Origin of the sequence: Pseudomonas sp. Q1 (genome assembly GCF_009935975.1) — a bacterium.
Classification (GTDB): Bacteria; Pseudomonadota; Gammaproteobacteria; order Pseudomonadales; family Pseudomonadaceae; genus Aquipseudomonas; species Aquipseudomonas palleroniana.
Genome location: NZ_QODI01000006.1, coordinates 283,891 through 335,676, shown reverse-complemented (window position 1 = coordinate 335,676; position 51,786 = coordinate 283,891). Strand labels below are relative to the sequence as shown.

General features: G+C 60.0%; 49 protein-coding genes (1 of these 49 only partly in view). 25 read left to right on the top strand and 24 right to left on the bottom strand.

Features of this window, described 5'->3' with window-relative positions:
* Window positions 1-149 precede the first annotated feature (149 nt).
* Complete coding sequence (gene tyrS, locus DK870_RS12310; RefSeq protein WP_161548733.1) at window positions 150-1,349, bottom strand: tyrosine--tRNA ligase; 1,200 nt, start codon at window positions 1,347-1,349, stop codon at window positions 150-152.
* Window positions 1,350-1,558: 209 nt separating this feature from the next.
* On the opposite strand from tyrS, the gene DK870_RS12305 reads away from it, so the two are divergent.
* A complete protein-coding gene (locus DK870_RS12305) occupies window positions 1,559-2,971 on the top strand; it encodes a peptidoglycan DD-metalloendopeptidase family protein (RefSeq protein WP_060757310.1) in 1,413 nt (470 codons plus the stop codon).
* A gap of 3 nt (window positions 2,972-2,974) precedes the next feature.
* A complete protein-coding gene (locus tag DK870_RS12300) occupies window positions 2,975-4,066 on the top strand; it encodes an anhydro-N-acetylmuramic acid kinase (RefSeq protein WP_060757309.1) in 1,092 nt (363 codons plus the stop codon).
* Between the two features lie 75 nt (window positions 4,067-4,141).
* Here the strand turns inward: DK870_RS12300 and erpA are convergent, their stop codons facing one another.
* Window positions 4,142-4,492 carry an iron-sulfur cluster insertion protein ErpA gene (gene erpA / locus DK870_RS12295; protein ID WP_003176443.1) on the bottom strand — a complete coding sequence of 117 codons (351 nt, stop codon included), beginning with the start codon at window positions 4,490-4,492 and terminating at the stop codon, window positions 4,142-4,144.
* Between the two features lie 165 nt (window positions 4,493-4,657).
* Window positions 4,658-5,692: an N-acetyl-gamma-glutamyl-phosphate reductase gene (gene argC / locus DK870_RS12290; protein ID WP_003210935.1), complete on the bottom strand. Its 1,035-nt coding sequence runs from the start codon at window positions 5,690-5,692 to the stop codon at window positions 4,658-4,660.
* A gap of 135 nt (window positions 5,693-5,827) precedes the next feature.
* On the opposite strand from argC, the gene hemJ reads away from it, so the two are divergent.
* The 6 genes from hemJ (at window position 5,828) to coq7 (ending at window position 10,279) form a co-directional block, all read left to right on the top strand.
* Window positions 5,828-6,256 carry a protoporphyrinogen oxidase HemJ gene (gene hemJ, locus DK870_RS12285; RefSeq protein ID WP_060757307.1) on the top strand — a complete coding sequence of 143 codons (429 nt, stop codon included), beginning with the start codon at window positions 5,828-5,830 and terminating at the stop codon, window positions 6,254-6,256.
* A gap of 25 nt (window positions 6,257-6,281) precedes the next feature.
* Window positions 6,282-7,244: a nitronate monooxygenase family protein gene (locus DK870_RS12280; protein ID WP_060757306.1), complete on the top strand. Its 963-nt coding sequence runs from the start codon at window positions 6,282-6,284 to the stop codon at window positions 7,242-7,244.
* Between the two features lie 69 nt (window positions 7,245-7,313).
* Window positions 7,314-8,276 carry a DUF805 domain-containing protein gene (locus tag DK870_RS12275; protein ID WP_090368523.1) on the top strand — a complete coding sequence of 321 codons (963 nt, stop codon included), beginning with the start codon at window positions 7,314-7,316 and terminating at the stop codon, window positions 8,274-8,276.
* A gap of 64 nt (window positions 8,277-8,340) precedes the next feature.
* Window positions 8,341-9,129 carry an SDR family oxidoreductase gene (locus tag DK870_RS12270; RefSeq protein ID WP_104994834.1) on the top strand — a complete coding sequence of 263 codons (789 nt, stop codon included), beginning with the start codon at window positions 8,341-8,343 and terminating at the stop codon, window positions 9,127-9,129.
* Between the two features lie 46 nt (window positions 9,130-9,175).
* Window positions 9,176-9,514 carry a histidine triad nucleotide-binding protein gene (locus DK870_RS12265; protein ID WP_060757303.1) on the top strand — a complete coding sequence of 113 codons (339 nt, stop codon included), beginning with the start codon at window positions 9,176-9,178 and terminating at the stop codon, window positions 9,512-9,514.
* A 117-nt stretch (window positions 9,515-9,631) separates the two neighbouring features.
* Window positions 9,632-10,279 carry a 2-polyprenyl-3-methyl-6-methoxy-1,4-benzoquinone monooxygenase gene (gene coq7, locus DK870_RS12260; protein WP_123717337.1) on the top strand — a complete coding sequence of 216 codons (648 nt, stop codon included), beginning with the start codon at window positions 9,632-9,634 and terminating at the stop codon, window positions 10,277-10,279.
* A 65-nt stretch (window positions 10,280-10,344) separates the two neighbouring features.
* Here coq7 and DK870_RS12255 read toward each other — a convergent pair whose 3' ends face one another.
* Window positions 10,345-10,767 (bottom strand): OsmC family protein, encoded by a 423-nt coding sequence (locus DK870_RS12255; RefSeq protein WP_005792019.1) that lies wholly within the window; start codon window positions 10,765-10,767, stop codon window positions 10,345-10,347.
* A 247-nt stretch (window positions 10,768-11,014) separates the two neighbouring features.
* Here DK870_RS12255 and crp point away from each other — a divergent pair, with 247 nt between their 5' ends.
* Window positions 11,015-11,659 (top strand): cAMP-activated global transcriptional regulator CRP, encoded by a 645-nt coding sequence (gene crp, locus DK870_RS12250; RefSeq protein ID WP_060757312.1) that lies wholly within the window; start codon window positions 11,015-11,017, stop codon window positions 11,657-11,659.
* Here the strand turns inward: crp and DK870_RS12245 are convergent.
* The 4 genes from DK870_RS12245 to DK870_RS12230 are packed head-to-tail and all read right to left on the bottom strand — an operon-like array spanning window position 11,656 to window position 14,839.
* The gene (locus DK870_RS12245) at window positions 11,656-12,351 is read right to left on the bottom strand and encodes a lipoate--protein ligase family protein (RefSeq protein ID WP_090368519.1); all 696 of its coding nucleotides are present in this window, start codon (window positions 12,349-12,351) and stop codon (window positions 11,656-11,658) included. The genes crp and DK870_RS12245 overlap by 4 nt on opposite strands.
* A 2-nt stretch (window positions 12,352-12,353) precedes the next feature.
* Window positions 12,354-13,190 (bottom strand): indole-3-glycerol phosphate synthase TrpC, encoded by an 837-nt coding sequence (trpC, locus tag DK870_RS12240; RefSeq protein ID WP_161548732.1) that lies wholly within the window; start codon window positions 13,188-13,190, stop codon window positions 12,354-12,356.
* Window positions 13,187-14,236: an anthranilate phosphoribosyltransferase gene (gene trpD, locus DK870_RS12235; RefSeq protein ID WP_060757299.1), complete on the bottom strand. Its 1,050-nt coding sequence runs from the start codon at window positions 14,234-14,236 to the stop codon at window positions 13,187-13,189. Before trpD ends, trpC begins: the two co-directional genes overlap by 4 nt.
* A 9-nt stretch (window positions 14,237-14,245) precedes the next feature.
* A complete protein-coding gene (locus DK870_RS12230) occupies window positions 14,246-14,839 on the bottom strand; it encodes an aminodeoxychorismate/anthranilate synthase component II (RefSeq protein ID WP_060757298.1) in 594 nt (197 codons plus the stop codon).
* Between the two features lie 422 nt (window positions 14,840-15,261).
* Here DK870_RS12230 and estP point away from each other — a divergent pair, with 422 nt between their 5' ends.
* A complete protein-coding gene (gene estP, locus DK870_RS12225; protein ID WP_161548731.1) occupies window positions 15,262-17,181 on the top strand; it encodes an esterase EstP in 1,920 nt (639 codons plus the stop codon).
* Window positions 17,182-17,316: 135 nt separating this feature from the next.
* On the opposite strand, the gene trpE is transcribed toward estP, so the two are convergent.
* From trpE to DK870_RS12175, 10 genes are all read right to left on the bottom strand, one after another.
* Window positions 17,317-18,798: an anthranilate synthase component I gene (trpE, locus tag DK870_RS12220; protein WP_060757296.1), complete on the bottom strand. Its 1,482-nt coding sequence runs from the start codon at window positions 18,796-18,798 to the stop codon at window positions 17,317-17,319.
* Window positions 18,799-18,866: 68 nt separating this feature from the next.
* Window positions 18,867-19,685: a phosphoglycolate phosphatase gene (locus DK870_RS12215; RefSeq protein WP_060757295.1), complete on the bottom strand. Its 819-nt coding sequence runs from the start codon at window positions 19,683-19,685 to the stop codon at window positions 18,867-18,869.
* Window positions 19,682-20,356 (bottom strand): ribulose-phosphate 3-epimerase, encoded by a 675-nt coding sequence (gene rpe / locus DK870_RS12210; RefSeq protein WP_025857056.1) that lies wholly within the window; start codon window positions 20,354-20,356, stop codon window positions 19,682-19,684. The genes DK870_RS12215 and rpe overlap by 4 nt, the downstream gene beginning before the upstream one ends.
* An 83-nt stretch (window positions 20,357-20,439) precedes the next feature.
* The gene (locus tag DK870_RS12205; protein ID WP_060757294.1) at window positions 20,440-21,588 is read right to left on the bottom strand and encodes an iron-containing alcohol dehydrogenase; all 1,149 of its coding nucleotides are present in this window, start codon (window positions 21,586-21,588) and stop codon (window positions 20,440-20,442) included.
* An 85-nt stretch (window positions 21,589-21,673) separates the two neighbouring features.
* A complete protein-coding gene (locus DK870_RS12200) occupies window positions 21,674-22,498 on the bottom strand; it encodes an ABC transporter permease (RefSeq protein WP_161548730.1) in 825 nt (274 codons plus the stop codon).
* 12 nt (window positions 22,499-22,510) lie between these two features.
* Window positions 22,511-23,743, bottom strand: a complete 1,233-nt coding sequence (locus tag DK870_RS12195) for an ABC transporter permease (protein WP_161548729.1) — start codon at window positions 23,741-23,743, stop codon at window positions 22,511-22,513.
* 78 nt (window positions 23,744-23,821) lie between these two features.
* Window positions 23,822-24,862, bottom strand: a complete 1,041-nt coding sequence (locus DK870_RS12190) for an ABC transporter substrate-binding protein (protein WP_161548728.1) — start codon at window positions 24,860-24,862, stop codon at window positions 23,822-23,824.
* A 43-nt stretch (window positions 24,863-24,905) separates the two neighbouring features.
* A complete protein-coding gene (locus tag DK870_RS12185; protein WP_060757290.1) occupies window positions 24,906-26,018 on the bottom strand; it encodes an ABC transporter ATP-binding protein in 1,113 nt (370 codons plus the stop codon).
* Window positions 26,019-26,244: 226 nt separating this feature from the next.
* Complete coding sequence (locus DK870_RS12180) at window positions 26,245-26,874, bottom strand: response regulator transcription factor (protein ID WP_104994840.1); 630 nt, start codon at window positions 26,872-26,874, stop codon at window positions 26,245-26,247.
* A gap of 18 nt (window positions 26,875-26,892) precedes the next feature.
* Window positions 26,893-28,887 (bottom strand): histidine kinase, encoded by a 1,995-nt coding sequence (locus DK870_RS12175; RefSeq protein ID WP_161548727.1) that lies wholly within the window; start codon window positions 28,885-28,887, stop codon window positions 26,893-26,895.
* Between the two features lie 77 nt (window positions 28,888-28,964).
* On the opposite strand from DK870_RS12175, the gene DK870_RS12170 reads away from it, so the two are divergent.
* Window positions 28,965-29,936 (top strand): alpha/beta hydrolase family protein, encoded by a 972-nt coding sequence (locus DK870_RS12170; protein ID WP_060757287.1) that lies wholly within the window; start codon window positions 28,965-28,967, stop codon window positions 29,934-29,936.
* A gap of 3 nt (window positions 29,937-29,939) precedes the next feature.
* On the opposite strand, the gene DK870_RS12165 is transcribed toward DK870_RS12170, so the two are convergent.
* Genes DK870_RS12165 through DK870_RS12155 form a run of 3 tightly spaced genes read right to left on the bottom strand, consistent with a single transcriptional unit; the run spans window position 29,940 to window position 32,405 of the window.
* Window positions 29,940-30,707: a TerB family tellurite resistance protein gene (locus DK870_RS12165; RefSeq protein ID WP_060757286.1), complete on the bottom strand. Its 768-nt coding sequence runs from the start codon at window positions 30,705-30,707 to the stop codon at window positions 29,940-29,942.
* Window position 30,708: 1 nt separating this feature from the next.
* Window positions 30,709-31,383: an N-acetylmuramate alpha-1-phosphate uridylyltransferase MurU gene (gene murU, locus DK870_RS12160; protein WP_060757285.1), complete on the bottom strand. Its 675-nt coding sequence runs from the start codon at window positions 31,381-31,383 to the stop codon at window positions 30,709-30,711.
* Window positions 31,380-32,405, bottom strand: coding sequence for an aminoglycoside phosphotransferase family protein (locus DK870_RS12155; protein WP_060757284.1), 1,026 nt, complete (start codon window positions 32,403-32,405; stop codon window positions 31,380-31,382). The genes murU and DK870_RS12155 overlap by 4 nt, the downstream gene beginning before the upstream one ends.
* A gap of 130 nt (window positions 32,406-32,535) precedes the next feature.
* Between DK870_RS12155 and DK870_RS12150 the strand changes: the two genes are divergently transcribed.
* The 11 genes from DK870_RS12150 (at window position 32,536) to DK870_RS12100 (ending at window position 46,606) form a co-directional block, all read left to right on the top strand.
* A complete protein-coding gene (locus tag DK870_RS12150) occupies window positions 32,536-35,349 on the top strand; it encodes an LPS-assembly protein LptD (protein WP_104994843.1) in 2,814 nt (937 codons plus the stop codon).
* Window positions 35,324-36,664 (top strand): peptidylprolyl isomerase, encoded by a 1,341-nt coding sequence (locus DK870_RS12145; RefSeq protein WP_081087108.1) that lies wholly within the window; start codon window positions 35,324-35,326, stop codon window positions 36,662-36,664. The genes DK870_RS12150 and DK870_RS12145 overlap by 26 nt, the downstream gene beginning before the upstream one ends.
* Complete coding sequence (gene pdxA / locus DK870_RS12140) at window positions 36,661-37,650, top strand: 4-hydroxythreonine-4-phosphate dehydrogenase PdxA (RefSeq protein WP_161548726.1); 990 nt, start codon at window positions 36,661-36,663, stop codon at window positions 37,648-37,650. Before DK870_RS12145 ends, pdxA begins: the two co-directional genes overlap by 4 nt.
* Window positions 37,647-38,459, top strand: a complete 813-nt coding sequence (gene rsmA / locus DK870_RS12135) for a 16S rRNA (adenine(1518)-N(6)/adenine(1519)-N(6))-dimethyltransferase RsmA (protein ID WP_161548725.1) — start codon at window positions 37,647-37,649, stop codon at window positions 38,457-38,459. The genes pdxA and rsmA overlap by 4 nt, the downstream gene beginning before the upstream one ends.
* A 129-nt stretch (window positions 38,460-38,588) precedes the next feature.
* Window positions 38,589-38,969: a Co2+/Mg2+ efflux protein ApaG gene (gene apaG / locus DK870_RS12130; RefSeq protein WP_060757279.1), complete on the top strand. Its 381-nt coding sequence runs from the start codon at window positions 38,589-38,591 to the stop codon at window positions 38,967-38,969.
* Window positions 38,969-39,820, top strand: coding sequence for a symmetrical bis(5'-nucleosyl)-tetraphosphatase (locus DK870_RS12125; RefSeq protein ID WP_161548724.1), 852 nt, complete (start codon window positions 38,969-38,971; stop codon window positions 39,818-39,820). Before apaG ends, DK870_RS12125 begins: the two co-directional genes overlap by 1 nt.
* 9 nt (window positions 39,821-39,829) lie before the next feature.
* Complete coding sequence (gene glpE / locus DK870_RS12120) at window positions 39,830-40,159, top strand: thiosulfate sulfurtransferase GlpE (protein ID WP_090368494.1); 330 nt, start codon at window positions 39,830-39,832, stop codon at window positions 40,157-40,159.
* A gap of 284 nt (window positions 40,160-40,443) precedes the next feature.
* Window positions 40,444-42,366, top strand: a complete 1,923-nt coding sequence (locus DK870_RS12115; RefSeq protein WP_060757276.1) for a PrkA family serine protein kinase — start codon at window positions 40,444-40,446, stop codon at window positions 42,364-42,366.
* A 113-nt stretch (window positions 42,367-42,479) separates the two neighbouring features.
* A complete protein-coding gene (locus tag DK870_RS12110; protein ID WP_060757275.1) occupies window positions 42,480-43,751 on the top strand; it encodes a YeaH/YhbH family protein in 1,272 nt (423 codons plus the stop codon).
* Complete coding sequence (locus DK870_RS12105) at window positions 43,748-45,313, top strand: SpoVR family protein (RefSeq protein ID WP_060757274.1); 1,566 nt, start codon at window positions 43,748-43,750, stop codon at window positions 45,311-45,313. The genes DK870_RS12110 and DK870_RS12105 overlap by 4 nt, the downstream gene beginning before the upstream one ends.
* Before the next feature lie 63 nt (window positions 45,314-45,376).
* Window positions 45,377-46,606, top strand: coding sequence for a multifunctional CCA addition/repair protein (locus DK870_RS12100; protein ID WP_161548723.1), 1,230 nt, complete (start codon window positions 45,377-45,379; stop codon window positions 46,604-46,606).
* Between the two features lie 75 nt (window positions 46,607-46,681).
* On the opposite strand, the gene folK is transcribed toward DK870_RS12100, so the two are convergent.
* Together folK and folB are read right to left on the bottom strand one after the other, a co-directional pair.
* The gene (gene folK, locus DK870_RS12095; protein WP_161548722.1) at window positions 46,682-47,200 is read right to left on the bottom strand and encodes a 2-amino-4-hydroxy-6-hydroxymethyldihydropteridine diphosphokinase; all 519 of its coding nucleotides are present in this window, start codon (window positions 47,198-47,200) and stop codon (window positions 46,682-46,684) included.
* Complete coding sequence (folB, locus tag DK870_RS12090; protein ID WP_060757271.1) at window positions 47,191-47,544, bottom strand: dihydroneopterin aldolase; 354 nt, start codon at window positions 47,542-47,544, stop codon at window positions 47,191-47,193. Before folB ends, folK begins: the two co-directional genes overlap by 10 nt.
* A 74-nt stretch (window positions 47,545-47,618) precedes the next feature.
* On the opposite strand from folB, the gene plsY reads away from it, so the two are divergent.
* A complete protein-coding gene (gene plsY, locus DK870_RS12085) occupies window positions 47,619-48,188 on the top strand; it encodes a glycerol-3-phosphate 1-O-acyltransferase PlsY (RefSeq protein WP_060757270.1) in 570 nt (189 codons plus the stop codon).
* Between the two features lie 33 nt (window positions 48,189-48,221).
* Here plsY and tsaD read toward each other — a convergent pair whose 3' ends face one another.
* Window positions 48,222-49,247: a tRNA (adenosine(37)-N6)-threonylcarbamoyltransferase complex transferase subunit TsaD gene (gene tsaD, locus DK870_RS12080; protein WP_060757269.1), complete on the bottom strand. Its 1,026-nt coding sequence runs from the start codon at window positions 49,245-49,247 to the stop codon at window positions 48,222-48,224.
* A 202-nt stretch (window positions 49,248-49,449) separates the two neighbouring features.
* Between tsaD and rpsU the strand changes: the two genes are divergently transcribed.
* Both rpsU and dnaG read left to right on the top strand, forming a co-directional pair.
* Window positions 49,450-49,665: a 30S ribosomal protein S21 gene (gene rpsU / locus DK870_RS12075; protein ID WP_002551877.1), complete on the top strand. Its 216-nt coding sequence runs from the start codon at window positions 49,450-49,452 to the stop codon at window positions 49,663-49,665.
* Window positions 49,666-50,101: 436 nt separating this feature from the next.
* Window positions 50,102-51,786: the 5' portion of a DNA primase gene (dnaG, locus tag DK870_RS12070; RefSeq protein ID WP_104994848.1), read on the top strand. The gene runs 289 nt beyond the window's last position; 1,685 of the gene's 1,974 nt are visible here — the first part of the coding sequence; it begins with the start codon at window positions 50,102-50,104; its stop codon lies off the right edge, out of view.

The following is a 51,786-nucleotide window of genomic DNA, read 5'->3' as shown; positions in this document are numbered from 1 at the left end:
AACTCCTTCTGGGCTTCGATGAACTGAAGCTATTCGCTGCCTGAATCTTCGTAACTTCTTGTTTACCAAGGAGTTTTGAGTTTCGACTGCGCCGGAAGTGGGGCGAATTATAGACAGATATAATTCGCCGTCAACCACTAATTTCAGCTTTATTCAGCCTTGAGCGTAATACGCGCAAATGCCTTCTTCCCTGCCTGACAGACATGGGTAGCACCGAGCTCGTATATAAAGGTGCGATCAACCACCTCACCATCTATACGCACACCGCCGGAACCCAGCAGATCACGTGCCACCGCCGAGTTCTTCACCAGGCCCGCCTTGTTAAGGACAGCCGCGATCGGCATTGCCTCTGCAGCAGTCAATTCAATCTCAGGCAGATCGTCCGGCAGCTCGCCATCCTTCATACGGTTACCCGCCGCACGGTGAGCACTGGCCGCAGCCTCTTCGCCATGGAAACGCGCAACAATCTCTTCTGCCAACTTGATCTTGACGTCCCGCGGGTTCGCACCCGCCTCTACATCGGCACGCAATGCGTTGATCTCATCCATCGAGCGGAAGCTCAACAACTCGAAGTAACGCCACATCAGCGCATCCGGAATAGACACCAGCTTGCCGTACATCACGCCGGGAGCTTCCTGGATACCAACATAGTTACCCAAGGATTTGGACATCTTCTTGACGCCATCCAACCCCTCCAGCAAAGGCATAGTCAGAATGCATTGAGCTTCTTGCCCATACGCACGCTGCAGCTCACGCCCCATCAGCAGGTTGAACTTCTGATCAGTACCGCCCAGCTCGACGTCCGCACGCAACGCCACCGAGTCATACCCCTGGACCAGCGGATACAGGAACTCGTGAATGGCAATCGGCTGATTGGTGGAGTAGCGCTTATCGAAATCATCGCGCTCAAGCATGCGCGCGACAGTGTACTGAGAGGTCAGACGAATAAAGTCCGCCGGCCCCATCTGATCCATCCAGGTGGAGTTGAACGCCACCTCGGTCTTGGCCGGATCGAGAATCTTGAACACCTGCGTCTTATAGGTCTCGGCATTCTCGAGAACCTGCTCACGAGTCAGCGGCGGACGCGTTGCGCTCTTGCCGCTCGGATCACCGATCATCCCGGTGAAATCACCGATCAGAAAAATGACCTGATGCCCCAGCTCCTGGAACTGACGCAACTTGTTAATAAGCACGGTATGCCCCAAGTGCAGATCCGGTGCTGTCGGATCAAAGCCAGCCTTGATACGCAGGGGCTGGCCACGCTTGAGCTTTTCAATCAGCTCGGCCTCGACCAACAATTCTTCCGCACCACGTTTTATCAGCGCTAGCTGCTCTTCAACCGACTTCATAACAGACCCGCAAGGCTCGAATTCAAAAGGGAACCAACCATACAAGATCAGTGACTAATTACAAGTTTTGCCCTACGTACGGACACCACTCAGCAAGCCCAGCGTTCGCGAGCTTGCGCCACAGATGATTTGGTTATATTTTATACAGTTATTTCATCTTCATCATGTCATTCATCTTTTCCATTTCATCTTCAAAGTCAAAATTACTTATGACCACTGAACCGTCTAAAGCGCCGCCGCTTTACCCGAAGACCCACTTGCTCGCCGCAAGTGGCATCGCCGCTCTTCTCAGCCTGGCACTCCTGGTATTCCCTTCCAGTGACGTAGAAGCCAAACGAACATCCCTGAGCCTTGACCTGGAAAGCCCAGTTGAACAACTGACACAAGATCAAGACGCTTCCGACGCCCAACAAGCCACAAATGCACCAGTTGAATCACCCTTCGCACAGATAGAAAACACGCCTGAAGAGACTCAACAGGCCGAACAGGAGCCGCCTGCAGCCGCCCCTGCCAAGAACCCACTGCATCGCGAAGTGATCGTGGCGAAAGGCGACACGCTATCAACCTTGTTCGAGAAGGTCGGCTTGCCCGCCGCCACCGTTAATGAGGTGTTGGCCAGCGATAAACAAGCCAAGCAATTCACCCAGCTCAAGCACGGCCAGAAGCTTGAGTTCGAAATGGCGCCAAACGGCCAACTGAACAACCTGCACAGCAGCACCAGCGACCTGGAAAGCATTGCCCTGACCCGGGGCGCCAAAGGCTTCACCTTCAACCGCATAACCGCCAAGCCCGTAATGCGCTCAGCCTACGTACACGGCGTAATCAATAGTTCCCTGTCTCAATCAGCCGCGCGCGCCGGCTTGTCCCACAGCATGACCATGGACATGGCCAAGGTGTTCGGCTACGACATCGACTTCGCCCAGGACATCCGCCAGGGTGACGAATTCGACGTGATCTACGAACAAAAAGTCGCCAACGGTAAAGTCGTCGGCACCGGCAACATTCTTTCCGCACGCTTTACCAACCGCGGCAAGACCTATACCGCCGTTCGCTATACCAACAAACAGGGCAATAGCAGCTACTACACTGCCGACGGCAATAGCATGCGCAAGGCCTTCATTCGTACGCCCGTCGACTTCGCTCGTATTAGCTCGCGTTTCTCCATGGGTCGCAAGCATCCAATTCTGAACAAAATCCGCGCCCACAAAGGCGTCGATTACGCAGCCCCTCGCGGCACGCCTATCAAGGCCGCCGGTGACGGTAAAGTCCTGCTGGCCGGCCGTCGTGGCGGTTACGGCAACACCGTGATCATCCAGCACGGCAACACTTACCGTACCCTGTATGGTCATATGCAAGGTTTCGCCAAGGGCGTATCGACAGGCAGTAACGTGAAGCAGGGCCAGGTGATCGGTTATATCGGTACCACCGGCCTGTCGACTGGACCGCACTTGCACTATGAGTTTCAGGTCAACGGCGTTCACGTAGATCCGCTGGGCCAGAAGCTGCCAATGGCCGACCCTATCGCCAAGGCCGAGCGCGCACGCTTCCTGCAACAGAGCCAGCCGCTGATGGCGCGCATGGATCAGGAACGGTCCACCTTGCTGGCTTCGGCGAAGCGTTAAGGTATGTCGCTCTATATAGGCGTGATGTCCGGGACCAGTCTCGATGGCCTGGATATCGCCCTGATCGAACAAGACCCGACGATCAAATTGATCGCCAACCACTATATTCCCATGCCGGACACGCTGCGCACCGAGCTTCTTGACCTGTGCGCCAGCGGCCCGGACGAGATAGCCCGCTCGGCCATTGCCCAGCAACACTGGGTAACACTGGCCGCTCAGGGCATCCACGCCTTGCTGGACCAGCAAAATCTCAAGCCTCAGGATATCCGTGCGATTGGCAGTCATGGCCAGACCATCCGCCATGAACCTGCACGGGGCTTCACCGTTCAGATCGGCAACCCCGCCCTGCTCACCGAGCTGACCGGTATCACCGTGGTCAGCGACTTTCGCAGCCGTGATGTAGCGGCCGGCGGCCAGGGCGCACCCTTGGTACCCGCCTTTCATGAAGCGTTGTTCGGCGAGCAGACCGGTCAGCGCGCCGTATTGAATGTCGGCGGGTTCAGCAATCTCAGCCTGATTGAAACCGGCAAGCCCGTAGCGGGCTTCGACTGCGGCCCGGGCAACGTATTGCTGGACGCCTGGATTCATCACCAACGCGGCGACCACTTTGACCGAGACGGCCAATGGGCGGCCAGTGGCAAGGTCCAGCCGCAGTTACTCAACGCGCTGCTCAGCGACCCCTTCTTCCAGACCAAAGGCCCGAAAAGTACCGGACGCGAAGTGTTCAACCTGAAATGGCTGCAACAGCATCTCGGTCAATTGCCTGCGTTCCAGCCTCAGGATGTGCAAGCCACCCTGCTTGAGCTGACCGCCCTGACCGTCGTCGAATCTCTACAAGCGGCACAATCCGGAACGCAGACCCTGCTGATCTGCGGCGGCGGCGCCCATAACGCTACGCTGATGAAGCGATTGGCCGCACTGCTGCCCAACACCCAGGTCGATAGCACCGCTTCTTACGGTGTAAGCCCCGACTGGGTTGAGGCCATGGCCTTCGCTTGGCTGGCCCATTGCTGCCTCGAAGGCATCGCCGCCAACCGCCCGAGTGTCACCGGTGCACGCGGGCTTCGGGTCCTGGGCGCGATCTACCCCGCCTGACGACACTGAGAATCGCAGACAGCAAAACGCCGCTTGGCCAATCAAGGCCAAGCGGCGTTTTTTATGCGCTATCAATCAGATCGAGAACGAAGACCCGCAACCACAGGTAGTCGTGGCATTGGGGTTCTTGATCACAAAACGCGAACCTTCCAGACCTTCCTGATAATCCACCTCGGCACCTGCCAGGTATTGGAAGCTCATCGGGTCAACGACCAGGCTGACGCCCTCGCGCTCGACGATCGTATCGTCGTCGGCCACATCTTCATCGAAGGTAAAACCGTACTGAAACCCTGAACAACCGCCGCCCGTAACGAATACGCGCAGCTTCAAGCGATCATTACCCTCTTCATCGACCAGGCTCTTCACCTTGTGCGCAGCACCGTGGGTGAATTGCAAAGCCGTGGGGGTGAAGGATTCAACGCTCATGCTGATAATCTCCCGGCGTAGCGCCGCCCTATGCGTAATGGACGGCATTATCCGCTTCTCCTAGAAAAGCGGTCAACTATTGTTACGGTATATCAATCTGCTCAAGCGCCATTAAAAACACAAAAGGCCCGATCAACGGGCCTTTTGCACAGCGACAAAGCCGTCTTAAGGCAGCATGCCTGCGTGAGACAAGCCCAGCTTTTCATCCAGGCCAAACAGGATATTCATGTTCTGCACCGCCTGGCCCGACGCGCCCTTGACCAAGTTGTCGATCACCGACAGCACCACCACCAAGTCGCCATCCTGCGGACGGTGCACGGCAATACGGCATACATTGGCACCACGCACGCTGCGGGTTTCCGGGTGGCTGCCGGCCGGCATCACGTCGACGAACGGCTCGTTGGCGTAACGCTTTTCAAACAGTGCCTGCAGATCAACCGAGCGATCGACCACGGTGGCGTAGAGCGTGGAGTGAATACCACGGATCATCGGCGTCAGGTGCGGCACAAAAGTCAGGCCCACATCCTTACCGGCAGCACGGCGCAGCCCTTGGCGGATTTCCGGCAGGTGGCGATGCCCTTTGACTGCGTAGGCTTTCATGCTTTCCGACGTCTCGGAGTACAGCGAACCTACTGCCGCGCCACGACCGGCGCCACTCACGCCCGACTTGCAGTCCGCGATCAAACGCGAAGCATCTGCCAGCCCTGCCTCCAGCAATGGCAGGAAACCCAGCTGGGTCGCAGTCGGATAGCAGCCCGGCACGGCAATCAGGCGCGCTTGTTTGATCTGCTCGCGATTGACTTCCGGCAGGCCATACACCGCCTCCTCCAGCAATTGCGGTGCACCGTGCGGCTGGCCGTACCACTTGGCCCACTCATCGGCATCCTGCAGGCGGAAGTCTGCGGACAGGTCGATCACCTTGGTGCCGGCCGCCAGCAGTTCCCCAGCCAACGCATGGGCCACACCGTGCGGCGTGGCGAAAAACACCACATCACAGGCGCCCAGGGTCTTGATGTCCGGAACACTGAATGCCAGGCCGTCATAGTGGCCTCGCAGGTTCGGGTACATATCGGCCACGGCCAGCCCGGCCTCTGATCGGGAAGTGATGACGACCACCTCTGCCTGCGGATGCTGGGCCAACAGACGCAGCAATTCGACACCGGTGTAACCCGTGCCGCCGACGATACCGACCTTGACCATAAACCTGCCCTCAACGAACCCACTGGAAAGGCGTCGATAATAGGGGCCGTATCGTCCTGCGACAACCGCCAACGTGACGTACGGGCGCGTCAACCACTACTATCTTGGCTACCGTGAACCTGGGAATAATCAAAAATGCTTTATCTATGGGTCAAAGCCTTTCATATCGTCAGCATCGTCTGCTGGTTTGCCGGGCTGTTCTACCTCCCGCGCCTCTTCGTCTACCACGCTCAAAGTGAGGACACCGTCAGCAAGGAACGCTTCAGCGTGATGGAACGCAAGCTTTACCGCGGCATCATGGGGCCGGCGATGCTCGCCACATTGATATTCGGTATCTGGATGCTTGCGCTTAACCCCGGCATCTTTCAATCGGGTGCCTGGATCCACGCCAAGCTCACGCTCGTCGTACTGTTGATCGGCTACCACCACATGTGCGGCGCACAGGTGAAGCGTTTTGCCCGTGGCGAAAACACCCGCAGCCATGTCTTTTATCGCTGGTTCAATGAAGTGCCGGTTCTGATATTGCTGGCTATCGTAATTTTGGTCGTGGTCAAACCGTTCTAACTTCACATCACACGGGGTACCTCCAATGTCGCTGCCCGCTCTGCTTGAACAACGTCTGCGCCTGCCGGTAGTGGCTGCGCCGATGTTCCTGATTTCCAACCCGCAACTGGTCCTGGCGTGTTGCCGCAACGGGGTGGTCGGGAGCTTCCCGGCGCTCAACCAGCGCGAGAGCAGTGGCTTCAAGGCCTGGCTGGAGGAAATCGAAGCGGGCCTGGCACAGTTGGACAACCCCGCGCCGTATGCCGTCAACCTGATCGTGCACAACAGCAACCCACGTCTGCAGGCCGACCTGGCAATCTGTATCGAACACAAGGTCCCCATCGTCATTACCAGCCTCGGCGCGGTGAAGGAACTGGTCGACGCCGTGCACAGTTATGGCGGGCTGGTGTTTCACGACGTCACCACGCGGCGCCATGCCGAGAAAGCCGCAGAAGCGGGTGTTGACGGCCTGATCGCCGTGGCGGCGGGCGCCGGAGGCCATGCAGGTACCTGGAGCCCATTCTCGCTGATCGCTGAAATACGCCAGTTCTTCGATAAAACACTGCTGCTGGCCGGCTGCCTGAATCATGGGCACGAGATCCTCGCCGCCCAGCTGTTGGGAGCCGACCTTGCGTATTTCGGCACGCGCTTTATCGGCACCACCGAAAGTCATGCGCCGGATGCCTATAAAGAGATGCTGCTCACATCGCGGGCCGCCGACATCGTGCACACTCCAGCAGTCTCCGGCGTACCCGCCAGCTTCATGCGCCAGAGCCTGGAAAACGCCGGCTTCGACCTCGCAGCCCTTCAAGGCAAGGCGCAAGTCAATTTCGGCTCCAAGCTCAAGCCGTTGAATGACGAGGCCAAAGCCTGGAAAACCGTATGGTCTGCCGGCCAAGGTGTCGGGGAAATCAATGATTTGCCCACTGTGGACGAACTCGTTGCTCGCCTGGATGCCGAATACCGCAAGGCCCGAGAGCAGGTGACACAGTTACGCTGGCCACGCTGATACAATTGCCGGACCGGCTGGCTGCAGCCGGCCTGCAACCCTCTTCCTACAAATGACAAGGATGCCCGCATGAGCGACAACCGTTTCAAGATAGTGTTTGATGGAGCATTGCTCCCGGGTGTCGAAAGCACCACCGCCAAGCTGAACCTCGCCGAGCTGTTCAAGAGTGAAGTCGAGGCCATCGAGAAACTCTTCACCGGCCGCCCCGTTGCGCTGAAACGTGACCTGTCCCGCCCGGACGCAGAAACCTATCTCAACGCACTGAAAAACGCCGGCGTCGACGCACGTATCGAAGCCGAACAGCCGGTAGCCTTCAGCCTTGCAGAAACCCACGAAACATCGTCCCACACCTCCGACTTCTCGCAACCAGCCGCCTCGCCCTATGCCCCTCCGCGCGCAGCCGTAGGTGATGAGCTGCCGGAATACGCCCCCCTCAACGTGTTCACCATCCATGGACGTATCGGCCGCCTGCGGTACCTGGCCTGGACACTGGTGTTGACCGTTGCGATGCTCGTCGCCTCCGGCATCATCGCCACTGCCGGCTTTGCCGTGGCAACCGCTTCGCCGACCGCGGGTATCATTCTGGGCTCGCTGCTGGGCTTTGCGTTGTTCGTGGCCATGCTCTGGGTCAGCGTGCAGATCGCTGTACAGCGGCTGCACGACCTGGGTTGGTCCGGCTGGTTATGGTTCCTCAACCTGGTCCCGCTGGTGAACAGCGTCTTCCCGATCTTGTTGCTGGTATTGCCGGGGAACGCTGGCGCCAACCAATACGGTGCGCCACCACCGCGCAACTCCACTGCGGTAAAAGTCCTGGCCACCCTGTGGCTGGCGTTTATTCCGGTGATGCTGGCTATCGTGGTTACGCTGGGTATGAACGGTTACCTGAATCAACTCGAAGCCAACATGGACAGCGGCTACGAAAACAGCTCGATCACCTCCGATGACGCTGCCGATCAGAGCGTTATCGTTGATGAAGAAGACGCGCAAAGTGCTGATGAAGCAGCCGAACCTGTAGACTCTCCAGAACAGTGAAGAAACGCCCGCCCGCCTGTGATGTCCCTGTCACAGGCTCGGCGGCGTTGCGATGGAGAAAGGCATGACCCGTTACGCTCTGATCACCGGCGCCTCCAGCGGCATCGGCCTGGCTTTGGCCGAAGCCCTGGCCCGGCGCGGCCGCAGCCTGATTCTGGTGGCCCGTCAGCGTGATCAGTTGGAAAGCATTGCAATCGAATTGACTCAACGCTTTGGCGTCGAGGTGCTGTTTCGTGCCTGCGACCTGGGCGAGCCCCTGCGTTTGTCCGGGTTCCTGCTGGAACTGGAAGAAGGCGAACGTCAGATCGACTTGCTGGTGAACTGCGCCGGCATCGGCACCAGCGGGCCATTTCTGGCCCAGGACTGGATGACCGAACAAGACCTGATCGAAGTCAACATCCTGGCCCTGACCCGCATGTGCCATGCCCTTGGCAACGCGATGGCCCTGCACGGGGGCGGGCAGATTCTCAACGTCGCCTCAGTCGCCGCCTTCCAGCCCGGCCCGTGGATGAGCAGCTACTACGCCAGCAAGGCTTATGTACTGCACTTTTCCGAAGGGTTGCGCGAAGAGTTGAAAACCTGCGGCATCAAAGTTTCAGTCTTGTGCCCCGGACCTACACGCACGGCGTTCTTCGGCACCGCGCAAATGGACGCCGCAAAGCTCGACCGCAGTGGACAATTGATGAGCCCTGAGGAAGTGGCGCTCTATACCGTGCGAGCACTGGAAAAGAACAAAGCCATCATCATTCCCGGGCGACGCAACCGCTGGCTGGCCTTCAGCCCGCGTTTCAGCCCACGCTGGCTGACCCGCAAGATCGCCGGCGCGATCAACAAGGCCTATTGCCCGCGCTGACGGCCTGGGTACACTCACCCCGCACTTTCATAATGGAGAAACAGCTGTGGATACTCTGTTCACCAAGATCATCAACAGAGAAATACCCGCGAAGATCATCTACGAGGATGACCAGGTCCTCGCCTTCCACGATATCGCGCCTCAGGCACCGGTGCATTTCCTGGTAATCCCGAAGAAGCCGATCCGTACGCTCAATGACCTGACGGAAGAAGACAAGAGCCTGGCCGGCCATATCCTGTTCACTGCCCAGCGCCTGGCGGTAGAGCAAGGCTGCGAAAAAGGCTTTCGCGTGGTGATGAACTGCAATGAAGATGGCGGGCAGACCGTCTATCACATCCATATGCATGTACTCGGCCAGCGCCAGATGAACTGGCCACCGGGCTGATCAGCCTCGCGGTACAGGTCGCGGCCCAAGGCTGCGACCCCATGCCCCTGACTCAGCACAAACGCTTTGTCCTCTCTTGCGGTAAACTGGCCGCCGAGATTCCTCCCGGAGGTCAGCATGACTACCCAACGTCACTACTCGCCGATTGACCGTTTGTTGCTGCAAGCCGACATGGCCATGCGCACGCTGCTGCCATTCAGCGGCCAACCTTACCGTCCATCGCCCGCCATCGTGCAACCTGACGCGCAGATGAGCGAGACCGACACCCGCCACGTTGCCGGCCTGATGCGTATCAACCATACCGGTGAAGTGTGTGCCCAGGCGCTGTACCAGGGCCAGGCGCTGACCGCCAAGCTGCCGCAAGTACGCGCGGCGATGGAACATGCGGCCGAAGAAGAAATCGACCACCTGGCCTGGTGCGAACAGCGCATTCGCCAACTGGGCAGCCACCCCAGCGTGCTCAACCCATTGTTCTACGGTTTGTCGTTCGGCATCGGCGCCGCTGCCGGCTTGATCAGCGACAAGGTCAGCCTGGGGTTTGTCGCAGCGACAGAACATCAGGTATGCAAACACCTGGATGAACACCTGGAGCAATTGCCGGCGGAGGACGAAAAGTCCCGAGCCATTCTTGAGCAAATGCGCATCGATGAAGAACACCACGCAGAAAGCGCACTGGATGCCGGCGGTTTCCGCTTCCCGGCGCCGGTAAGGTTCGGCATGAGCCTTTTGGCTAAGGTCATGACCAAGAGCACCTATCGCCTATAAGTACCTAGAGCCTGACCCACAAAAAAGGGCGCTATAGAAGCGCCCTTTTTCTTTTGCGTGTCCCGTCAGCCCAGCTCGATGATTTCGTAGTCGTGGGTGATCGCCACACCGGCCGCGCCGAGCATGATCGACGCCGAGCAATACTTCTCGGCCGACAACTCGATGGCACGTTTGACCTGAGCCTCTTTCAGCGCTCGCCCCTTCACCACGAAATGCATATGGATCTTGGTAAACACCTTGGGATCTTCAGTGGCACGCTCGGCCTCCAGGAATGCTTCGCAGCTCTCCACGGCCTGGCGGGATTTCTTCAGGATGCTGACCACGTCGAAATTGCTGCAACCGCCTACGCCGAGCAGGAGCATTTCCATCGGGCGTACACCCAGGTTACGGCCACCGGCCTCCGGCGGGCCGTCCATGACCACGACATGGCCACTGCCCGACTCACCGAGGAACATGGCTTCGCCCGCCCATTGGATGCGTGCCTTCATCATCCAGACTCCACTGCTAAAAAAGGGTCATCAGCTTAGCACAGGGCCTCGAAACAGCAGCGCCCCGCATGAAAGCGATCAATGACAGCATTTGCCAGGCAAAATCATCAATCGAATCAGAATGCGTCTGGTAAGCTGGCGCCAATTCAATGGCGCATTGCCATCTTTTGTGCAGCGTGTATCAATGCCGACACCGCTGGATAAAAACAAATCCAATCACACCCTGCAGTTCTTTCGGGATACAACCATGGTTGCTCTTACTCCCACACCCAAGATCAAGAATCTCGACAAGTTGTTGATGCATTGCCAGCGCCGTCGCTATCCGGCCAAACACAACATCATCTGCGCAGGCGAACGCTCGGAAACGTTGTTCTTCATTGTGAAGGGCTCAGTCACCATCTTGATCGAGGATGACGACGGTCGCGAAATGATCATCGCGTACCTCAATACCGGGGATTTCTTTGGGGAACTCGGGCTGTTCGAACAGGCGGGTAAAGAGCAGAAACGCAGCGCGTGGGTGCGGACCAAGGTCGAATGTGAAGTGGCCGAGATCAGCTATACAAAATTCCGCGAACTGGCCCAGCATGACCCCGACATTCTGTACGCGCTGAGTGGTCAGATCGCCCAGCGCCTGCGTGACACCACGCGTAAAGTGGGCGACCTGGCATTCTTTGATGTCACCGGCCGCGTGGCTCGCTGCCTGCTTGAGCTGTGCAAACAGCCTGACGCGATGACCCACCCCGACGGCATGCAGATCAAGGTCACACGCCAGGAAATCGGGCGCATTGTCGGGTGTTCACGGGAAATGGTCGGCCGCGTGCTCAAGGACCTGGAAGAGCGCAACCTGGTGCACGTCAAAGGCAAAACAATGGTGGTGTTCGGTACCCGTTAACCCGGCAGGAAACTGGCCAACATTTGACGGTACAGGGCGTCCAGCCGAGCGATCGCATCCGGCGCGGGAAAAGCTTCGTGCAGGGCAATATGGCTGTCGGCACGCACCCGCTGGTCGAGACCGCAGGCTTGATTGAAGCGATTGACCGCCGCGATCAGTTCCTCACGGTCGTTATCCAGCAGCAATGCACCATGCACCAACCCCACCGGGCGGCCAGCACTTTGTCGCCAGCGCTGGGCGGTGCCGACCATTTTGCGGCCGTTCAGATTGACGTTGTAGCGACCGTCACAAAACGCGCCGTCGATTTCACCGACAGAAGCATCGCCCCCCAACTCGCTGAGTAAATCGCAGATCGGCTGGCACAAACGCAAGTAACCGGTTTCGATACGATTCTGGTCACCTTCGCTGCGCGGCGGTGCATAGACCAGGGCGATATTGACCGTCGCACTCGACTGCGGCACCGGTTCTCCGCCGGTTTCACGCAGCAGTACCGGCCAACCGGCATCCGCTGAAACCTGGCTGGCGGTTGCGAAAGCCGGCAGCCGGCTCAAACGGCGCGGCATGACCAAGGCTTGATCGCTGGGCTGCCAAAACAACAGCCCGAACGCCTGCTCACCCGCACACACGGCCGCCAACAACGCCTGCTCGGCGGCAAGCCCTGCCTCAACGGTCATCCTTGCGGGCAGGGTCATCATCAGTCCAGGGTCGAACCGCTGATCGTCACGCCACGCTCCGGGAAGAACAGGCGTTGCAGCTCCGCCCCCGGGTTCTCGGCGCGCATGAATGTCTCGCCGACCAGGAACGAATACACGCCGCTGATTTCCATCAGTTCAACGTCAGCTCGGTTGACGATGCCGCTCTCGGTAACCACCAGGCGGTCCCGTGGAATGCGCGGCAACAGGTCGAGGGTGTTTTCCAGGCTGACTTCGAAGGTGTGCAGGTTACGGTTGTTGACTCCCACCAGGGGTGTGTCGAGGGTTTTCAGAGCGCGTTCCAGCTCGTCGCCATCGTGGACTTCGACCAACACATCCAGCCCGACGCTTTTGGCCACGGCGGCCAGCTCAGCCATCTTCACGTCATCCAGCGCGGAAACGATCAACAGCACACAGTCGGCGCCGAGGGCACGGGCTTCGACGATCTGGTAAGGGTCAACCATGAAATCCTTGCGGATCACCGGCAGCTTGCACGCGGCGCGAGCCTGCTGCAGATACAAGTCGGAACCTTGGAAGTAGTCGATATCGGTCAGCACGGACAGGCAAGTCGCCCCGCCCTTCTCATAGCTGCCGGCGATTTCCGCCGGCACGAAATGTTCGCGGATCACGCCTTTGCTTGGAGAAGCCTTCTTGATTTCGGCAATCACCGCCGGTTGCTTGAGCTTGGCCTGGGTGATCAAGGCATTGGCAAAACCACGCGGGGCATCGGCGACTTTCGCCTGAGTCTCAAGCTCCGCCAGGCTCACGCGCGCGCGGCGCTCGGCGACTTCTTCGGCTTTGCGCGCGAGGATTTTTTCCAGCACGGTCGGGACACTCATCCTTCATTCTCCATCTTGAACACTGCGGTGAATGCTCCCAGCTCTTCGAGCTTCTCGCGAGCCAGACCGGTGTGCAACGCATCGTGGGCCAAAGCAACACCCTCTTTAAGACTATAGGCATGGTCCGCTGCGTAAAGTGCCGCGCCAGCATTCAGGACAATCATTTCCGCGGCTTTTTGGCCATTTTCAGTCTTGCGACGCCCCAAGGCATCACGAATCAGCTCCAGCGATGCCGCCGGGCTCTCAACCGAAAGGCCGTGCAAACTCTGGCTCTTCATGCCGAGATCTTCGGGCTCGACCCAATATTCGCTGACCTGGTCATTCTTCAGCTCCGCGACAAAGGTCGGTGCCGCCAGGCTGAACTCATCCAGGCCATCCTTGGAATGCACCACCAGCACGTGCTTGCTGCCCAGACGCTGCAGCACTTCGGCCAACGGCCGGCACAGCGCCTGGCTGAATACGCCCACCACCTGATGTTTCACACCGGCCGGATTCGTAAGCGGGCCGAGCATGTTGAACAGGGTACGCAGGCCAAGATCCTTGCGCGGGCCTGCTGCGTGTTTCATCGCACCGTGATGGGACTGAGCGAACATGAAGCCAATGCCCACGCTGTCGATACAGCGCGCCACTTGCACCGGTGTCAGGTTCAGGTAGATCCCGGCCGCTTCCAGCAAATCGGCACTGCCGCTCTTGCCGGAAACCGCACGGTTGCCGTGCTTGGCCACGGTGCAGCCGGCGGCAGCGACGACAAAGGATGAAGCCGTCGACACGTTGAAGATATTGGCGCCGTCACCGCCGGTGCCAACCACGTCGACTACACCGTCGAGGGTATTGAGTTCGACCTTGTCCGCCAGCTCGCGCATGACCGACACGGCGCCCACGATTTCGTCGATGCTCTCGCTCTTCATGCGCATCGCCATCATGAAAGCGCCAATCTGCGCATCGGTGCATTGACCGGTCATGATTTCGCGCATCACATCGCTCATTTCAGCGGTGCTCAGGTCCAGATGGCCGACGATACGGCTCAGGGCAGTCTTGATATCCATGGAAAGTCCTTAGCGCGTGCCGCCGCTCTGCTTGAGAAAGTTGGCGAACAGCTCGTAGCCCTGCTCGGTCAGGATTGATTCGGGGTGAAACTGCACCCCTTCGATATTCAGCGTCTTGTGGCGCAGGCCCATGATCTCGTCGACCGAGCCGTCTTCCAACTGGGTCCAGGCGGTCAACTCCAGGCATTCGGGCAGCGTCTCGCGCTTGACCACCAGCGAGTGGTAACGGGTTACGGTCACCGGCAAGTTAAGGCCGTGAAACACCCCCAGGTTCTTATGGAACACCGGGCTGGTCTTGCCGTGCATCACTTGGCGCGCACGCACTACGTCACCGCCAAACGCCTGGCCGATGGACTGATGGCCCAGGCATACGCCCAAAATCGGCAATTTGCCGGCGAAGTACTTGATCGCTTCCAGGGAGACGCCGGCTTCGGTCGGCGTGCAGGGCCCCGGCGAAACCACAATGCGTTCCGGATTCAAGGCGGCGATTTCGGCCACGGTCAGTTCATCGTTGCGCACCACTTTGACCTCGGCGCCGAGTTCACCCAGGTACTGCACAACGTTGTAGGTAAAGGAGTCGTAGTTATCAATCATCAGCAACATGTGGGTTCAAACCTCTTGAATTCACTGATTTCGAATGACCGCCTTCCAAAAGAGTGTCCCGCTGCCAGACGCACGTTCCGGTTGCCGGGGTGAGCCGGCAAGGGCGTCAAACAGAGGGTGCAGAAGGCAAATCGGTACAGGTCCGGCCAGGCCGGCAGAGAAAAATGTCAGGCGCGCCAACGCCAACGGGCGTGTGCCTTGACTACTCGCATCAAGAGTTTGCTGATGATCAACACGGGGAGGGTCTCATTCATACGTTCAGGCACAGTAACGTAGCCTCGCCAGCGGTGCAATATGGAGCAACGAATACGGGGGCATCACCACCGCCTCCTTATAGGAAAAAACCGTAATCGTCGAAGAAAAGCCGGAAAACATTGCTAGTGTTTCACCTGCGATACAAAAACAACTAAATGGAATTTTGCATGTTCAGACCGACTTTCTTCGCTCCATTGGCCGGCTGCCTCCTGTCACTGGCCTGCACGCAGGCATTTGCAGCCTCCTCTCCCTACTCAACCATGGTGGTTTTTGGCGACAGCCTCGCCGACGCCGGCCAGTTCCCCGACGGCAACGCCGGCGCCACCTTGCGCTTTACCAACCGCACCGGGCCGACGTTCCAGGGCGGCTACGGCCTGGTTTCATCGACCTTATTGGGTACCAGGCTGGGTGTCGCGCCTAACGACCTGAATGCCTCCACCTCACCGGTTCGTGCAGCACAAGGTCTGCCTGACGGGAACAACTGGGCGGTCGGCGGCTACCGTACCGACAATATTCTGGATTCCATCACCTCCGTCTCCAACGCGGCGATTCCACCCGGCAACGCCGGTGGCGGTACCGTACTGCGCAGCCGCCAGGGTTATCTACCGGCCAACGGCGGGCGAGCCGACCCCAATGCGCTGTATTTCCTCTCCGGGGGCGGCAATGACTTTTTGCAAGGCCGTGTACTCAGCCCCGGCCAAGCCGTTGCCGCAGGCGGGCGTCTGGCCGACAGCGCACAAGCTCTGCAACAAGCGGGGGCGCGCTACATCATGGTGTGGATGTTGCCCGACCTGGGGCTGACACCGGCGATTAACGGTACGCCGGCACAAGGGGCGAGTACTGCCCTGAGTAACCTTTTCAACCAGGCGCTGGTCCAGCGCCTGTCGCAGATCGACGCCCAGATCATCCCGCTGAACATCCCGTTGCTGTTGAAGGAAACCTTCGCCGACCCTGCCCGCTTCGGCCTGGCCACCGGACAAAACCTCACGGGCACCTGCTTCACCGACCCCAGCTGCGCCAACCCGACCTATGGGCTTGGCGGCACCAACCCCGATCCGACCAAGCTGATCTACAACGATTCGGTACACCCCACCATCACGGGGCAACAGCTGATCGCCGACTACGCCTATTCGCTGCTCGCGGCGCCATGGGAATTGAGCCTGCTGCCGGAGATGGCCCAAGGCACCCTGCGTGCGCACCAGGATGAACTGCGCAATCAGTGGCAGGCCGACAACGGCCACTGGCAGGCGGTGGGCCAATGGCGAGCGATTGTGGCGGGGGGAGGCCAGCACTTGGACTTCGATCGTCAAGGCAGCTCGGCCAGCGGTGACGGCAATGGCTACAACGTCAATGTCGGCGGCAGCTACCGGCTCAACGGGAGCTGGCGTGTAGGCGTTGCAGCCGGGCTGTATCGACAGACTCTCGAAGCCGGCGCCCACGATTCGGACTACAAACTCAACAGCTACATGGGCAGTGCTTTCGCGCAATACCAGCAAAACCACTGGTGGGCCGATGCCGCACTGACCGGCGGCAAGCTGGACTTCGACAGTCTCAAGCGCAAGTTCGCCCTGGGCGTCAGCGAAGGCTCGGAGAAAGGTGACACCGACGGCTGGCTATGGGCCTTGAGCGGCCGCGCAGGCTATGACATTGCCGCTCCAGGCAGCGACTGGCACCTGTCGCCCTTTGTCAGCGCCGATTACTCGCGGGTCGAAGTAGAGGGTTACTCGGAAAAAGACAGCCGCTCCACCGCACTGACCTTCGCCGATCAACAACGCGACTCCAAGCGCCTCGGCGTCGGCCTGCAGGGCAGCTACCGCGTGACGCCGCAAACCCAGGTATTTGGCGAGGTCGCCCACGAGCACGAGTTCGAAAACGACACCCAGAAGGTGAAGATTTCACTCAACAGCGTGCCGGGCATCGACTTCAAACTGGATGGCTACACGCCCCGCAGCAACTCGGACCGTTTGAGCCTGGGAGTCAGCCACAAGCTGACACAAGAGCTGGCGCTGAGGGCTGCGTATAACGTAAGAAAGGATGACAACCTGACCCAGCAAGGGGTGAGTGTGGGGGTGAGCCTGGACTTCTGATCAAGTCTTGAAATGGCGCAAAACCAAAGTGGGAGGGGGCTTGCTCCCGATTGCGGTGGATCAGCCAGCTCATTGGTAACTGACACTCTGCAATCGGGAGCAAGCCCCCTCCCACACTTTGATCTACAGCTGGCTTCACCCCTGCGGGGTTTGCTCAGCCAACGCCACCGCGCGGAACATGGCGCGGCGCTTGTTCAGGGTTTCTTCCCATTCAAGGGCCGGCACCGAGTCAGCCACAATGCCGCCACCGGCCTGCACATGCAGTTCACCGTCCTTGATCACCGCGGTGCGGATCGCGATGGCGGTGTCCATGTTCCCGTTCCAGGCGAAATAGCCCACCGCGCCGCCGTAGACGCCGCGCTTGACGGGCTCCAGCTCATCGATGATTTCCATCGCACGAATCTTCGGCGCACCCGACAAAGTGCCCGCCGGCAAAATCGCCCGTAGCGCGTCCATCGCGGTCAAGCCGGCCTTCAGCTCGCCGGTCACGTTGGAGACGATGTGCATGACGTTGGAATAGCGCTCGATCACCATCTTCTCAGTGAGTTTCACCGAGCCGATTTCCGAGACACGCCCGGTATCGTTGCGGCCCAGATCGATCAGCATCAAGTGCTCGGCGATTTCCTTGTCGTCGCTCAGCAGGTCTTCTTCCAGCGCCAGATCCGCCTCTTCGGTCGCGCCACGCGGGCGAGTACCGGCGATCGGGCGCACGGTGATCAGGTTGTCCTCGACACGCACCAGCACTTCCGGCGAGCTGCCCACCACGTGGAAGTCGCCAAAGTTGAAGAAGTACATGTAGGGCGTCGGGTTGAAACAACGCAGCGCACGGTACAGATCGATCGGCGCCGCCTTGAAGTCGATGGACATACGTTGCGACGGCACGACTTGCATGCAATCACCGGCGAGGATGTATTCCTTGATGGTGTCGACTGCGCGCTCGTAGTCATCCTGGGTAAAGCTGGAGCGGAATACCGGGTCAGCGGCAGGCGGACGGCTGAGGTCCAGCCCGCGCCGCGGAGTGATCGGCTGGCGCAGTTTATCCAGCAGGGCTTCGAGACTGGCCTGGCCTTGTTCGAACGCGTCCGCCTGGGACGGGTCGGCCAACACGATCGCATGCATCTTGCCGGCGAGGTTGTCGAAGACCACCACGGCATCGGAGACCATCAGCAGAATGTCCGGCACGCCCAATGGGTCGGGGTTCGGGCATTTGCCCAGGCGTTTTTCCACGTAGCGCACGCAGTCGTAGCCGAAGTAACCCACCAGGCCGCCGTTGAAACGCGGCAGGCCGGGAATGGTCGGTACGTTGTAGCGCGCCTTGAAGGTCTCGACGAAGGCCAGCGGGTCTTCCACATCATGGCTTTCGATCTCGACGCCATCATGCGTGATACTCACCCGATGGTCGTGTACCCGCAGCACGGTACGGCACGGCAGGCCGATGATCGAGTAACGGCCCCATTTCTCACCGCCCTGTACCGATTCCAGCAGATAGGAATTGGGCTGGTCGGCCAGTTTCAAGTAGATCGACAGCGGCGTATCGAAGTCGGCCAGGGTTTCGCAGGCCATGGGAATACGGTTATAGCCGGCAGCGGCCAAACGCAGGAATTCTTCGCGGATCATGAGGTGCCTCGTGGCTTGAGGGTCAAACGGTCAGATAGGCAAACGTGCCGCAGCGCGGCCAGGATCAGTCAGGCGCGCCAACGCCAGCGGGCCAGGGCCTTGATGACTTTCATCCAGAGTTTGCGAGTGACCACCACGATGGGATTTCCAGAAGGGTTTGAATCAACGTCGGGCAACGTTATCTCAGCGCCCGCTCCCAAGCAACCGGGGATTAACTGGCGCAGGTCATCAATCACCAGCGCCGGCGACTCTTCGGCAATCGGCCGGCCATGGTTGTAGCCGTAGCTCAGGGCCACGCACTGCACCCCCGCCGCTTTCGCCGCCAGCACATCACTGCGCGAATCGCCGACGAACAACGACTGGGACGCGGGGATGTTGGCCATTTTCATCACGAAGAACAGCGCCGCCGGGTCAGGTTTCTTCTGCGGCAGGGTATCGCCGCCGATGATCCAGCGGAAATAGCGGCCGATCTTCATCTCGTCCAGCAACGGCGCGACGAAACGCTCCGGCTTGTTGGTGATCAGCGCCATTTCCACACCCTGCTTGCTCAGCCACTTGAGGGTGTCGCGCACGCCTGGGTACACCACGGTCAGTTCGTGGCTGCTCTCATAGGCGGCGTTAAACAGCTCCAAGGCGTGTTCGGCCTCGACATCGTCCACACCGTCGGCGTCGAGATGATTGGCCAGGGCCCGGCGCACCAGCATCTGTGCGCCGTTACCCACCCATTCGCGCACCGAATCAATGCCCGCCGGCTTACGCCCCAACTTGAGCAGCATCTCGTCCACCGCCGCCGCCAGGTCAGGCACCGAGTCGATCAAGGTACCGTCCAGATCGAACATCACCAGCCGTGGCAGTTTACCGGGGAACAGCCGCTCAAAGCCGCTCATGGACGCGCCAGCGCCAGTTCGGCACGCATCTTGTCGATGACTTCCTGGTAGTCCGGGGCGTTGAAGATCGCCGAGCCGGCCACAAAGGTATCGGCACCTGCGGCAGCGATTTCGCGGATATTGTTGACGTTGACCCCGCCGTCGATTTCCAGGCGGATATCACGGCCGGACGCATCGATCAGCGCACGGGCTTCGCGCAGCTTGTTCAGCGTGCCGGGGATGAACTTCTGCCCGCCAAAGCCTGGGTTGACGCTCATCAGCAAGATCATGTCGACCTTGTCCATCACATACTCGAGCACGCTCAGCGGGGTGGCCGGGTTGAACACCAGGCCGGCCTTGCAGCCGCCTTCGCGGATCAGTTGCAGGGTACGGTCGACGTGCAGCGAGGCTTCCGGATGGAAGGTAATGTAGGTCGCGCCGGCCTCGACGAAGTCGCCGATGATGCGATCCACCGGGCTGACCATCAGGTGCGCATCGATCGGCGCGGTGATGCCGTACTTGCGCAACGCCGCGCAGACCATCGGCCCGATAGTCAGGTTGGGTACGTAGTGGTTATCCATGACATCGAAGTGCACGAAGTCCGCACCGGCGGCCAATACCTTGTCCACTTCCTCACCCAGGCGGGCGAAGTCGGCGGAGAGAATCGATGGAGCAATGACGAAGGGCTGCATGACGCACCTTTTTGAGCTAAATCACGATGGCGCGCATTGTATACCTCATGCTTTGCCGCGCGCACCGTGACCTGGCTCAATGGCTAGTACGCCGCGCGGTAGATTTTCTCGATATCCGCTGTGCTGAGCTGGCGCGGGTTATTGCGCATCAGGCGTTCAATGCCTGCAGCTTCGGCAGCCATGGCCGGAATTGCGTCTTCGGGAATCCCGAAGCTGCGCAGGCCCGTGGGGATTTCCACGGCCGCGCACAGCCGCGTCATCGCCGCGACGGCCTGATCGGCCGCGTCAACCAGACTCAAGCCGGTGACATTCACACCCATGGCCTCGGCGATGTCGCGCATGCGTTCGACACACGCCAGCTTGTTCCACTGCATCACATAGGGCAGCAACAGAGAGTTGCTCACGCCATGCCCGATATGAAAACGACCGCCCAGCGGATACGCCAACGCATGCACGGCGCCCACCCCGGCGTTACCGAACGCCATGCCCGCCATCAGGCTGGCGGTGGCCATGTCGTCACGGGCCTGCAGATGCCCCGGGTTGGCGTACGCCTTGGGCAGTGCGTTGGCTATCAACTTGACCGCGCCTATGGCCAGGGCATCGGTAATCGGCGACGCATTCAGCGACAGGTAGGCTTCAATGGCATGCACCAACGCATCCACACCGCTGGCGGCTGTCACGCTGCGCGGGCACGTGAGGGTCATTTGCGGGCTCATCAGTGCAACATCCGGCAGCAAGTAATCGCTGACGATGCCTTTTTTCAATTGCGCGACCTTATCGGAAAGGATCGCCACATTGGTCACCTCCGAGCCGGTACCGGCCGTGGTCGGGATCGCGATCAACGGCGGCCCCTTGCGTGGCACCTGGTCGATGCCGAACAGATCGGCCAGCGCACCGTGGTAGCCGGCATACGCGCCGACGCATTTCGCGATATCGATGGAGCTGCCCCCGCCGACACCAATCAAGCCATCATGCCCGCCGTCGCGGTAGGCCTGCATACAGTCTTCGACGATGGCGATTTCCGGGTCGGGCTGCACCCGGTCGAAGATTTCATAGTCGCGCTCGCCCAAATGCTCGAGCGCCAGCGCCACGGTGCCGGACTTGACCAACGCCGCATCGGTGACGATCAGCGGGTTATCCACATCCAGGCGTGTGAGTTCGGCGGCCAGTTGCTCGATGGCACCTGCGCCGGTGAGCAACTTGTGGGCGATCTTGAATGAGGAAGTACTCATGTGCGCGGCCTCTTATTGAAGGATGGGCTGGCACAAGAGTAGCTCTCTATACGGGGTTGTCAGCCATTCAGCAGCTGAATGGTCATCATACCTGCGCAGTGCGCAGCTTCTCGCTACGCCCGCGCAACCATTCCAGGGTGAGCAACAGCAGCACCGAGAAGGCAATCAGCAAGGTGGCGGCAGCGGCAATGGTCGGGCTGAGGTTCTCGCGAATGCCGCTGAACATCTGGCGCGGCAGGGTCGCTTGCTCGGGGCCGGCGAGGAAAAGCGTCACCACCACTTCATCGAACGAGGTGGCAAAGGCAAACAGCGCCCCGGAAATCACCCCCGGCGCGATCAACGGCAAGGTCACCCGGCGAAACGCGATCAATGGTGAGGCGCCCAGGCTCGCCGCCGCCCGCACCAAGTTATGGTTGAAACCCTGCAAGGTCGCCGACACGGTAATGATCACAAACGGCACACCCAGCACCGCATGCACAACGATCAGCGAGAAGAAGCTGTTGCCCAGGCCCAGTGGCGCAAAAAACAGGTAACTCGCCACGCCGATAATCACCACCGGCACCACCATCGGCGAAATCACCAAGGCCATCACCAGCGCCTTGCCGGGGAAATTGCCGCGCGTGAGGCCTATCGCGGCCAATGTGCCGAACACCATGGCCAGCACCGTGGCGGCCGGCGCGACGATGATGCTGTTCTTCAACGCACGCATCCATTCGGCCGAGGCGAAGAAATCCTGGTACCAATGCAGCGAAAAACCTTGCAGCGGGTACACCAGGAAACTGCCGCTGTTGAACGACAGCGGGATGATCACCAGCACAGGCAATATCAGGAACAACAGGATCAAGCCGCACAGGATCCGCAGGCTGTAGAACCACAGGCGTTCGACGGGCGACATATAAGGGATCAGCATCGCAAGGTCTCCTCAGCTCAGGCGCAGGCGGCTGGCGCCTACCAGCCGGTTGTAGATCAGGTACAGCAACACCGTCGCCAGCAGCAGCAAGCCGCCCAGCGCCGTGGCCATGCCCCAGTTGATGCTGGTGTTGGTGTAGAACGCCACGAAGTAGCTGACCATCTGGTCGTTCGGGCTGCCGAGCAGCGCCGGGGTGATGTAGTAACCAATCGCCAGGATGAACACCAACAGGCAGCCGGCGCCGACGCCGGCGTAGGTCTGCGGGAAATACACGCGCCAGAAGCTGGCGAACGGGTGGCAGCCCAGGGAAATCGCTGCACGCATATAGGTGGGTGAGATGCCTTTCATCACGCTGTAGATCGGCAGAATCATGAACGGCAACAGGATGTGCACCATGGAGATGTAGACCCCGGTACGGTTGAACACCAGCTCCAGGGGTTTGTCGATCAAGCCCATGCTCATCAAGGCGCTGTTGATCAGGCCACCGGATTGCAGCAGCACGATCCACGCGGCGACCCGCACCAGGATCGAGGTCCAGAACGGCAGCAGCACCAGAATCATCAGCAGGTTGCTTTTGCGCGCCGGCAGGTTGGCCAGCAGGTACGCCAAGGGATACGCCAGCAGCAGGCAGATGAAGGTAATCACCAGGCCCATCCAGAAGGTACGCGCGAAAATGTCCAGGTAAATGGCCTGGTCCGGCGTAGCCGGGGCCAGTTCGCCCAGGTCATTGATACGGTGGTCGACAGCCGCCAGCAGGTAGAACGGTGTGAGGCTGCTGGTATTGCGCCGGATCGCCTGCCAGTACGCCGGGTCGCCCCAACGTTCATCGAGGCTTTCCAACGCTTCTTTGTAAGAGGCGGGCGCCTCGGTAAAGGGCAGCGCCCGCGCGGTTTTGGTCAGCAGGCTGCGATAGCCGGCCAACTCCATATTCAAGCGCTTGGACAGGTCGCCCAGCGTCTGGTTTTTGCGCGCTTCGCCCAAGTCTTCGCTCAGCGCCTGATACACCGGTTCGCCGGGCAGGCCACGGCCATCCCAGGCCTTGACCGCCACCACGGTACGCGGCAAACCGCCCACCACTTCCTCGTTGCCGACGCTTTTGTAGAGCAGCGCAATGATTGGCACCAGGAACACCAGCAGCAAAAACAGCACCAGCGGTGCAATCAATGCCTGGGCCTTCCAGCGGTTGAGCCGTTCGGCACGCGCCAGGCGCTGCTTGAGGGTGGGGCTGGGAATGGCGATAGCCATGGCTGACTCCGGATCTTGAAAGGAAATGCAGAACCCTGGTGGGAGAGAGCAACGCCTCTCCCACCGGAGCAAGCGGTGTTATTTGGCAGCCCAGGAATTGAAGCGCTGCTCCAACTGCTCGCCGTTATCCGCCCAGAAGCTCACATCGATCTGCACCTGGTTGGCGATGTTTTCCGGGGTGGTCGGCATATCCTTGAGGATGTCCTTGGCCAGCAACGGAACCGCTTGGGTGTTGGCCGGGCCGTAGGCGATGTTTTCCGAGTAGGTCTTCTGCTGCTGCGGCTGTACCGAGAAGGCGATGAATTTCTTCGCGGCTTCGGCACGGTCTTTCGACAGGCCTTTAGGAATGGCCCATGCGTCAAAGTCGTAGATGCCGCCGTTCCACACCACCTTGAGGTTGCTTTCTTTCTGCACGGCGGCGATACGGCCGTTGTAGGCCGAACTCATCACGACATCACCCGAGGCCAGGTACTGTGGCGGTTGGGCGCCCGCTTCCCACCACTGGATCGACGGCTTGAGTTCGTCGAGCTTCTTGAATGCACGGTCCTGGCCATCTTTGCCGGCCAACACTTTGTAAACGTCCTTGGGCGCTACGCCGTCGGCCATCAGGGCGAATTCCAGGGTGTACTTGGCACCTTTACGCAGGCCGCGTTTGCCGGGGAATTTCTTGGTATCCCAGAAATCCGCCCAGCTGGTTGGCGCGGAAGCCAATTTGTCGGCGTTGTAGGCCAACACCGTGGACCACACGAAGAAACCCACGCCGCACGGCTGGATCGCGCCTTTTACGTAGTCCGCAGCATTACCGAACAGCTTGGGGTCCAGCGGTTCGAACATATCTTCGTCACACCCCCGGGACAACTCCGGCGATTCCACTTCCACCAGGTCCCAGGACACACTCTTGGTGTCGACCATGGCCTTGACCTTGGCCATTTCACCGTTGTACTCGCCGGCGACGATCTTGCCGTTGCCCGCGCTTTCCCACGGTGCGTAAAACGCCTTGACCTGAGCGGCCTTGTTCGCGCCACCAAAGGACACGACGGTCAGGTCCGGGCCGGCCATGGCCTGGGTCGCGCCGAACAAGCCGATAACCAGCGCTGAATACTTAAGGGATCTCAACATTGTTGTGCTCTCCACGTGCAGGGTTGGTGAAGCCATGGGGCGATCAATTCGCCTCTAGAAGTGGGTCGAGTGCGCGAACGTGCTCGACTTGCCAGCCAATCGGTACCACGTCGCCGACCGCCAGGGCCGGGTCCAGCTCGGCGATCGGTTGTTTCACAAAAAAATCGGTCTTGCCGCAAACTTCCAGACGCACGCGCACGTGGTCGCCCAGGTAGATGAATTCCGCCACCCGCCCCGAAAAACGATTGATGCAGCTTTCGCTGGAACCATTGAGGCTGACCCGCTCCGGACGCACCGACAGCGTGACCGGCCCGCCGACCTGACCCACGTTCACCGCCAGCGCCTCGACCTTCTCGCCGCGCGCCAGCTCCACGACGCAGCGCTCGCCGGTGTGGCTGTGCAAGCGGCCGTTGAGACGGTTGTTCTCGCCGATGAAGTTGGCGACGAAGGTATTTTTCGGTTCTTCATACAAGGTCCGCGGCGCAGCAATCTGCTGGATCTCGCCCTGATGAAACACCGCCACGCGGTCGGACATGGTCAAGGCCTCGCCCTGATCGTGGGTCACGTACACCACGGTCACGCCGAGACGCTGATGCAGGTGCTTGATCTCCATCTGCATGTGTTCACGCAGTTGCTTGTCGAGAGCACCGAGGGGTTCGTCCATCAACACCAGTTGCGGTTCGAACACCAGCGCACGGGCCAGGGCCACGCGCTGTTGCTGACCACCGGAAAGTTGCGCCGGGTAGCGTTGGGCGAAGGCGTCGAGCTGGACCATGCTCAGCACGCGCTTGACCCGCTCACTGATGTCGGTCTTGCTTAACGAGCGCACCGAGAGCGGGAACGCCAGGTTCTCGGCAACCGTCATGTGCGGGAACAGCGCGTAGTTCTGGAACACCATGCCGATATCGCGCTTGTGCGGCGGCACGTTATTGATGGAACGCCCGGCCAGGAGGATTTCACCGGCGGTCGGTGTCTCAAAGCCGGCGAGCATCATCAGGCTGGTCGTCTTGCCGGAACCCGACGGCCCAAGCAGTGTGAGGAACTCGCCCTTGCGAATCTCCAGGTTGAGGTCTTTGACGATCAGGTTCTCGCCGTCGTAGCTCTTCTGCACGCCACGAAAGCTGACCAGCACATCATTTGTATCCGCCTCGCTCATACCCGCACCTTTGTGTTTTGGACCACAATGGAACAAGCGTAGTCCAGGCGCAAGCCCCCGGAAATCGGGGGCTGGGAGAGAATTGCATCAGCCGGTTGGAAGGTTGGGGGTAGGGATCGCCCTACAGCGATGGCGGGCACAGGACGGTGCAACTACAAGGGGTGAGCTGCAAGCGGCAAGAATGGGCTCGGTGATGGTTTGCAGGGTGTCGCTAATGGGCATGTCGTCAGAGCAGCCTGTGCTCCATGGCGTACTTCACCAGCTCCGCCAACGAAGTGATATTGAGCTTTTGCATCAACCGCGCCTTATGCGTGCTGATGGTCTTGCTGCTCAGCGCCAGTTGCTGGGCAATATCATTGACGTTGGCCCCCTGGGCCAGGCGTTCGAATACCGAGAACTCGCGCTCCGACAGCAACGAATGCAGCGGCCGCGTATCGGTCAGGCCGACTTCGAAGACCATACGGTCGGCCAGGTCGGGATCGATATATCGCCCACCGGCTGCGACCTTGCGAATAGCGGTCAGCAACAGCGCCGGGTCGCTGTCCTTGGTGGCATAACCCGCCGCGCCGACCTTGAGGGCGCGGGCGGCCATTTGCGCTTCATCATGCATCGACAACACCAGAATCGCCGGCGGATTGCCCAGCGCCCGGATGCGCGCAATGGCCTCCAGGCCGTTCACACCCGGCATCGAGATATCCAGCAGCACCACCTCGCACGTCACATGGCGCAAGGCTTCCAGCAACTGCTCGCCATTACTGGCTTCACCGACCACCTGCAGGTCTTTGGCCAGGCCGATCAATTGCTTGATGCCCTCTCGGACGATGGTGTGGTCTTCGGCTACCAATACGCGAATCACAGGTTTTTCCTCTTGTTGTCAGGCATCCAACGGCACCGTGACGCTCAGGGTGGTGCCTTCCCCCACTTCGCTATGCAGGCTCAGTTGCCCGCCCATCATCAGCACTCGCTCGCGCATACCGACCACGCCGAAAGAAACAGGGCGGCCGGGGGTTTCGACGAAACCGACGCCATCATCGCTGATGGTCAACCGCAGGTCTGCCCCCTCAATCACCAGGGTCAGCTCAACGGTATGCGCCTGGGCATGGCGCATCACATTGGTCAGTGCCTCCTGCAGGACCCTGAACAAACCAATGGCCTTGGCGTCACTCAGGGCCGGCAGGTTATCCGGAACCTGTACCAGGCAGGGAATTTGCGTGCGGGCTTCGAAGCGCCGGGCCTGCCATTCGATGGCCGAGGCGATGCCGGCGTCGAGGATCGGCGGGCGCAGCGCGGTGGCCACATCGCGCACCAGTTGGAACAACTGGGCGATCAGGCGCTTCATGCTGTTAAGCCGCTCATTCAGGCCAGGGTCGAGCTGCGCATAGGCCAATTCGCACATCGAGGTTTCCAGCTTGAGCACCGTGAGCATCTGGCCCAACTCATCGTGTACCTCGCGGGCGATGCGGGCTTTCTCTTCTTCGCGCACGGTTTCCAGGTGGGCGGACAATTCGCGCAACTGCGCTTCGCTTTGCAGCAAGGCGGCCACGTAACGGCGGCGTTCGGTGACATCGTTGAGGTACACCACCAGGTATTCGCCCTGAGCAAAACGCAGGAAACTCAAAGACACATCGGCGGGCAGGATACTGCCGTCGGCGCGCACGCAATCGGTGGCGAAGGTTTGCCCGCCCTCCTCGCTGGCGCGGGCGCGTCGCCACAGGTTGAGCCAGCGATCCATGTTCAAGGTCGGGTCGACCTCGACCAGCGGCCGCTCGATCAGCGCGCCCGGAGCGTAGCCGAGCATGCTTTCTGCCGCACGATTGGCGTAACGCACATGGCTGTCCCAATTGACCCACAGGATGCCGACCGTACTTTGATCGATGGAAAACTGCGTCAACCGCAGGGCTTCGGCACCGGCAGCGCGGGCGGCGCTTTCTTCCCGTGCCGCCAGCAAGTCGTGTTCCAGGCCGCGTTGCTGGCGACGCTGCCAGGCGACCATCGCGAGGCAGGCCAGCAAGCAGATTCCCAGCAACAGGCTGAGGTTCTTCCAGAAACCCGGGAATTCCGACAATCGCGGGTACTGGGGTTGCAGCCAGCGATTGTGCAACTGGTCCAAGTCTCGCGCGGGTATCGCCCGCAAGGCGCTCTGCATGAGGGTTGCCAGTTCCGGCCAATCGCGACGCGTGCCCACCCGCAGCAACTGTGGCAAGCCGATATCACCGACCACCGCCAGCCCCGCAAATTCTGCTTCGCCGGACAAGCGGCTCAGTTGCGCCTCATCCACCACGGCATACCGCGCTTGTTGGCTTACCAGCAACTGCAGGGCCTGGCGCTCCATGGGCACCCCTTGCAAGTTGAGGTTGGGATAGGTGCTGCGCAGGTAATCGGCCACGGCGCTGGGCATGCGCACGGCAATGCGCGATCGTTCGTCGAGTTTCTCCAGCTCCACTGCGCCGCCGCCTTCGCGGACGCCGACAATATGCTGAGGCACACGCATGTAAGGGTCGGTGAATAACCACAGGCGCAAACCCGCCGGGGTTTGCTGCAGGCCGGGCGCAATATCCACTTCGCCGTCGCGCACGGCGGCCTCCAACTGCTCCTGATCGGGAAAATTGCGCCACAACAGTTCGATATTCAGCGCCTTGGCCAGCCACTGCATCAACTCCACATTGGCCCCGGACAAGCGTTGCAGGCGCCGGTCGTATTGCGCGTAAGGTGCCTGCAACACCAGCCCCACGCGCAACTCCGGATGCTGGCTCAGCCACTCACGCTGCTGCGCATTGAGCTGTGCTTTCGGCGCAACGGGCGCAGGCGCGGCCGTTGCCATCAAGGCACAGCACAAACCGCCGATAATCAGCAGACAGCGAAAACCCATGATCCACGTCTCACATCACTGACAAATACTGACCAACCCATTAGGCTGCTGGAATCATTTCTGGCCGGGAATTAACGATGCCCTTTCACCACCGTTCGGCACTGCCAGCATTGTGCCTGTCGCTGCTATTTACCAGCGCCTTTTCTGTTCAGGCCGCTGACGCCCCCGCGCCCGCCGCCGAAAAACCTGCGGAGCGCCAAGCGCTGCCCGAGCGCAGCCAGGAAGAGGCCAGCGCGCTGGAGCGCAATATCCCACAACACGAGCAACAACAATTGCAGGCCGGCACCGATTCGTTCCTGGCCTTATGGAAACCCGCCAACAGTGCAGAACCGGAGGGGGTGGTGATTATCGTCCCCGGCGCCGGCGAAAATGCTGACTGGCCGCAAGCAATCGGCCCGTTGCGCCGCAAATTGCCGGATGCCAACTGGGGCAGCCTCAGCCTGTCGCTGCCGGACGTGAGCATGGACACCCTGCCGCCACGGGTGATCGAAGCGCCCAAGGCAACCGTCGACACCAGCAGCAAAGACGGCAGCACGGCCGCCAAGCCCATCGAACAAGCCGCCAGCGCCGAAGCCGAAGGCACAGACCCAGCGGTAGTGCCGGGTGCCGATGAACAGGACAAGACCGACGCCAAGCGTATTTTCGACCGGATTGACGCAGCCGTGGCCTTTGCCCAGACACAGAGCGCGCGCAGTGTGGTGCTGCTGGGCCACGGCACTGGCGCCTGGTGGGCCGCACGTTACCTGAGCGAAAAGCAACCGGCGCAGGTTCAGAAGCTGGTGCTGGTGGCCGGCAAAACCCCGGTGGGCCGCCAACCGGATCTGCAACAAGTGGCCCCGGCCTTGAAAGTGCCGACGGCGGATATCTTCTATCAGGACAATGCCCTGGACCGTAAAAACGCCCTGGCGCGGCTTCAGGCGGCCAAGCGTGGGAAGAATGAAGGCTATAAGCAGGTGTCACTCAAGACCCTGCCCGGCAACAGCTCGGCCGAGCAGGAGCAGTTGTATCGGCGGGTTCGAGGCTGGTTGAGCCCGCAAACCGTCGACTGAGGCTTACCGGAAATCGCGCCGTTCGCGAATCAACGCATAGGCGTTGTGCAACTCGCGGGTTCGCTCGGTTGCCTCGCGCACTTGCGCGGGGCTGGCGCCGGTGCCGGCAATCTTGTCCGGATGGTGACGGCTGAGCAGGCGGCGATAGGCACGCTTGATCACGGACGGCTCCGTAGTTGCGGTGACCCCCAGGATTCGCAACGCCTCCTGATAGGCCCCCCCTCGGTTCACCAGCGGCTTGCGCTCGGGGGTGTAATCGGACGCCAGTGCGTGCAGTTGTTGCGGTGTCCAACCCAGCCACTTGCCCCACTGGTCAATCAGGTCGCGCTCGGCGTCATCCGCTCTGCCATCGGCCCAGGCCATGCGCCAGCAGGCGCGCAGCACGCCCTCTGCCGCATGGGGCTGCGCCTTGAGCACGCGCAGATAGCTACGCACCCGATCGCTACCGGACTTGCCCCGGTTGAACGCCGTGATAGCGCGGCGCTGGGCGGGTTCGTTCATATCCAGTGCACGCATTTCCAGGCGCGCCTGCTGGATATGCCCATCCACCACCCGGCCATTGCTTTTGGCCAGTCGGCCCAGCAGCACAAACAGCAATTCGTCATTGCGCAGCGCCGGCCGGCCACCCAGGCGTTCGCGCAATTGCGCCCAACTCTGCAGTTGCAAGCGGCGATCCAGCGCCTGCCCCAACAATGCCCCCAACAAAGCCCCCGGAATGCTGGCAATGGCAAAGCCAGCCCCGGCGCCGATCAGCGTCCCTGGCCACAACATCTTATCGCTCCGCAGTCAGCAGGGTTTCGACCTGCGCCAGGCGCTCCAATGTCCCCACATCAATCCAGCGTCCCGCCATGTGCTCCCCCGTTACCAGACCTTTGCTCATGGCCGCCCGCAGCAGCGGCGCCAATTTGAAGGCACCGGCACTGCAACCCGCGAACAGCTGGGGGTCGAGTACCGAAATGCCACTGAAGGTCAGGTTATCGGCACCGGGCGCGGCATCATGAAGCAAACCCTGGTCCAGGTAGAAATCACCACCCGAAGGGTGATGCGCCGGGTTATCCACCATCACCAGGTGGGCCAGGCCCTGAAGCGGCTGACGTAGCCGGGTGAAGTCGTAATCGGTCCAGATATCACCATTGACCACCAGGAACGGCTTATCCCCCAGCAACGGCAAGGCCTGGAAAATCCCGCCTCCGGTTTCCAGCGGTTCACCTTCGGCCGAATACTGGATGCGCAGGCCAAACTGCGCGCCGTCACCCAGATAACTTTCGATCTGCTGACCGAGCCACGCATGGTTGATCACAATCTCGGTGAAACCGGCCTTCGCCAGTGCCTCCAGGTGATACTCGATCAGTCGCTTGCCGCCCGCTTGCACCAGCGGCTTGGGCGTATGCAGCGTCAGCGGGCGCATGCGCTCGCCTTTGCCGGCGGCCAGGATCATCGCCTTCATAGGCTCGCCTCGACCGGCTCGCGCAGGCTGGCAAGCAACTCACCCAGTTCGCGCAGTTCGGGCCGGTCTGCAAGCACCGCTTCTATATAAGCAAAGAAGCGCGGCACATCCGCCAGATAGCGCGGCTTGCCGTCGCGGTGGCAAATGCGCGCAAAGATGCCGATGACCTTGAGGTGGCGCTGCACGCCCATCAGGTCGCTGGCACGCAGGAAAGCCTCGAAGTCGGCGTGCACGGGAATGCCCAACTGCACGGCAAGCTCCCAGTAGCCGCGCTGCCATTCGCGCACACGCGCCTGGGGCCAACTGAGGAATGCATCCTTGAACAGACAGGTGATGTCGTAGGTCACCGGGCCGTAGACCGCATCCTGGAAATCCAGCACGCCAGGGTTGGGCTCGCTGATCATCAGGTTGCGCGGCATGTAGTCGCGGTGTACCAGCACCTTCGGCTGGGCCAGGGCGCTGTCGATCAGTTGCTCGCTGACGCGTTGCCAGAGATCGCGCTGGCGAGTATCGAACTCGATACCCAGGTGCCGGCGAACGTACCACTCAGGAAACAATTCCAGCTCGCGACGCAGCAAGGCAACGTCATAGCTGGGCAGTGGCGCATCCATCGGCAACTGCTGAAAAGCCAGCAGCGCATCGATGGCATCGGCAAACAATTGATCGGCGTTGTCGGCGTCAATCACGTCCAGATAGGTTTTTCTGCCCAGGTCATTGAGCAAAAGGAAGCCGCGAGGCAAATCTTCTGCATAAATTTTGGGTACGTTTATCCCCGATTTCGCCAGTAGATGCGCAATTTCGACGAAAGGTTTGCAGTTTTCCTGGGGCGGTGGCGCGTCCATGACCACGAACGTATGTGCCCCTCCCTCCCAGCGGAAATAACGCCTGAAACTCGCGTCGCTACTGGCCGCGGTCAATGTGGCCGGGGGTACGGCACCCCAACCCTGGGCGTTGAAAAGGATTGGCAATTGCTCATCCAGCCAGACTTCCAGCTGTTGTAAACGTAGATCTTGCTCGGGCATTACAAGGGTCTCCGACGGCGCTAGCCGTCAAGCGGGGCATGCTTTATTATCACGCATCTTTTTCAGACCATCGAGAGGCGTGCGGCCCAAACCGCGGGCAGATGGCACGCAGGAAGCCCGGACTAATAAGATGGCATTGAAATCCCCCGCGTTTCGTAGAAAATTTCCGTTGCTGGTAACCGGCAGTCTGCTGGCCATGCAACCTTTCGCCACCTCATTCGTGGTCGCCGCGGAACAGTATGACTGCTCAGTCTCTGCTTCGGGTGCCTGGGATTGCGCGCCGAAAACCGCCGCAGCCCCATTGCCGCCACGCCCGGTGCATGATGGCTCTGCCGTCAGCTCGGCAAACGGTACGCCACAAGGCGAAACCGGCAGCAGCGCCGACGCCGAACCCAAGACCATGCTGGTCACCGAAGCCAAGGGCCGTGGCCTGCGTTCGCGCAGCGCCGACTACAGCCACCTGGACTGGGTGCCTCGCGAGAAGCTGACCGCCGCCCAGCTGGCCGAAACCGGCCCGTATTGCGGCGGTGCGTACATCGAGCCGATGCGTCCTGGCATGAACGACAAGACAGCCAAGAGCGACGCACCGACGTTCATCGGCGCCAAGGCTTCTCGTTACGAGCAGGAACAACAGATCGCGACCTTGGCCGGTGACGTCGTCATGCGCCAGGGCAGCATGCAGATGGAAGCCCAGGAAGCCAGCCTGTATCAGGCCGAGAACCGTGGCGAGCTGAACGGCAACGTTCGCCTGCGCGACAACGGCGCCCTGATCGTGGGTGACCATGCCCAGGTACAGCTCGATACCGGTGCGGCGCAGATCGACAACGCCGAATACGTGATGCACAAGTCGCGCATCCGCGGTAACGCCCTGTACGCCAAGCGTGCCGAAAACGCGATCATCCGTCTCAAGGACGGTACGTACACCACCTGCGAGCCAGACAGCAACGCCTGGCAGCTCAAGGGCAACAACATCACGTTGAACCCTGCCACCGGTTTCGGTACGGCAACCAACGCGACGTTGCGGGTCAAGAACATCCCGATCCTCTACACCCCTTACATTTATTTCCCGATCGACAACCGTCGTCAATCCGGCTTCCTGCCGCCGAGCTTCAGCACGGGTGGCGAGACTGGCTTTACCCTGGTTACGCCGTACTACTTCAACCTGGCACCGAACTACGACGCCACGTTGTACCCGCAATACATGACCAAGCGCGGCCTGTTGATGGAAGGCGAATTCCGCTACCTCACCAAGTCCAGTGAAGGTCAGTTCGGCGGCGCGTACCTGAACGATGATAGCGACGAGCGGAAAAATCAGACCGACTACGAAAAAACTCGCTATATGCTCAATTGGCAGCATAAAGGTGGGTTGGATTCACGCCTGACGTCCCAGGTCGACTACACGAAGATCAGCGACCCTTACTACTTCCAGGATCTCAAGACCTATGAAGAAGGGGTTCAGAACCGTGACTTCCTTAACCAGCAAGGCTCCCTGACGTACCGGGGCGACTCGTACCAGGCCCGCCTGAACGTTCAAGCCTACCAATTGGCGACGATTTCCCAGATCACGCCGTATGATCGACTACCGCAAATCACCTTCAACGGTATGTTGCCGTATCATCCGGGCGGATTGAATTTCACCTATGAGACGGAAGCTGCCCGGTTTGAGCGGAGCCTTGAAAATGGCACGTTCACCGATGAAAACGGCGTCGTATCACCGCGACTGGATACTTATGTTACAGGCCTGACCCGTGCTAACGGCACACGCCTGAACGTTGCGCCAGCCGTAGAGTACCCAATGAACTGGACCTACGGTTTCATTACGCCGAAGCTCAAGTACGTTTATACCAAGTACGATCTTGATCTGGATGGCACGGGTAAAAACCAGATCATCGCTGCGCAAGCTGCCGCAGCGGCTACTGGCACCCAATATGCCGGTGGCGAATACAAGAGCTCCCAGGACCGTGCAATTCCGGTCGCAAGTATCGACAGTGGCCTGTACTTCGATCGCAATACCAATTGGTTCGGCAAAGATTATCGCCAGACCCTGGAACCGCGTGCGTACTACCTTTATGTTCCCAACAAGGACCAGAGCGATATCCCAGTATTCGATACCAGCGAATACTCGTTCAGCTATGCCTCGCTGTTCCGCGACAACCGCTTCAGCGGCAATGATCGGGTCGGCGATGAGAACAAGCTCTCCCTGGGTGTGACCAGCCGCTGGATCGAAGAAAACGGCTTCGAACGTCAACGTGTGTCCGTGGGCCAGGCGTTGTATTTCAAGGACCGTGAAGTCCAACTGCCCGGCGTCTTGGCTGCCGACCGTGCCGACGCACAGTCGAACGTATCGCCTATCGCTCTGGACTATGAGTTCCGCTTCAATCGCGATTGGCGTGCGACTGCCGACTACAACTGGGACCCTGACAGCCACAGCCCTCGCTCCGGCAGCGCCATGTTCCACTACCAGCCGGAAGACAACCCGAACAAGGTCGTCAACCTGGGTTATCGCTATCGCAACGACCAGGTGGTGTACAACCAGCTGACCGGCAAATGGCAGTTCGGTGGTGACTACGGGCAGCCAGGCGACCCGAATTTCGTGAAGGATTACTACAAAATCCAGCAACACGACTTCTCGATGATGTGGCCGATCGTTCCGCAGTGGAACCTGATCACCCGCTGGCAGTATGACTACGCCCGCAACCGTACCCTGGAAGCCTTCGGTGGTTTCGAGTACGACAACTGCTGCTGGAAACTGCGCGTTATCAATCGTTACTGGGTTTCCAACGACGAATATACCCAGATCGCCCCCCTTAACGAAAAGGGTGACCACGGGCTCTTCTTCCAGATCGTCCTTAAAGGACTCGGCGGCCTGACCGGCTCCAAGGTAGAGAGCTTCCTCGACAAAGGCATTCAAGGTTATCGTGAACGTGAAGATCAAGCTTTCTGATTGTCTGCGCCCGCTCGTGCTGGGCGCGCTGTTCCTGGGTACCGTATCGGCACACGCGGCCGTTCAACAGCTGGACAAAGTTGCGGCCATTGTCGATAACGACGTGATCATGCAGAGCCAGCTGGACCAACGGGTCAAGGAAGTGCAGCAAACCATCGCCAAGCGTGGCGGCGGTGTGCCACCGACCAGCGTTCTGGAGCCTCAGGTGCTGGAGCGCCTGATCGTCGAAAACCTGCAACTGCAGATCGGCGAACGTTCCGGCATCCGTATTTCGGATGAAGAGTTGAACCAGGCCGTCGGCACCATCGCTCAGCGCAACAACATGAGCATCGATCAGTTTCGCGCCGCCCTGGCTCACGATGGCCTGTCCTATGAGGACGCTCGTGACCAGATCAAGCGTGAAATGATCATCAGCCGTGTGCGTCAGCGTCGTGTGGCGGAGCGGGTCCAGGTTTCCGAACAGGAAGTGAAGAACTTCCTGGCTTCGGACCTGGGCAAGATGCAGCTCTCCGAGGAACTGCACCTGGCCAATATCCTGATCCCGACGCCGGACAGCGCCAACGCTGAGCAACTCAATGCCGCCGCGGCAAAAACCCAGGCCGTTTACGACCGCCTGAAGGCTGGCGCTGACTTTTCCCAGACCGCCATCGCCGTATCCGGCAGCGATAACGCCCTGGACGGTGGTGACATGGGCTGGCGTAAAGCCGCTCAGTTGCCGCCGCCGTTCGACCGCGAACTCAGCGCAATGCAAGTGGGTGATATCACCCAGCCTGCCCGTACGCCAGGCGGCTTCATCATCCTCAAGCTGTTGGGCAAGCGTGGCGGCGAGACCTCGCTGAAAGACGAAGTCCATGTTCGTCACATCCTGGTCAAGCCAAGTGAAATCCGCACCGAGGCACAAACCAAGGAGCTGGCGCAGAAGATCTATGACCGCATCGAAGGCGGTGAAGACTTCGCCACCCTGGCCAAGAGCTTCTCGGAAGACCCGGGTTCGGCGCTCAACGGCGGCGACCTGAACTGGATCGACCCGAAAGCCCTGGTGCCGGAGTTCCAGGACGTGATGGCCAAGACCCCGCAAGGCGTGCTGTCCAAGCCGTTCAAGACCCAATATGGCTGGCATGTACTGGAAGTCCTGGGCCGTCGCGCCACCGACAACACCACCCAGGCTCGCGAGCAACAAGCCCTGACCGTGCTGCGTAACCGCAAATACGACGAAGAGCTGCAAACCTGGTTGCGCCAGATCCGTGACGAAGCCTACGTTGAGAACAAGCTGCCAGGCGCCGAGCAAACAGGCACCAACCAGGCAAGCCAGTGAAACCCCAACGTTTTGCAGTCACACCCGGCGAGCCGGCCGGCATTGGTCCAGACCTCTGCCTGCTGCTCGCCTCGCAGCCCCAGCCACACCCCCTGATTGCCATTACCAACCGCGACCTGCTCCTTGAGCGGGCTGCGCAGTTGGGCGTGGCCGTCAACCTGCTGGATGTGGCGCCGGGCAACTGGCCTGATCTGCCGGCCCCCAAAGGCAGCCTGTATGTGTGGGATACCCCGTTGCCGGCCAAGGTGGTTGCCGGGCAACTGAACAAAGCCAACGCGGCCTTTGTGCTGGAAACACTGACCCGCGCCGGGCAAGGCTGCATGAACGGTGACTTCGCCGGCATGATCACCGCCCCTGTACACAAGGGTGTGATCAACGAGTCCGGCATCGCCTTCTCGGGCCATACCGAATTCCTCGCCGAACTGACCCATACCGCTCAAGTTGTGATGATGCTGGCGACTCGCGGCCTGCGCGTTGCCTTGGTGACGGCGCATCTGCCGCTGCGTGAGATTGCAGACGCCATCACCGCCGAACGGGTGGAGCGTGTCACACGCATCCTGCACGCCGACCTGCAACAGAAATTCGGCATCGCCCAACCGCGCATCCTGGTCTGCGGGCTCAACCCCCACGCCGGTGAAGGCGGCCACTTGGGCCATGAAGAAATCGACATCATTGAACCGACATTAGAGCGCCTGCGCCAAGAAGGCATGGATCTGCGTGGTCCACTGCCTGCGGACACTCTGTTTACCCCCAAATATCTGGAGCACTGCGATGCAGTGCTGGCGATGTACCATGACCAGGGGCTGCCCGTGCTGAAATACAAAGGCTTCGGCGCCGCAGTCAACGTGACATTGGGCCTGCCGATAATCCGTACCTCCGTCGACCATGGCACTGCCCTGGACCTGGCGGGCAGCGGCAAGATCGATACCGGCAGCCTGCACGTGGCCCTGGAAACCGCCTATCAGATGGCCGAGACCCGTATATGACTGAGCATTACCAACACCGGGCGCGCAAGCGCTTCGGGCAAAACTTCCTGCACGATGCGGGTGTAATCGACCGCATCCTGCGCTCCATCCATGCCAAGCCCGAAGACCGCCTGCTGGAAATCGGCCCGGGCCAGGGCGCACTGACCCAGGGCCTGTTGGCCAGCGGCGCTCAACTGGACGTGATTGAGCTGGACAAGGACCTGATCCCGATCCTCAATCAGCAGTTTGCCGGCAAGTCCAACTTCAACCTGCACCAGGGCGACGCGCTCAAGTTCGACTTCAACAGCCTCAATGCCGCGCCTAACAGCCTGCGTGTGGTCGGCAACCTGCCGTACAACATTTCCACACCGCTGATTTTCCATCTGCTGAACAACGCGGGGATCATCCGCGACATGCACTTCATGCTGCAAAAGGAAGTGGTTGAGCGTCTGGCAGCAGGTCCGGGTGGGGGTGATTGGGGTCGCCTGTCGATCATGGTCCAGTATCACTGCCGCGTGGAGCACTTGTTCAACGTCGGCCCTGGGGCGTTCAATCCGCCACCGAAGGTTGACTCGGCCATTGTGCGGCTGGTGCCTCACGCCGTACTGCCGCATCCCGCCAAGGACCATCGGTTGCTGGAGCGCGTGGTGCGTGAAGCATTCAACCAACGTCGCAAGACCTTGCGTAACACGCTCAAGGCGCTGCTGAGCAACGCCGAGATCGAAGCCGCCGGCGTCGATGGCGGCCTGCGCCCGGAGCAACTGGACCTGGCTGCGTTCGTGCGCCTGGCCGACCAGCTTGCCATCCAACCGCCGCTCGCCGCAGACTGAAGCCTGCCTCTGTGGGAGCCGGTTTACCCGCTCCCGCAGACAGCGAGTCTGGCCTAGTGCCCGCCTCATGGCCTAGACTGATCCGCATCTGCTGTCCTCCGCTTTTGCTTTTAAGGTAAGGCCTCTCGCATGTCCGATCCTCGCTACCAGATCGACGTCAGCGTCGTCACCCGCTTCCTCGCGGACCAATCGCAACCTGAACACAACCGTTTCGCCTTCGCCTATACCGTCACGGTGAAGAACAACGGGCTGGTGCCGGCCAAGCTGCTGTCGCGTCATTGGGTTATCACCGACGGTGACGGCCAGGTAGAGGAAGTACGCGGCGCGGGCGTTGTCGGCCAACAGCCATTGATCGACAGCGGCGCCAGCCACACTTATAGCAGCGGCACGGTCATGACCTCCAAGGTCGGCACCATGCAAGGCTCGTATCAAATGAAGGCCACCGATGGGAAGTTGTTCGACGCCATCATTGCGCCCTTTCGCCTCGCAGTGCCGGGAGCCCTGCACTGATGGCGACCTACGCGGTCGGCGACCTGCAAGGCTGCCTGGAGCCTCTCAAGTGCCTGCTTGAACAAGTGGGCTTCGACCCGGTGAATGATCGCCTGTGGTTGGTGGGTGATCTGGTCAACCGTGGCCCACAGTCACTGGAAACCCTGCGCTACCTCTATCGTTTTCGCGACTCACTGGTGTGCGTACTGGGCAACCACGACCTGCACCTGCTGGCGGCGGGCAATAACATCGAGCGCCTGAAAAAGAGCGATACCCTGCGGGAAATTCTCGAAGCGCCCGATCGTGTCGAGCTGCTCGACTGGCTCCGCCGACAAAAGCTCATGCATTATGACGAAGCCCGCAACACGGCCTTGGTCCACGCTGGCATCGCGCCGCAGTGGTCACTGAAGAAAGCCCTCAAGTGTGCCGCCGAAGTAGAAGCGGCGCTGGCCGATGACAACCTTTACACCGCCTATCTCGATGGCATGTACGGCAACGAGCCGGTGAAGTGGGACAACGACCTCAGCGGCGTCACCCGCCTGCGAGTGATCACCAACTACTTCACGCGCATGCGCTTCTGCACCGCCGAGGGCAAGCTGGACCTCAAAAGCAAGGAAGGCGTCGATACCGCGCTGCCTGGGTACAAGCCCTGGTTTGCCCATAAGGAGCGCAAGACCGGCGACACAAAGATCGTCTTCGGTCACTGGGCAGCCCTGGAAGGCAAGTGCGAAGAACCTGGCGTGTATGCCCTCGACACCGGTTGCGTGTGGGGCGGCGCCATGACCCTGATGAACATCGACACCGGCGAGCGCCTGAGCTGCCAGTGCCCACCCCCCGTGCCCGTCACACAGCCGACCGCCGCCAAGCCATAGGAGCCCGCCATGAGCGAATTCAAACGTATCCCCCCCGAACAAGCCCAGGCGTTGCGCGAGCAGGCCGCAGTGGTCGTGGATATCCGTGATCCCCAGGCGTACGCCGCGGGTCATATCAAGGGCGCCCAGCACCTGGACAACCACAACATCGCCGATTTCATCCGTGCGGCCGACCTCGACGCGCCGGTGATCGTGGCCTGCTACCACGGCAATTCCAGCCAGAGTGCCGCCGCCTACCTGATCAGCCAGGGCTTCTCCGACGTCTATAGCCTGGACGGTGGCTTCGAGCTATGGCGTACGACCTATCCTGCGGAAATTTCCTCAGGCGATTCGCAATAATTTTTTTCACACCCCGCTACCCCGCGTGACGCTTGGGCTCGCGCCGTTTCTGACGAACGGCGCAGCCAAACTAATTGCGCATCTCACCTTGACCTCCCGGATTCCGAACTATCCTTAAGCGCAGGCCATCCAAATCAGGGGAGAGCCGGTACACCGGCGTGCGGGTCATCGGTAGCGTTTCAGGGTGTTCTGGGGGGAAACGGTCATTGGCGTCCGCCAATGTCTGCCAGCATCGACTGATTGATCCGGCGTCGGCTCCACGTATCGAGCGAGGTGACGACGTCATGAGTATTTTCAGCCACTTCCAACAACGCTTCGCATCCACACAGCAGGAAGAACTCACGCTGCAAGAGTATCTTGAGCTGTGCAAACAGGACCGCAGCACCTATGCATCTGCCGCCGAGCGCCTGCTATTGGCGATCGGCGAGCCGGAACTGATAGACACCTCGAACAATTCGCGCCTGTCGCGAATATTCTCCAACAAGGTGATCCGGCGCTACCCGGCCTTTGAAGACTTCCACGGCATGGAAGAATGCATCGACCAGATCGTCTCCTACTTCCGCCATGCCGCCCAAGGCCTGGAAGAGAAGAAACAGATCCTCTATCTGCTGGGTCCGGTCGGCGGCGGCAAGTCGTCCCTGGCGGAAAAACTCAAACAACTGATCGAGAAGGTGCCCTTCTACGCCATCAAGGGCTCGCCGGTCTTCGAGTCGCCTTTGGGCCTGTTCAACGCCACGGAAGATGGCGCGATCCTCGAAGAGGACTTTGGCATTCCACGTCGCTATCTCAACACCATCATGTCGCCTTGGGCCACCAAGCGCCTGTCCGAGTTTGGCGGGGACATCAGCCAGTTCCGCGTGGTGAAACTCTACCCGTCGATCCTCAACCAGATCGGCGTAGCGAAAACCGAGCCAGGGGATGAGAACAACCAGGACATTTCCGCGCTGGTGGGTAAAGTCGATATCCGCAAGCTCGAAGAATTCCCGCAGAACGACGCCGACGCCTACAGCTACTCGGGCGCCCTGTGCCGGGCGAACCAGGGTTTGATGGAGTTCGTGGAGATGTTCAAGGCACCGATCAAGGTGCTGCACCCACTGCTGACCGCCACCCAGGAAGGCAACTACAACAGCACCGAAGGCCTGGGCGCGATTCCGTTCAACGGCATCCTGCTGGCCCACTCCAACGAATCGGAATGGCACACCTTCCGCAACAACAAGAACAACGAAGCCTTCATCGACCGTATCTATATCGTCAAGGTGCCTTACTGCCTGCGGGTCAGCGATGAAATCAAGATTTACGACAAGCTGCTGTTCAACAGTTCGCTGGCCAAGGCCCACTGCGCGCCCGACACCTTGAAGATGCTGGCGCAGTTCACCGTACTGTCACGTCTCAAGGAGCCGGAAAACTCGAATATCTATTCGAAGATGCGCGTATACGACGGCGAAAACCTCAAGGACACCGACCCCAAGGCCAAGTCGATCCAGGAGTACCGCGATACCGCAGGCGTGGACGAAGGCATGAACGGCCTGTCGACACGCTTTGCGTTCAAGATCCTCTCCAAGGTCTTCAACTTCGACCCTCACGAGATCGCCGCCAACCCGGTGCACCTGCTCTACGTTCTCGAACAGCAGATCGAACAGGAACAGTTCCAGGCGGAAACCCGCGAACGCTACCTGCGCTTCCTCAAGGAATACCTGGCGCCGCGCTACATCGAGTTCATCGGCAAGGAAATCCAGACCGCCTATCTGGAGTCCTACAGCGAATACGGCCAGAACATCTTCGACCGCTACGTGCTGTACGCCGACTTCTGGATCCAGGACCAGGAATACCGCGACCCGGAAACCGGCGAGATCCTCAACCGCGTGGCTCTCAACGAAGAACTGGAGAAGATCGAAAAACCGGCCGGCATCAGCAATCCGAAGGATTTCCGCAACGAAATCGTCAACTTCGTGCTGCGCGCCCGCGCCAACAACAATGGCAAGAACCCGACCTGGCTCAGCTACGAGAAGCTGCGGGTGGTCATCGAGAAAAAAATGTTCTCCAACACCGAGGATCTGCTGCCGGTCATCAGCTTCAATGCCAAGGCCAGCAAGGAGGATCAGCAAAAACACAACGATTTCGTCACACGAATGGTCGAGCGTGGCTACACCGACAAACAGGTGCGACTGCTCTCCGAGTGGTACCTGCGGGTTCGCAAATCGCAGTAAGGCAGCGACGGGCGCACACTGCCAGGCCTTTGGCCTGGCAGCTGACCGCTTGTCTCTAAGCTTCCAGCTCGCGGCTTGAAGCTTGTAACGTGAAGCTGCCCGGAGGGCTCCCCATGAGCTATGTGATCGACCGACGCCTCAATGGCAAGAACAAAAGCACGGTAAACCGCCAACGTTTCCTGCGGCGTTACCGTGACCACATCAAAAAGGCCGTTGAAGAGGCCGTCAGCCGTCGCTCCATCACCGACATGGAGCATGGTGAACAAATCAGCATTCCCGGACGGGACATCGACGAACCGGTGCTGCACCATGGGCGTGGCGGCAAGCAGACCGTGGTTCACCCCGGCAACAAGGAATTCACCACCGGCGAACATATCCAGCGCCCCCAGGGCGGAGGCGGCGGCAAGGGGCCGGGCAAAGCCGGTAACTCCGGCGAAGGCATGGATGAGTTCGTGTTCCAGATCACCCAGGAAGAATTCCTCGAATTCATGTTCGAAGACCTGGAACTGCCTAACCTGGTCAAACGCAACCTGACCGGCACCGACACCTTCAAGACCGTGCGCGCCGGCGTCAGTAACGAAGGTAACCCGTCCCGCATCAATATCATTCGCACCCTGCGCTCGGCGCATGCCCGACGTATTGCCCTGTCGGGCAGCAGTCGCGCAAAACTGAAGGAAGCCAAGGAAGAACTGGCCCGTCTTAAACGTGAAGAGCCAGACAACTTCGGCGATATTCAGGAAATCGAGGCGGAAATCGAGAAACTCAGCGCGCGTATTCACCGTGTGCCGTTTCTCGATACCTTCGACCTCAAATACAACCTGCTGGTGAAGCAGCCCAACCCCAGTTCCAAGGCCGTGATGTTCTGCCTGATGGATGTGTCCGGCTCCATGACCCAGGCCACCAAGGACATCGCCAAACGTTTCTTCATCCTGTTGTACCTGTTTCTCAAGCGGAACTACGACAAGATCGACGTAGTGTTCATTCGCCATCACACCAGCGCGCGGGAAGTGGACGAAGAAGAGTTTTTCTATTCACGGGAAACCGGCGGCACCATCGTGTCCAGCGCCTTGAAACTGATGCAGGAGATCATGGCCGAGCGCTATCCAGCCAATGAGTGGAACATCTACGCCGCCCAAGCCTCCGACGGTGACAACTGGAATGACGACTCGCCAATCTGCCGCGATATCCTGATCAACCAGATCATGCCGTTCGTGCAGTACTACACTTATGTTGAAATCACTCCCCGTGAGCATCAGGCCCTGTGGTTCGAATACGAACGCATCGGCGAAGCCTTTGCCGACACTTTCGCCCAGCAGCAACTGGTCTCGGCCGGCGATATCTACCCGGTCTTCCGTGAACTCTTCCAGCGCAGGTTAGTGACATGACCGCCAAAAAAGAGCAAAAACGCCAACCCATATCCACGGGCTCCGAGTGGACCTTTGAACTGATCCAGGCCTATGACCGGGAAATCAGCCGTATCGCGGCGGGCTATGCCCTGGACACCTACCCCAACCAGATCGAAGTGATCACCGCCGAACAGATGATGGATGCCTATGCCTCGGTGGGCATGCCCTTGGGCTATCACCATTGGTCCTACGGCAAGCACTTCCTTAGCACCGAGAAATCCTACACCCGTGGCCAGATGGGGCTGGCCTACGAGATCGTCATCAACTCCGACCCGTGCATCGCCTACCTGATGGAGGAAAACACCATCTGCATGCAGGCGCTGGTGGTGGCTCACGCCTGCTACGGGCACAACAGCTTCTTCAAGGGCAACTACCTGTTCCGCACCTGGACCGATGCCAGCTCGATCATCGATTACCTGGTGTTCGCCAAGCAGTACATCATGCAGTGCGAGGAACGCCATGGCATCGATGCGGTAGAGGATTTGCTCGACTCCTGCCATGCCCTGATGAACTACGGCGTTGATCGCTACAAACGCCCGTATCCGATCTCCGCCGAAGAAGAACGCCTGCGCCAGAAGGAGCGCGAGGAGCACCTGCAGAAGCAAATCAACGACCTGTGGCGCACCATTCCCAAACGTGCCGGTAAAAACAGCGACAAAGACAATGCGCGCTTCCCCGCCGAACCTCAGGAAAACATCCTGTATTTCCTGGAAAAACATGCACCGCTACTGGAGCCGTGGCAGCGAGAAATCGTGCGCATCGTGCGCAAGATCGCCCAGTATTTTTATCCACAGCGCCAGACCCAGGTGATGAACGAGGGCTGGGCAACGTTCTGGCACTACACCTTGATGAACGACCTGTACGACGAGGGGCTGGTCACTGACGGCTTCATGATGGAGTTCCTCACCTCGCACACCAGCGTGGTGTTCCAGCCCGGCTTCGACAGCCCGTATTACAACGGCATCAACCCCTATGCGCTGGGTTTTGCCATGTACCGCGACATCCGCCGCATGTGCGAGCACCCCACCGAGGAGGACCGCCGCTGGTTCCCGGAAATCGCCGGCAGCGACTGGCTGTCGACCATCAAGTTCGCCATGAGCAGCTTCAAGGATGAGAGCTTCATCCTGCAGTACCTGTCACCCAAGGTGATTCGTGACCTCAAATTGTTCAGCATTCTCGATGACGACCTCAAGGATGACCTGGTAGTCCCGGCCATCCATGATGAACCGGGTTACCGCACCATCCGCGAAACCCTGGCGGCGCAGTACAACCTGGGCAATCGCGAACCTAACGTGCAGATCTACAGCATCGACGTGCGCGGTGACCGCTCGCTGACGCTGCGTCACCAGCAGCACGATCGCAAACCCTTGGGCGAGTCCACCGAAGAAGTGCTCAAGCATCTGCATCGGCTGTGGGGCTTCGACATTCACCTGGAAACCCTGCAGGGCGATCAAGTGATGAAGACTCACCATGTGCCACCGCGCACCGATCACAACGACAACGACTACGGCCGCCTGGACCTGGCCGTCGTTCACCTCTGAAACGGCAAAGCCTCCATTGGTCCGGCACAGGCGGTATCCTGTGCGGCTAATGGAGGCTTTTTCATGAAAATCTACAAAGTCGGCGGTGCGGTACGTGACCGCTTGCTGGGCATATCGGTCACCGACATCGACCGCGTTGTGGTGGGCGCAACCGCCGAAGAAATGCTCGCCAAGGGTTATAAGCCTGTGGGCGCTGACTTTCCGGTGTTCCTGGACCCGAAAAACGGTGACGAATATGCCCTCGCCCGCACCGAGCGCAAAAGCGGCCGGGGCTACGGCGGCTTTGTGTTTCACGCCAGCCCCGAGGTCACGCTGGAAGAAGACCTGATTCGGCGCGACCTGACCATCAATGCCATGGCAGAGGACGATGAAGGCAACCTGATCGACCCCTACGGCGGCCAAAGCGATCTCGCTGCGCGCATCCTGCGTCATGTTTCCCCAGCTTTTGCTGAAGATCCCCTCCGTGTGCTGCGTGTTGCACGCTTTGCCGCGCGTTACGCTCATTTGGGTTTTACCGTGGCACCGCACACACTGGCACTGATGCGTCAGCTCAGCGAGTCCGGCGAACTGCAAGCGCTGACCCCGGAGCGTAGCTGGAAGGAAATATCCAGGGCGCTGATGGAGGATCAGCCAGAGGTGTTTATCCAGGTACTGCGCGACTGTGATGCGCTGAAAATCCTGATACCGGAAGTGAACGCGTTGTTCGGCGTACCACAGCCTGAAGCCCATCACCCCGAAATTGACACCGGCGTACACACCTTGAGCGTGCTGGCACAGGCCGCCCGGCATCAACACCCCCTGACGGTGCGCTGGGCCTGCCTGCTGCATGACTTGGGCAAGGGCCTGACGCCTGTGGATAAGTTGCCACAGCATATCGCTCACGAGCACAAGGGCCTGAAGTTGATCAAGGCGGTCAACGAGCGTTTCAAAGTGCCGAAGGATTGCCAGGATTTGGCGCTGCTGGTTGGCCAGTACCACACTCACGGACATCGTGCACTTGAGCTGAAAGCCTCGACGTTATTGGAGTTGCTGCAAAGTTTCGATGTGTACCGTCGACCCCAGCGCTTTGAGGAGTTTGTGGTGGCATGTGAAATGGATGCGCGGGGCCGCAAGGGTTTCGAGCAGCGTAGTTATCCACAGGCCGACTACTTACGCGGCGCGGCAACGGCAGCGCGCGAAGTGGCGGTAGCGCCCCTGCTGGAGAAAGGTTTCAAGGGCCCGGAGCTGGGCGAAGCCCTCAAGCGCGAGCGGCTCAAGGCGTTGAAGCACTACAAAGAGCAATATTCAGTGTAGAAGCGAGCTTGCCCGTGAGGATCGTCACACGGACTGCCTGGATTAACTCGCCTCTTGCGCGAGCAAGCTCGGCGCTTACAGAAGAGCGTTCGAAGTGAGTTGCTGGCCCTGCCATTCAAACCCGACAGGCGCCAGTACCTGGTCGATCCGCGCATCACGCCACAGCTCAGCCAACGGCTTGCCCGCCTCCGGATGCACACGATCGGGGGCCATCAACGACAACGGCCACAATACAAAGGCGTTCTTCAGTATTTCTGCCCGCGGCAGGATCAAACCATCGAAATTGCCCACCAACTCGCCATACAGCAGCACGTCAATATCCAACGGCAAGCCCTTGCGATCAGGCGCATAGCGGCCATTGTCGGCCTCGATGAATTTCAAACGACGGTCCAGCTCCATCAATGGCAGATCGGTGTAGCCCGACACCACCAGATTGAAGAACGGCCCGCTCTTGATACCCACCGGCTGGCTTTCGAACACCGCCGAACAACGCATATCGACCAGCAAACCCGCCAGCGCGTCCAGGCCGGCGCATAAGTGGGTTTCGCGCTCGATATTGCTGCCAAGACCAAGGTAAACCTGAGTTAGCGACATCCGCGCTCGATCTCCACACCCACGCCCTTGGCGGCCGGCACGGCACCCGGCTTGGTCAGTTTGAGGTGCAGCCAGGGAATCTGGAACTCGCTCATCAGCACTTCGGCCAAGCGCTCGGCAAAGGTTTCCACCAGCTGGAATTGAGCCTGCTCGGCAAACGCCTGGATACGTGCGGATACGCTGGCGTAATCCAGCGCCAGGGTCAGGTCGTCGCCGGCCGCAGCCGGGCGGTTATCCCAGGCGAAGCTCAGGTCCAGGCGCAGGCATTGCTTGATGCCGCGCTCCCAGTCGTAGGCCCCGATCACGGTGTCGACTTCCAGGCCTTCGATAAACACTCTGTCCAAGCACTCTTCTCCGCAGCACGACAAGGGCGCGATGCCCCGTTAGAATCAGGGCGTCCTCGCCCGGAATAGTTAGCATGTTTTGGTCACTGGCGATTCTCGCCTACCTGCTCGGCTCGCTGTCCTTTGCCATTTTGCTCAGCCGCCTGACGGGAAATCCCGACCCGCGAATGAGTGGCTCAGGCAATGCCGGTGCCACCAATATGTTGCGCCTGGCCGGCAAGAAACTCGCCGTGCTGACGTTGCTCGGCGATCTCTGCAAGGGCCTGTTGCCCGTGCTGATCGCCAGCCTTGTCGGTCTTTCCCTGCAACAGCAAGCCTGGGTAGGCGTGTGTGCCGTGCTGGGCCATCTGTTTCCACTGTACTTTCGTTTTCGCGGCGGTAAAGGTGTTGCCACGGCGGCCGGCATGCTGCTGGGGATCTACCCGCCGGCTGCGTTGCTGGCCGTACTGGCCTGGCTACTGACCTTCTACCTGACCCGCACCAGCTCGCTGGCCGCGCTGATCGCCACACCGCTCACCCTGCCCCTGCTCGCATGGCAGGAGCCTGCGGCGCTGTTGCCGATGAGCGTGTTGACGCTGCTGATTGTCTGGCGTCACCGCGGCAATTTACGCGACCTGTTTGCCGGGCGCGAACGGCATTTTTAAATGCCGTCGATGAACCCGGCTCGCACCGCCCCCTTACAACGGTGAAAGCTGCTCCATCGGCCAACGCGCCTGCACGCTGATGGCCAGGCTTTCATGCTGCCCGGCCTGCAGACGCTGGCAACCGGCATAGGCGATCATCGCGCCGTTGTCGGTGCAGAACTCTGGCCGCGCATAGAACACGTCGCCCTGCATGTCGCCGAGCATTTTTTCCAGCGAGATACGCAATGCCTTGTTGGCGCTGACGCCGCCTGCAATCACCAGGCGCTTCATCCCTGCCTGTTTCAGGGCGCGCTTGCACTTGATGGTCAAAGTCTCCACCACGGCCTGCTGGAACGCCAGCGCAATGTCGCAACGGGCTTGTTCACTGTCGTCCCCGGCGCTGACGCTTTGCTGCCAGGTATTGAGCGCAGAGGTTTTCAAGCCGCTGAAGCTGAACATCAAGCCAGGGCGATCGCACATCGGGCGCGGGAACGTATGACGCCCCGGTACGCCCTTTTCGGCCAGACGCGCAATTTCAGGGCCACCGGGATAGTTGAGGCCCATCATCTTCGCGGTCTTGTCGAAAGCCTCACCAGCAGCATCATCCAGCGATTCGCCCAAAAGCGTGTATTGGCCGATGCCATCGACCTGAACCAGCTGCGTATGGCCGCCGGAAACCAACAAAGCGACGAACGGAAACTCTGGCGGTGTTTTTTCCAGCATGGGGGCTAATAAATGGCCCTCCATGTGGTGCACACCGAGGGCTGGAATGCCCCAGGCAAAGGCCAGCGCCTGAGCGCAAGACGCCCCAACCAGCAAGGCTCCAACCAGTCCGGGGCCTGCGGTGTAAGCAATTGCGTCGATCTCGGTCGGCACACAGCCGGCCTCATCCAACACCTGGCGAATCAACGGCAGCATGCGTTTGACATGATCGCGGCTGGCCAGCTCCGGCACCACGCCGCCATAGGCACGATGCAGGTCGATCTGACTGAACAGTGCATCGGCCAAAAGCCCGCGTTCACTGTCGTAAAGTGCGACGCCGGTTTCGTCGCAGGAGGTTTCAAGTCCCAGTACTAGCATGGGTTTGCGCCTTGTAGAGGCTGAATTCGAAGGCGCGCATAATAGTCGCCACTCCCCCTCCCGACTAGCGGTTTTCGATCAGAGGCTTTGCATTCCGGGCAATGAGGGGTTAACATCCGCAACCCTTAAAAACCGACGACCTCAGCCGCGAATGTTTTGCGACGAGAACGTTGATCCCGGTAATGAAAGAAGGTAGCTCTGGATGCCAGCCGTCAAAGTTAAAGAGAACGAACCCTTCGACGTAGCTCTGCGTCGTTTCAAGCGCTCCTGCGAAAAAGCCGGTGTACTGGCTGAAGTTCGTAGCCGCGAATTTTACGAGAAGCCAACTTCTGAGCGTAAGCGCAAAGCAGCAGCCGCTGTTAAGCGTCACGCCAAGAAAGTTCAGCGCGAACAGCGCCGCGCCGTTCGTCTGTACTAATACACAGACGATCGTAGCAAGCTTCTGCCAAAGCCCGGCCTTCAGCCGGGCTGCTGGCATTTGCGGATATCGCTTGATGCTTCACTGTTGACGCCGCACACGCGACCGATACATAGCTTCACACGTCAGGACTGGCTCTTTTGCCAGCGGTGCACGTCTCTTCTGACGAGCCTAACAAGGCTACTGACGAGCACACTTATTTTTCAACAGACGATCAATCGTATCGGCTGCGCCCCTTTTCCGAGGCCGATCATTGGCCAAGACCGGAAACCCGGGCAACATTTCCAAGCCGAAGACTGATAGAAATTAACGTCAGTGAATGCTCGGCAGATACACTCCCTGACAGCCCAAGCAGACAATTGTTGATCAAGCCGTGAATCCCTGTGCTTGAGCGCTTGATGGGCCCTCATTTACACGCAGTGATGACGAGAACGCCATGGCCGGGCTAATTCCCCAGAGCTTTATTGACGACCTTCTGAACCGCACCGACATCGTCGATGTTGTCAGCTCGCGCCTGCAAATGAAGAAGGCGGGTAAAAACTACACCGCCTGCTGCCCGTTCCACAAAGAAAAGACTCCGTCGTTCAGCGTCAGCCCCGACAAACAGTTCTACTACTGTTTCGGCTGCGGCGCAGGCGGCAACGCCCTCGGCTTCATCATGGACCACGACAACCTGGACTTCCCCCAGGCCGTCGAGGAACTGGCGAAAGCCGCCGGCATGGAAATCCCCCGTGAAGAAAGTGGTCGCGCGCACAAACCACGGCAGCCCACCGACTCACCGCTCTACCCGCTGCTGACCGCCGCTGCCGACTTCTATCGCCAGGCACTTAAAAGCCACCCGCAGCGCAAGGCCGCCGTCGATTACCTCAAGGGGCGCGGCCTTACCGGCGAGATCGCCCGCGATTTCGGCCTGGGCTTTGCCCCTCCCGGCTGGGACAATCTGTACAAGCACCTGAGCAGCGATACGCTGCAGCAAAAGGCCATGATTGATGCTGGCCTGCTGGTGGAAAACGCCGAGACCGGCAAACGTTACGACCGTTTCCGCGACCGCGTGATGTTTCCGATCCGCGACAGCCGCGGCCGGATCATCGCCTTTGGTGGCCGGGTACTGGGGGACGACAAACCCAAGTACCTGAACTCGCCGGAAACGCCGGTATTCCACAAAGGCCAGGAGCTGTACGGCCTGTTCGAGGCGCGCAAGCACAACCGCAACCTTGATGAAATCATCGTGGTTGAAGGCTACATGGACGTCATCGCCCTGGCCCAGCAAGGCCTGCGCAATGCCGTGGCGACGCTGGGCACCGCCACCAGCGAAGAACATATGAAACGCCTGTTTCGCGTCGTGCCCAGCGTGCTGTTCTGCTTCGACGGCGACCAAGCCGGGCGCAATGCCGCCTGGCGCGCACTCGAAGCCACGCTGTCGAGCTTGCAGGATGGGCGTAGGGCGCGCTTTCTGTTCCTGCCCGAAGGCGAAGACCCGGACACACTGGTTCGTTCCGAAGGTACCGACGCGTTTCGCGCACGCATCAATCAGCACGCCCAGCCACTGGCGGATTATTTCTTCCAGCAACTGACCGAAGAAGCCGACCCGCGCTCCCTCGAAGGCAAGGCGCACATGGCCACCCTCGCGGCACCGCTGATCGACAAAGTCCCAGGCGCCAACCTGAAATCACTGATGCGCATGCGCCTGCTGGAAATCACCGGATTGAGCGGGGATGCCGTCAGCCAGCTGGTGCACAGCGCGCCACCGGACGCACCGCCGGCCTATGACCCAGGCATGGATTACGACGCCATGCCGGATTATTCCGACTTCCACCAACCGCAGGAGGCCTACACGCCCCAGCAGGAGTGGACAGCGAAGAAACCCGGCGCCGGCGGCAAGAAATGGGACAACAAGAAACCCTGGAGCAAGAACGGCAAGCGCGGCGACCGCGATGAAGCCTATGCGCCACGTACTCCGGTAGCGGTTGAAGCGCCCATGCTTATCGCATTGCGCACGCTTATTCATCACCCGCAACTGGCGGGAAAGGTTGAAAGCGCCGACCACTTTGCCAATGAAAGCAACAGCTATGCTCAGGTACTGATCGCCTTGATCGAGGCGGTGCAGAAAAATCCCAAGCT

Excerpts from the sequence above, each read along its gene's own strand:
- tyrS (WP_161548733.1), bottom strand. The coding sequence starts at position 1,349 with ATGAAGTCGGTTGAAGAGCAGCTAGCGCTGATAAAACGTGGTGCGGAA.
- DK870_RS12305 (WP_060757310.1), top strand. The coding sequence starts at position 1,559 with ATGACCACTGAACCGTCTAAAGCGCCGCCGCTTTACCCGAAGACCCAC.
- DK870_RS12300 (WP_060757309.1), top strand. The coding sequence starts at position 2,975 with ATGTCGCTCTATATAGGCGTGATGTCCGGGACCAGTCTCGATGGCCTG.
- erpA (WP_003176443.1), bottom strand. The coding sequence starts at position 4,492 with ATGAGCGTTGAATCCTTCACCCCCACGGCTTTGCAATTCACCCACGGT.
- argC (WP_003210935.1), bottom strand. The coding sequence starts at position 5,692 with ATGGTCAAGGTCGGTATCGTCGGCGGCACGGGTTACACCGGTGTCGAA.
- hemJ (WP_060757307.1), top strand. The coding sequence starts at position 5,828 with ATGCTTTATCTATGGGTCAAAGCCTTTCATATCGTCAGCATCGTCTGC.
- DK870_RS12280 (WP_060757306.1), top strand. The coding sequence starts at position 6,282 with ATGTCGCTGCCCGCTCTGCTTGAACAACGTCTGCGCCTGCCGGTAGTG.
- DK870_RS12275 (WP_090368523.1), top strand. The coding sequence starts at position 7,314 with ATGAGCGACAACCGTTTCAAGATAGTGTTTGATGGAGCATTGCTCCCG.
- DK870_RS12270 (WP_104994834.1), top strand. The coding sequence starts at position 8,341 with ATGACCCGTTACGCTCTGATCACCGGCGCCTCCAGCGGCATCGGCCTG.
- coq7 (WP_123717337.1), top strand. The coding sequence starts at position 9,632 with ATGACTACCCAACGTCACTACTCGCCGATTGACCGTTTGTTGCTGCAA.
- DK870_RS12255 (WP_005792019.1), bottom strand. The coding sequence starts at position 10,767 with ATGAAGGCACGCATCCAATGGGCGGGCGAAGCCATGTTCCTCGGTGAG.
- crp (WP_060757312.1), top strand. The coding sequence starts at position 11,015 with ATGGTTGCTCTTACTCCCACACCCAAGATCAAGAATCTCGACAAGTTG.
- DK870_RS12245 (WP_090368519.1), bottom strand. The coding sequence starts at position 12,351 with ATGACCCTGCCCGCAAGGATGACCGTTGAGGCAGGGCTTGCCGCCGAG.
- trpC (WP_161548732.1), bottom strand. The coding sequence starts at position 13,190 with ATGAGTGTCCCGACCGTGCTGGAAAAAATCCTCGCGCGCAAAGCCGAA.
- trpD (WP_060757299.1), bottom strand. The coding sequence starts at position 14,236 with ATGGATATCAAGACTGCCCTGAGCCGTATCGTCGGCCATCTGGACCTG.
- DK870_RS12230 (WP_060757298.1), bottom strand. The coding sequence starts at position 14,839 with ATGTTGCTGATGATTGATAACTACGACTCCTTTACCTACAACGTTGTG.
- estP (WP_161548731.1), top strand. The coding sequence starts at position 15,262 with ATGTTCAGACCGACTTTCTTCGCTCCATTGGCCGGCTGCCTCCTGTCA.
- trpE (WP_060757296.1), bottom strand. The coding sequence starts at position 18,798 with ATGATCCGCGAAGAATTCCTGCGTTTGGCCGCTGCCGGCTATAACCGT.
- DK870_RS12215 (WP_060757295.1), bottom strand. The coding sequence starts at position 19,685 with ATGAGCGGCTTTGAGCGGCTGTTCCCCGGTAAACTGCCACGGCTGGTG.
- rpe (WP_025857056.1), bottom strand. The coding sequence starts at position 20,356 with ATGCAGCCCTTCGTCATTGCTCCATCGATTCTCTCCGCCGACTTCGCC.
- DK870_RS12205 (WP_060757294.1), bottom strand. The coding sequence starts at position 21,588 with ATGAGTACTTCCTCATTCAAGATCGCCCACAAGTTGCTCACCGGCGCA.
- DK870_RS12200 (WP_161548730.1), bottom strand. The coding sequence starts at position 22,498 with ATGCTGATCCCTTATATGTCGCCCGTCGAACGCCTGTGGTTCTACAGC.
- DK870_RS12195 (WP_161548729.1), bottom strand. The coding sequence starts at position 23,743 with ATGGCTATCGCCATTCCCAGCCCCACCCTCAAGCAGCGCCTGGCGCGT.
- DK870_RS12190 (WP_161548728.1), bottom strand. The coding sequence starts at position 24,862 with ATGTTGAGATCCCTTAAGTATTCAGCGCTGGTTATCGGCTTGTTCGGC.
- DK870_RS12185 (WP_060757290.1), bottom strand. The coding sequence starts at position 26,018 with ATGAGCGAGGCGGATACAAATGATGTGCTGGTCAGCTTTCGTGGCGTG.
- DK870_RS12175 (WP_161548727.1), bottom strand. The coding sequence starts at position 28,887 with ATGGGTTTTCGCTGTCTGCTGATTATCGGCGGTTTGTGCTGTGCCTTG.
- DK870_RS12170 (WP_060757287.1), top strand. The coding sequence starts at position 28,965 with ATGCCCTTTCACCACCGTTCGGCACTGCCAGCATTGTGCCTGTCGCTG.
- DK870_RS12165 (WP_060757286.1), bottom strand. The coding sequence starts at position 30,707 with ATGTTGTGGCCAGGGACGCTGATCGGCGCCGGGGCTGGCTTTGCCATT.
- murU (WP_060757285.1), bottom strand. The coding sequence starts at position 31,383 with ATGAAGGCGATGATCCTGGCCGCCGGCAAAGGCGAGCGCATGCGCCCG.
- DK870_RS12155 (WP_060757284.1), bottom strand. The coding sequence starts at position 32,405 with ATGCCCGAGCAAGATCTACGTTTACAACAGCTGGAAGTCTGGCTGGAT.
- DK870_RS12150 (WP_104994843.1), top strand. The coding sequence starts at position 32,536 with ATGGCATTGAAATCCCCCGCGTTTCGTAGAAAATTTCCGTTGCTGGTA.
- rsmA (WP_161548725.1), top strand. The coding sequence starts at position 37,647 with ATGACTGAGCATTACCAACACCGGGCGCGCAAGCGCTTCGGGCAAAAC.
- apaG (WP_060757279.1), top strand. The coding sequence starts at position 38,589 with ATGTCCGATCCTCGCTACCAGATCGACGTCAGCGTCGTCACCCGCTTC.
- DK870_RS12125 (WP_161548724.1), top strand. The coding sequence starts at position 38,969 with ATGGCGACCTACGCGGTCGGCGACCTGCAAGGCTGCCTGGAGCCTCTC.
- glpE (WP_090368494.1), top strand. The coding sequence starts at position 39,830 with ATGAGCGAATTCAAACGTATCCCCCCCGAACAAGCCCAGGCGTTGCGC.
- DK870_RS12115 (WP_060757276.1), top strand. The coding sequence starts at position 40,444 with ATGAGTATTTTCAGCCACTTCCAACAACGCTTCGCATCCACACAGCAG.
- DK870_RS12110 (WP_060757275.1), top strand. The coding sequence starts at position 42,480 with ATGAGCTATGTGATCGACCGACGCCTCAATGGCAAGAACAAAAGCACG.
- DK870_RS12105 (WP_060757274.1), top strand. The coding sequence starts at position 43,748 with ATGACCGCCAAAAAAGAGCAAAAACGCCAACCCATATCCACGGGCTCC.
- DK870_RS12100 (WP_161548723.1), top strand. The coding sequence starts at position 45,377 with ATGAAAATCTACAAAGTCGGCGGTGCGGTACGTGACCGCTTGCTGGGC.
- folK (WP_161548722.1), bottom strand. The coding sequence starts at position 47,200 with ATGTCGCTAACTCAGGTTTACCTTGGTCTTGGCAGCAATATCGAGCGC.
- plsY (WP_060757270.1), top strand. The coding sequence starts at position 47,619 with ATGTTTTGGTCACTGGCGATTCTCGCCTACCTGCTCGGCTCGCTGTCC.
- tsaD (WP_060757269.1), bottom strand. The coding sequence starts at position 49,247 with ATGCTAGTACTGGGACTTGAAACCTCCTGCGACGAAACCGGCGTCGCA.
- rpsU (WP_002551877.1), top strand. The coding sequence starts at position 49,450 with ATGCCAGCCGTCAAAGTTAAAGAGAACGAACCCTTCGACGTAGCTCTG.